The 57671-nt window shown below is 72.2% G+C and carries 42 protein-coding genes (1 of these 42 cut by a window edge); 20 read left to right on the forward strand and 22 right to left on the reverse strand.

What is annotated here, in order from left to right; genetic code table 11:
* Nucleotides 1-27 precede the first annotated feature (27 nt).
* Nucleotides 28-1692 (forward strand): glycosyl hydrolase family 18 protein, encoded by a 1665-nt coding sequence (locus ABH926_RS17385; RefSeq protein WP_370366664.1) that lies wholly within the window; start codon nucleotides 28-30, stop codon nucleotides 1690-1692.
* A gap of 67 nt (nucleotides 1693-1759) precedes the next feature.
* Here the strand turns inward: ABH926_RS17385 and ABH926_RS17390 are convergent, their stop codons facing one another.
* Nucleotides 1760-3043, reverse strand: a complete 1284-nt coding sequence (locus ABH926_RS17390; protein WP_370366665.1) for an alpha/beta hydrolase — start codon at nucleotides 3041-3043, stop codon at nucleotides 1760-1762.
* A 166-nt stretch (nucleotides 3044-3209) separates the two neighbouring features.
* Here ABH926_RS17390 and ABH926_RS17395 point away from each other — a divergent pair, with 166 nt between their 5' ends.
* Together ABH926_RS17395 and ABH926_RS17400 are read left to right on the forward strand one after the other, a co-directional pair.
* Nucleotides 3210-4133, forward strand: coding sequence for a phosphotransferase family protein (locus ABH926_RS17395; RefSeq protein WP_370366666.1), 924 nt, complete (start codon nucleotides 3210-3212; stop codon nucleotides 4131-4133).
* The gene (locus tag ABH926_RS17400) at nucleotides 4130-5062 is read left to right on the forward strand and encodes a phosphotransferase family protein (protein ID WP_370366667.1); all 933 of its coding nucleotides are present in this window, start codon (nucleotides 4130-4132) and stop codon (nucleotides 5060-5062) included. Before ABH926_RS17395 ends, ABH926_RS17400 begins: the two co-directional genes overlap by 4 nt.
* Here ABH926_RS17400 and ABH926_RS17405 read toward each other — a convergent pair.
* The 3 genes from ABH926_RS17405 to ABH926_RS17415 form a co-directional block, all read right to left on the reverse strand.
* Nucleotides 5043-6275 (reverse strand): RNA polymerase sigma factor, encoded by a 1233-nt coding sequence (locus ABH926_RS17405; RefSeq protein WP_370366668.1) that lies wholly within the window; start codon nucleotides 6273-6275, stop codon nucleotides 5043-5045. The two genes, ABH926_RS17400 and ABH926_RS17405, sit on opposite strands and share 20 nt — an antisense overlap.
* Nucleotides 6276-6335: 60 nt before the next feature.
* Nucleotides 6336-6677, reverse strand: coding sequence for a YciI family protein (locus ABH926_RS17410; RefSeq protein ID WP_370366670.1), 342 nt, complete (start codon nucleotides 6675-6677; stop codon nucleotides 6336-6338).
* Between the two features lie 115 nt (nucleotides 6678-6792).
* Nucleotides 6793-7023: a hypothetical protein gene (locus ABH926_RS17415; RefSeq protein WP_370366671.1), complete on the reverse strand. Its 231-nt coding sequence runs from the start codon at nucleotides 7021-7023 to the stop codon at nucleotides 6793-6795.
* Nucleotides 7024-7241: 218 nt separating this feature from the next.
* Between ABH926_RS17415 and ABH926_RS17420 the strand changes: the two genes are divergently transcribed.
* Together ABH926_RS17420 and ABH926_RS17425 are read left to right on the forward strand one after the other, a co-directional pair.
* Nucleotides 7242-7844 (forward strand): VOC family protein, encoded by a 603-nt coding sequence (locus tag ABH926_RS17420; protein WP_370366672.1) that lies wholly within the window; start codon nucleotides 7242-7244, stop codon nucleotides 7842-7844.
* 114 nt (nucleotides 7845-7958) lie between these two features.
* Nucleotides 7959-10808 carry an AAA family ATPase gene (locus tag ABH926_RS17425; RefSeq protein WP_370366673.1) on the forward strand — a complete coding sequence of 950 codons (2850 nt, stop codon included), beginning with the start codon at nucleotides 7959-7961 and terminating at the stop codon, nucleotides 10806-10808.
* A 23-nt stretch (nucleotides 10809-10831) separates the two neighbouring features.
* Here ABH926_RS17425 and ABH926_RS17430 read toward each other — a convergent pair whose 3' ends face one another.
* Complete coding sequence (locus ABH926_RS17430; RefSeq protein WP_370366674.1) at nucleotides 10832-11638, reverse strand: alpha/beta hydrolase; 807 nt, start codon at nucleotides 11636-11638, stop codon at nucleotides 10832-10834.
* A gap of 165 nt (nucleotides 11639-11803) precedes the next feature.
* On the opposite strand from ABH926_RS17430, the gene ABH926_RS17435 reads away from it, so the two are divergent.
* Nucleotides 11804-12895, forward strand: a complete 1092-nt coding sequence (locus tag ABH926_RS17435) for an alpha/beta fold hydrolase (RefSeq protein WP_370366675.1) — start codon at nucleotides 11804-11806, stop codon at nucleotides 12893-12895.
* Between the two features lie 13 nt (nucleotides 12896-12908).
* A complete protein-coding gene (locus ABH926_RS17440) occupies nucleotides 12909-13103 on the forward strand; it encodes a hypothetical protein (protein WP_370366676.1) in 195 nt (64 codons plus the stop codon).
* Between the two features lie 87 nt (nucleotides 13104-13190).
* On the opposite strand, the gene ABH926_RS17445 is transcribed toward ABH926_RS17440, so the two are convergent.
* Together ABH926_RS17445 and ABH926_RS17450 are read right to left on the reverse strand one after the other, a co-directional pair.
* The gene (locus ABH926_RS17445) at nucleotides 13191-13784 is read right to left on the reverse strand and encodes a TetR/AcrR family transcriptional regulator (protein WP_370366677.1); all 594 of its coding nucleotides are present in this window, start codon (nucleotides 13782-13784) and stop codon (nucleotides 13191-13193) included.
* 72 nt (nucleotides 13785-13856) lie between these two features.
* A complete protein-coding gene (locus ABH926_RS17450; RefSeq protein ID WP_370366678.1) occupies nucleotides 13857-14084 on the reverse strand; it encodes a hypothetical protein in 228 nt (75 codons plus the stop codon).
* Nucleotides 14085-14185: 101 nt separating this feature from the next.
* Between ABH926_RS17450 and ABH926_RS17455 the strand changes: the two genes are divergently transcribed.
* Nucleotides 14186-16912: an AAA family ATPase gene (locus ABH926_RS17455; RefSeq protein ID WP_370366679.1), complete on the forward strand. Its 2727-nt coding sequence runs from the start codon at nucleotides 14186-14188 to the stop codon at nucleotides 16910-16912.
* Nucleotides 16913-16931: 19 nt separating this feature from the next.
* Here the strand turns inward: ABH926_RS17455 and ABH926_RS17460 are convergent, their stop codons facing one another.
* The 5 genes from ABH926_RS17460 to ABH926_RS17480 all read right to left on the reverse strand — a co-directional run bounded on the left by ABH926_RS17460 (nucleotide 16932) and on the right by ABH926_RS17480 (nucleotide 27456).
* Nucleotides 16932-19727, reverse strand: a complete 2796-nt coding sequence (locus ABH926_RS17460) for an AAA family ATPase (RefSeq protein WP_370366680.1) — start codon at nucleotides 19725-19727, stop codon at nucleotides 16932-16934.
* 135 nt (nucleotides 19728-19862) lie between these two features.
* A complete protein-coding gene (locus ABH926_RS17465; protein ID WP_370366681.1) occupies nucleotides 19863-20483 on the reverse strand; it encodes a response regulator transcription factor in 621 nt (206 codons plus the stop codon).
* A gap of 266 nt (nucleotides 20484-20749) precedes the next feature.
* The gene (locus tag ABH926_RS17470) at nucleotides 20750-21877 is read right to left on the reverse strand and encodes an NAD(P)-binding domain-containing protein (RefSeq protein WP_370366682.1); all 1128 of its coding nucleotides are present in this window, start codon (nucleotides 21875-21877) and stop codon (nucleotides 20750-20752) included.
* 42 nt (nucleotides 21878-21919) lie between these two features.
* Nucleotides 21920-24220: a lantibiotic dehydratase gene (locus ABH926_RS17475; protein WP_370366683.1), complete on the reverse strand. Its 2301-nt coding sequence runs from the start codon at nucleotides 24218-24220 to the stop codon at nucleotides 21920-21922.
* Nucleotides 24217-27456 (reverse strand): amino acid adenylation domain-containing protein, encoded by a 3240-nt coding sequence (locus ABH926_RS17480; protein ID WP_370366684.1) that lies wholly within the window; start codon nucleotides 27454-27456, stop codon nucleotides 24217-24219. The genes ABH926_RS17475 and ABH926_RS17480 overlap by 4 nt, the downstream gene beginning before the upstream one ends.
* Before the next feature lie 133 nt (nucleotides 27457-27589).
* Between ABH926_RS17480 and ABH926_RS17485 the strand changes: the two genes are divergently transcribed.
* Nucleotides 27590-27871: a phosphopantetheine-binding protein gene (locus tag ABH926_RS17485; protein ID WP_370366685.1), complete on the forward strand. Its 282-nt coding sequence runs from the start codon at nucleotides 27590-27592 to the stop codon at nucleotides 27869-27871.
* 78 nt (nucleotides 27872-27949) lie between these two features.
* Here ABH926_RS17485 and ABH926_RS17490 read toward each other — a convergent pair whose 3' ends face one another.
* The 4 genes from ABH926_RS17490 to ABH926_RS17505 are packed head-to-tail and all read right to left on the reverse strand — an operon-like array spanning nucleotide 27950 to nucleotide 32746.
* On the reverse strand, nucleotides 27950-29182 hold the full coding sequence (locus ABH926_RS17490) for an ATP-grasp domain-containing protein (RefSeq protein ID WP_370366686.1): 1233 nt from the start codon (nucleotides 29180-29182) through the stop codon (nucleotides 27950-27952).
* A gap of 50 nt (nucleotides 29183-29232) precedes the next feature.
* On the reverse strand, nucleotides 29233-30276 hold the full coding sequence (locus tag ABH926_RS17495; RefSeq protein WP_370366687.1) for a PLP-dependent cysteine synthase family protein: 1044 nt from the start codon (nucleotides 30274-30276) through the stop codon (nucleotides 29233-29235).
* A complete protein-coding gene (locus tag ABH926_RS17500) occupies nucleotides 30258-31235 on the reverse strand; it encodes a kinase (RefSeq protein ID WP_370366688.1) in 978 nt (325 codons plus the stop codon). The genes ABH926_RS17495 and ABH926_RS17500 overlap by 19 nt, the downstream gene beginning before the upstream one ends.
* Entirely contained in the window at nucleotides 31232-32746 is a 1515-nt protein-coding gene (locus ABH926_RS17505; protein WP_370366689.1) for an argininosuccinate lyase, read from the reverse strand. Before ABH926_RS17505 ends, ABH926_RS17500 begins: the two co-directional genes overlap by 4 nt.
* Before the next feature lie 261 nt (nucleotides 32747-33007).
* On the opposite strand from ABH926_RS17505, the gene ABH926_RS17510 reads away from it, so the two are divergent.
* The 3 genes from ABH926_RS17510 (at nucleotide 33008) to ABH926_RS17520 (ending at nucleotide 40436) form a co-directional block, all read left to right on the forward strand.
* Entirely contained in the window at nucleotides 33008-34276 is a 1269-nt protein-coding gene (locus tag ABH926_RS17510; RefSeq protein WP_370366690.1) for a hypothetical protein, read from the forward strand.
* A 69-nt stretch (nucleotides 34277-34345) separates the two neighbouring features.
* A complete protein-coding gene (locus ABH926_RS17515; RefSeq protein ID WP_370366691.1) occupies nucleotides 34346-34543 on the forward strand; it encodes an MbtH family protein in 198 nt (65 codons plus the stop codon).
* 184 nt (nucleotides 34544-34727) lie between these two features.
* Nucleotides 34728-40436 (forward strand): amino acid adenylation domain-containing protein, encoded by a 5709-nt coding sequence (locus ABH926_RS17520; RefSeq protein ID WP_370366692.1) that lies wholly within the window; start codon nucleotides 34728-34730, stop codon nucleotides 40434-40436.
* Between the two features lie 14 nt (nucleotides 40437-40450).
* Here ABH926_RS17520 and ABH926_RS17525 read toward each other — a convergent pair whose 3' ends face one another.
* The gene (locus ABH926_RS17525; protein ID WP_370366693.1) at nucleotides 40451-41785 is read right to left on the reverse strand and encodes a condensation domain-containing protein; all 1335 of its coding nucleotides are present in this window, start codon (nucleotides 41783-41785) and stop codon (nucleotides 40451-40453) included.
* A gap of 243 nt (nucleotides 41786-42028) precedes the next feature.
* On the opposite strand from ABH926_RS17525, the gene ABH926_RS17530 reads away from it, so the two are divergent.
* On the forward strand, nucleotides 42029-43573 hold the full coding sequence (locus tag ABH926_RS17530) for an acyl-CoA carboxylase subunit beta (RefSeq protein ID WP_370366730.1): 1545 nt from the start codon (nucleotides 42029-42031) through the stop codon (nucleotides 43571-43573).
* Between the two features lie 18 nt (nucleotides 43574-43591).
* Here ABH926_RS17530 and ABH926_RS17535 read toward each other — a convergent pair whose 3' ends face one another.
* The 3 genes from ABH926_RS17535 to ABH926_RS17545 form a co-directional block, all read right to left on the reverse strand.
* Nucleotides 43592-44899 (reverse strand): MFS transporter, encoded by a 1308-nt coding sequence (locus ABH926_RS17535; protein ID WP_370366694.1) that lies wholly within the window; start codon nucleotides 44897-44899, stop codon nucleotides 43592-43594.
* A 5-nt stretch (nucleotides 44900-44904) separates the two neighbouring features.
* On the reverse strand, nucleotides 44905-45297 hold the full coding sequence (locus ABH926_RS17540) for a hydroxyisourate hydrolase (protein ID WP_370366695.1): 393 nt from the start codon (nucleotides 45295-45297) through the stop codon (nucleotides 44905-44907).
* 101 nt (nucleotides 45298-45398) lie between these two features.
* Nucleotides 45399-45782: a VOC family protein gene (locus ABH926_RS17545; protein WP_370366696.1), complete on the reverse strand. Its 384-nt coding sequence runs from the start codon at nucleotides 45780-45782 to the stop codon at nucleotides 45399-45401.
* Nucleotides 45783-45940: 158 nt separating this feature from the next.
* On the opposite strand from ABH926_RS17545, the gene ABH926_RS17550 reads away from it, so the two are divergent.
* Nucleotides 45941-46147, forward strand: coding sequence for a hypothetical protein (locus ABH926_RS17550; RefSeq protein ID WP_370366697.1), 207 nt, complete (start codon nucleotides 45941-45943; stop codon nucleotides 46145-46147).
* Nucleotides 46148-46157: 10 nt separating this feature from the next.
* Complete coding sequence (locus ABH926_RS17555) at nucleotides 46158-47204, forward strand: GntG family PLP-dependent aldolase (protein ID WP_370366698.1); 1047 nt, start codon at nucleotides 46158-46160, stop codon at nucleotides 47202-47204.
* A 29-nt stretch (nucleotides 47205-47233) separates the two neighbouring features.
* Here ABH926_RS17555 and ABH926_RS17560 read toward each other — a convergent pair whose 3' ends face one another.
* Complete coding sequence (locus ABH926_RS17560) at nucleotides 47234-50455, reverse strand: BTAD domain-containing putative transcriptional regulator (RefSeq protein WP_370366699.1); 3222 nt, start codon at nucleotides 50453-50455, stop codon at nucleotides 47234-47236.
* A 503-nt stretch (nucleotides 50456-50958) separates the two neighbouring features.
* On the opposite strand from ABH926_RS17560, the gene asnB reads away from it, so the two are divergent.
* The 5 genes from asnB to ABH926_RS17585 all read left to right on the forward strand — a co-directional run bounded on the left by asnB (nucleotide 50959) and on the right by ABH926_RS17585 (nucleotide 57133).
* Entirely contained in the window at nucleotides 50959-52803 is a 1845-nt protein-coding gene (asnB, locus tag ABH926_RS17565) for an asparagine synthase (glutamine-hydrolyzing) (RefSeq protein WP_370366700.1), read from the forward strand.
* 90 nt (nucleotides 52804-52893) lie between these two features.
* Nucleotides 52894-54471: a family 20 glycosylhydrolase gene (locus tag ABH926_RS17570; protein WP_370366701.1), complete on the forward strand. Its 1578-nt coding sequence runs from the start codon at nucleotides 52894-52896 to the stop codon at nucleotides 54469-54471.
* A 53-nt stretch (nucleotides 54472-54524) separates the two neighbouring features.
* Entirely contained in the window at nucleotides 54525-55538 is a 1014-nt protein-coding gene (locus tag ABH926_RS17575) for a GNAT family N-acetyltransferase (protein WP_370366702.1), read from the forward strand.
* Nucleotides 55538-56554 carry a GNAT family N-acetyltransferase gene (locus ABH926_RS17580; protein ID WP_370366703.1) on the forward strand — a complete coding sequence of 339 codons (1017 nt, stop codon included), beginning with the start codon at nucleotides 55538-55540 and terminating at the stop codon, nucleotides 56552-56554. Before ABH926_RS17575 ends, ABH926_RS17580 begins: the two co-directional genes overlap by 1 nt.
* A 96-nt stretch (nucleotides 56555-56650) precedes the next feature.
* Nucleotides 56651-57133: a phage tail protein gene (locus tag ABH926_RS17585; protein ID WP_370366704.1), complete on the forward strand. Its 483-nt coding sequence runs from the start codon at nucleotides 56651-56653 to the stop codon at nucleotides 57131-57133.
* A 25-nt stretch (nucleotides 57134-57158) separates the two neighbouring features.
* Here ABH926_RS17585 and ABH926_RS17590 read toward each other — a convergent pair whose 3' ends face one another.
* Nucleotides 57159-57671: the 3' portion of a cysteine hydrolase family protein gene (locus tag ABH926_RS17590; RefSeq protein WP_370366705.1), read on the reverse strand. Its footprint extends 51 nt past the window's final position; only the last 513 of its 564 coding nucleotides appear in the window; the start codon falls outside the window, past its right edge; it ends in the stop codon at nucleotides 57159-57161.

Below are 57671 nucleotides of genomic sequence, written 5' to 3' on the forward strand. Positions count from 1 at the left end.
CATGTAGTGCTGCCTGGAGGACGTTTGATGCTCAGGAATCTCAGTTCTCGCCGACGACAACTGCTCGCCTCAGCCGGGGCAGCGGCCGGCGCGCTCGCGCTCGCCGGAGCGGCCGCGGGCTTCGCCGCGGACGCCACCGCCGCCCCGGGTTCGGCCCCGGCTGCGGCGTCCGGCAACCTGCTGACCAACCCCGGGTTCGAAACCGGGGACCTGTCCGGTTGGACGTGCGACGCCGGTACAGGAGCCGTCGTCGGTACGCCAGTGCGCTCCGGCAGCCACGCGCTGGCCGGCACGCCGAGCAGCTCGGACGACGCCCAGTGCACGCAGACCGTCTCGGTACAGCCGAACACGGCGTACACGTTCTCCGGGTACGTCGAAGGGTCCTACGTCTACATAGGCGTGACCGGCGGCACCTCCACGTGGACGCCGTCGACGACCAGCTGGCAGCAGCTGTCGGTGTCGTTCACGACCGGCGCGTCGCAGACCTCCCTGCAGGTCTACCTCCACGGCTGGTACGCCGAGCCGGTGTACTACGCCGACGACCTGGCGCTGACCGGCCCGGCCGGACCGCCGCCCACGACCCCGAGCACGACGCCCACCACCCCGGCCACCACCCCCACGACGCCGCCGACCACGCCGACCACACCGACCACACCACCCACGACACCGACCACGCCGACGAGCTCGACGCCGACCAGCCCGTCCTCTTCCAGCTCCTCCTCCGCGCCCGGTGGAAGCACCTGCCCGGTCAAGTCGCGCCCGGCCGGCAAGGTGATCCAGGGGTACTGGGAGAACTGGGACGGCGCGCTCAACGGCGTGCACCCCGGTCTGGGCTGGATCCCGATCGACGACCCGCGGATCCAGCAGCACGGCTACAACGTGATCAACGCCGCCTTCCCGGTCATCCTCTCGGACGGCACCGTGGAGTGGCAGGACGGCATGGACACCAACGTCAAGGTCGGCTCTCCCGCCGACTACTGCGCCGAGAAGGCGGCCGGCGGGACGATCCTCATGTCGATCGGCGGCGCCACCGCCAGCGTCGACCTCAGCTCCAGCGCGGCGGCCGACAAGTTCGTGGCGACGATCGTGCCGATCCTGAAGCAGTACAACTTCGACGGCATCGACATCGACATCGAGACCGGCCTGACCGACAGCGGAAACATCAACACCCTGTCCACCTCGCAGCAGAACCTGGAACGCATCATCGACGGCGTGCTGGCGCAGATGCCCTCGAACTTCGGGCTGACCATGGCGCCGGAGACCGCGTACGTGACCGGCGGGAGCGTGACGTACGGTTCGATCTGGGGCGCGTACCTGCCGATCATCAAGAAGTACATGGACAACGGCCGGCTGTGGTGGCTGAACATGCAGTACTACAACGGCAGCATGTACGGCTGCTCCGGCGACTCCTACGAGGCGGCCACGGTGCAGGGCTTCCAGGTCCAGACCCAGTGCCTGAACAACGGCCTGACCATCCAGGGCACGACGATCAAGGTGCCGTACGACCACCAGGTCCCCGGCCTGCCCGCGCAGCCCGGCGCCGGCGGCGGGTACATGACGCCGTCGCTGGTCTCGCAGGCGTGGAACAGCGTCGGCGGACAGATCAAGGGGCTGATGACCTGGTCCATCAACTGGGACGGGTCGCTGGGATGGACGTTCGGGGACAACGTGAAGGGATTGGAAGGACGCTGAGATAGCCGAAAGCAGTCGCCGGGTCCCACGCCCGAATCAGGCGTGGGACCCCGCGACGGCGACGGTCCTACCGCTCGTTCTCCGTGAAGAACGCCAGCACCTGCGGCGTGGCCAGCTCCGCCGAGGTGTTGTGGTCGACGTCGCCGACGTCGACCAGCTTGACGCGGTCGCCGTGCGCGGCGAGCTGCGCCTGGCACTGCTGGGCGTTGGCGAAGGCGACGCCGTCGTCTCCGTCGGCGCCGTAGATCTGCGCCGGGGCGTTCGGGTGCCAGTCGCAGGAGACGTCGTTCTGCGTCATCGCCTTCAGCAGTGCGCCGGTCGGGTGCTGCAAACGTGCCAGGTACTGCGGGGTGAGCAGTGCCGTGGGGCTGCTCGGCAGCGCCGACAGGATGTCCTGCTCGGTGTGGTTGCCGTCGTAGAGGCCTTCGACGATGGAGGCGTACGGCTGCTGGAAGACCTCCGCCGGGTTGTCGTAGAAGTGGTAGATCCGGTTCATCGCCACGGACCAGAAGGAGATGTAGAGCACTTCGCTCTCAGGGTTGAGCGAATTGTGCAGCAGCGCGGGGATCTCCGCGGTGCGCACGTTGTACGGGCCGCTCATCGGGGCGACAGCTCCCAGATGCCAGTAGGCGCCGGCCTGGCCCTGCTGGATGGCGTGTGCGAAACCCATCGCCGCCGCGCCGCCCTGGGAGAAGCCGGTGACGTCGACCCGCGGGTTCAGGTTCGTGTCGTGCTGCCCGGCCAGGGCGCGGCTCGCCGTCAGCATGTCCTCCGAGGCGGTGACCTCAGAGGCCAGATCCATGTACGGATGGACTCCGGGGCCCGTGCCCAGCCCCAGGTAGTCCGGGGCGACGGCGGCGTATCCGGCCGAGGCGAACAGCTCGACGGCCTCGCGGTCGCCGCCGCCGGCGGTGACGGACGCGACCGCGTCGCGGGTCGGGTTGGTGCCGTGGTCGTAGGAGATGACACTCAGCCGGTCGCCGGCGCCGCTGGGCAGGGCGACCAGGCCGCTGGCGGTCGTAGGACGGCCCTGCGGGTCGACGGTGCTGTAGGTGATGCGGTAGTCGGTGACCGCGTAGCGCACCCGCTTGGTGTCGCCGAAGAACGGGACGACCGCCGCCTGCACCTGGGCCGGGGACAGCGCCGCGACCTCGGTCACCGACAACAACCGGCCGCGCTCGTGGTGCTGGCGGCCGAGCTCGGCAGCGCCAGGGCCTGATTCCGCAGCGTTCGCGCCGGCGCCGGCGGAGGCGGCCGAGGCGGCGGGAGCGACGGCCAGCAGCAGCGCGCCCGCCGCGCCGACCGCGACGGACTTCGCTGTGTGCTTGCGAAGGCGGCTGTGTGAACGCATGATGGCTCTCTTTTCCCCGAGATGGACGAACTGAGGTGATGCCTCAAGTCTCCGAGTCGGGACGTGCTCGCACGATGGCCCTACATGGTGTTTGCGGGGTGTACGTAGGTACACCGCTCAGGAAAGCCCGGTGCGTCGACGAGCTGCCGACCCCTAGCCTGCGCAGGTGAATCTTTCGCATCTCGGCACACCGGTCGGGCCGATGACCCGCGTGCACGGCGGGTTCGCCAACCGGATGTACCGGCTCGACACCGATCAAGGGTCGTTCGCGGTGAAGGAGTTGAACCTGGTCGACCGCCGCTGGGCCTACCACGGTGAGGACGTGTTCCGGTTCGAGCGGGCCGCCTTCGCCGCCGGCATCCCGATGCCCGAGCCCATCGCGGCCGGCCACGGCACGCTCGTCCACCGATGGGTCGAGGGCGAGAAGGTGCCGGAAGCGCCGGTGTCGGAGGAGTACGCGTTCGAGATCGGCGAGATCCTCGCGCGCATCCACGCGCTCGATGTCGCGTGGCCCGCCGGGCCGGTCGAGGAACCGGCGGCCCGGGACTGGCCCGAACTCGCCGCGCGGGCGGCGGCGACCGGACAGCCGTGGGCCGGGGAACTGGCCGGCGAGGTCGAGACGCTCCTGGCGATCGCGCGCTTCCTCGACACCTGCGAACGGCCGGGCCCGGTGGTGCTGACTCACGGGGACATCCAACCGTGGAACCTGCTGGCCCGCCGGGGTCGGCCGGTGGTGCTCGACTGGGAGTTGTCGGGGATGATCGACCTGTCCGGTGAGCTCGGCTCGACCGCGCTGAGCCTGGCGAAGGGACCCGGCTTTGACGACATCAGGCCCGCTGTCTTCCGCTCGGTCCTGGACGGCTACGTCGCCGGGGGCGGAGTGCTGCCGCCGTCCGGGCCCAGCTGGTTCGCGTTCATGATCGGCGGCTGGCTGGGACACACGAGGTGGAACATCCTGCGGTGCCTCGCCGGGGTCGAGGCGAGCACCGGCCCTGATCTCGCGTTGTCGCACGAGGCCGTGCGCAGCGGCGTGCGCGGCCTGCCCGGCGTGTTCGGGCGGCTTGCCGAGCTCGAGGCGCTGCTCGTATGACAGTCCGACCGTTGACGCTGGAATGGGTGAAGCGGCATCTCCGGGCCGGTGAGCAGATCGTCGGCGTCGAGGCGCTGCACGGCGGGATCACCGCCGAAATGCGGAAGCTGACCATCGGCACGCAGGACGGAGACATCCGTCAGCTGGTGCTGCGGTCGTTCGTCGATCCGACTCGCTTGGAGCGCGCCGAGGACTCGCTGAACAGGGAAGCCGGCGCCCTGACACTGCTCACCGGGACCGGATTGACCGTTCCCGGACTGGTCGCCGTCGATGCGACCGCCGCCGACTGCGAGTATCCCTCGCTCCTCATGACCCATCTGCCGGGCCGGACGGTCCTCACCGACGACGAGGTGGAGACGCGCGTGCCGCTCCTGGCGCGCCAGCTGGCGGCGATCCACGCGGTGCGGCCCGCCGAACGTCCGCCGGAGTACGAGACGCTGACCACCGCCGACACCGTCGTGGTACCGCGGCGTGCCGACGCGGCGGCGTGGGCTGCGGCCATCGACGTGATCCGCGAGCTCGCTCCGCACTATGAAGGGCGATTCCTGCACCGCGACTTCCAGCCCGGCAATGTGCTTTTCGATGTACTCCCATCAGGGCCGGCACGCACACACATCACCGGGGTCGTCGACTGGGCGGCCACCTCCTGGGGCCCGGCCGATCTCGACGTGGCGCACTGCTCGACCAACCTCGCACTGCTGCACGGTCCGGTATGGGGCCGGCGGTTCGCCGAAGCGTATGAGGAGGCCGGCGGGGTGCTGGCCGCAGATGCGGGGGACCGGCTGTACTGGATGGTGCGGGATCCGCTGGCGTGCTCGGAAGAGGTGGTGGCCATCGCACATGCATGGCGGGAGGCAGGCAGACCGGAGCTGACCACACGAGCCGTGGAGGAGCGGCTGGATTCCTATATCAAGATGCTGCTGGATTGAGCCGCCGCTCCAGCAACCGCCGCTCGGCATCGGTCGGTGCCAGCTCCAGCGCCGTCCGCAGGCTGTCCGCCGCTTCGTCCTCGCGCCCCAGCCTGCGCAGGAAGTCGGCGCGCGTCGCGTGCAGAAGGTGGTAGCCGTCCAGGCGTCCGGAGTCGGCGGGCGCGTCGAGTTCGGCCAGCCCCGTCTCAGGGCCCTGCGCCATGGCCAGCGCGACGGCCCGGTTCAGATCGACCATCGGGTTCGGGAGCACGCGCCGCAGCTGGTCGTAGAGCCCGACGATCTGCGGCCAGTCGGTGTCCTCGAAGCCAGGCGCGGTCGCGTGGCACGCTGCGATGGCTGCCTGGATCTGGAACGGTCCGGCGCGGCGGCGGCGCAGCGCGCGCTCCAGGATCGCGGTGCCCTCGTCGATGAGGCCGCGGTCCCACCGGGAGCGGTCCTGGTGCTCCAGGGTGACCAGTTCGCCGTCGCCGTCCAGGCGTGTGGCGTGGCGGGCCTCCTGGAGCAGCATCAGGGCCAGCAGGCCCTGGGCCTCGGGCTCGTCCGGCATCAGGGTGGCCAGGACGCGGGCCAGCTGGATCGCCTCCGTACTCAGACGGGCCTTTTGCTCCTGGTCGCTGTAGCTCTCGTTGTAGAGCAGGTACAGCACGTGCAGCACGGCCGGCAGCCGGTCGGGCAGCAGGTGGGCCGGCGGGACCCGGAACGGGATGACGGCGTGCGCCACCTTCTGCTTGGCCCGGAAGATGCGCTGGCCCATGGTGCGCTCGCTGACCAGGAAGGCGCGCGCGATGTCGGCGGTGCTCAGGCCGGCCAGCGAGCGCAGGGTCAGGGCCACCTGCGCGTCGAGGTTCAGGGCCGGGTGGCAGCAGGTGAACATGAGCTCCAGGCGCTCGTCCGGGATCTCGCTGTCGCGGGTGTAGGCCGGCGGCGCCTCGGACTCCCACGCGGCCCACTGGCGCAGCTTCGCCGCCTCGGTGGAGGCCCGGCGCCAGACGTCGACGGCGCGGTTGCGCGCGGCGGTGGTGAGCCAGGCCAGGGGCTGGCGGGGGACGCCCTCCTCGGGCCAGCGGCGCAGCGCCTGGGTGAAGGCGTCCTGCGCGCACTCCTCGGCCAGGGTCCAGTCACCGCCGGTGAAGCGGATCATGGTGGCCACGATCCGGCTCCAGCCGTCGGCGTACAGGGCGGCGATCACCTCGCTCGCCGGTTTCTCGGTCATCGCCGCCTCCTCCCCTCCGCCTGCGCGGTGGGTCCCCCCCCCGGGGCCCCAGGGCCCGTCCTACTCTTGGCCGCCGGACCAGAACGGCCGCAGCTCGATCACCCCGTACCAGGCCATCGGATGCCGCGAGGCGACCTCCACGGCCTCGTCGAGGTCGGCGCACTCCAGCACGTCGAACCCGGCGATCAGGTCCTTGGTCTCGACGTAGGGCCCGTCGGTGAGCAGCACCTCGCCACCGCGTACCCGCACGGTGGTCGCGTCGCTGTCAGGGCGGATGCGCTCGCCGATGAGGCGGACGCCCTTGGCGTCGTTGTCCTTGACCCAGTCCTCGACGTCGGGAGCCCCCGGGATCTCCTCCCTGGTCCCGGCGGGGTCCACGCACACCAGCATCAAGTACCTCATGTGACTGCTCCGTTCACAGTTCGTCGGCCGGCGACTCGCGCCGCTGTCGGTCTTCGTGGGATTGACGAACGGGCAGGCGGCATTACTACAGGCTGGCCCAGAAAATCTTCGGAAGCTACTTGTCGCTGGTGGGAGGGCACACCCAACCGCCGGTGCGTTGCGCTACCGGCTTGTCGCACTGATCATCGGACTGGCCGGTGGATCCGCTGCCGCCACCGAGGTAGTCCTGGTAGCGCGAGGGCGTGGCCGGCTTGCTCGACGAGCCTGCCGCGGCCGTCACCGCGATCGCGCCCCCGGCGACGAGCACGAGCGACGCGGCGGCTATAAACAGGCGGCGATGGGGCATGCCCACCAACGTAGCTCTGCGCACGCTCTGCCAGAGGCTTTTCGGCGCACCCCGCCAGGAGATGGCCGGGACCCGTCAGCCCGGGCCCGGCACCCCGGCCGCCCCGGGCCCGGACCCGGGTACGGGCCAGGGTCCACCCCTGGGGTGATCGCCCCGTGTTCCAGGAATCGTTGTCGGCGGATGCCGACCGGCATCGAGCTGGGCGGAGGAGCGGGACGATGGTGGACTTCAAGCTTGAGGTCGTGGTGCTTCCGGTGTCGGATGTGGACCGGGCCAAGGATTTCTATGCCGGGATCGGGTTCCGGGTGGACGTCGACTTCCCCGGGCCCGGCGGGTTCCGGGTCGTGCACCTGACGCCGCCGGGGTCGGCGGCCTCGTTCATCATCGGCAGCGGCGTGACCGACGCGGCGCCGGGGTCGGAGCGCGGGGTGCACCTGATCGTGGACGACGTCGTCGCGGCGCGCGAGGAGCTGCTGGCGCACGGCGTCGAGGTCAGCGAGGTGTTCCACGACGCCGGCGGCGTCTTCCACCACGCCGGCACCGTCGACCGGGTCCCCGGCCCGCATCCGGCGCGGCAGTCCTACGGATCGTTCGCCTCCTTCGCCGACCCGGACGGCAACACCTTCGTCCTGCAGGAGGTCACCACGCGCCGCCCAGGCCGTATCGGGCACGTGGTCTATCGCTCGGCCGCCGACCTGGAACTCGCGCTGCGCGACGCCGAGGCCGCACACGCCAAGTACGAGGGCGAACTCGGCCACCCCGACGCCGACTGGCCGGTGTGGTACGCGGCGCACATGGCCCGGGCCGCCGGACTGGAGTGAGGCCGCGGACAGCGCCGCGGCCGCGCCGCGGGACGTACCGCTGATCCGTCCGATCGGCGAGGTCCCGAAGCCAGCACTAGCACGGCACGACAAAGAAAGAAGTTGGGGGAGGGCATGGAATCCATCGGCATGGCGATGGTGGGCCGGGAGGCCGAACAGGCCGAGCTCGCGGCGTTCGTCAAGGCTGCCGCGGGCCAGGCCCTGATCCTGCGGGGCGAGACCGGCGTCGGCAAGAGCTCGCTGCTGGCCTACGCCGCGGCGGTGGCCGAGCAGGAGGGCCACGCCGTCATCCGCGCGGCCGGGGTCGAGGCCGAATCAGCGCTGCCCTACGCCGGGCTGCACCAGTTCCTGCATCCGATGCTCGCCGGCGTCGCGGACCTCGACGACGGCAGCCAGGCGGCCTTCGAGGCCGTCTTCGGCCGCGCCGACAGCGCCCCGCCCTCGGTCATGACCCTGGGCATCGCCGTTCTCAGCCTGCTGTCCCTGGCCGCCGCGCGCCGACCCCTGCTGCTGGTCCTCGACGACGGCCAATGGCTCGACGACTCCAGCGCCGACATCTGCGGCTTCGTCGGCCGCCGGCTGGCCGGCAGCCCGGTGAAGCTGCTGGTCGGCGTCCGCACCGACATCGCCTCGCGCTTCGACACCGCCGCGCTGCCCGAACTGCCCGTCGCCGCCCTGAGCGAGCAGGACGCCGAGCGTCTGCTCACCCAACGGTTCCCGACACTGGGCAAACAGATCCGCGCCATGGTGCTGGAGCAGGCCCGCGGCAACCCGCTGGCGCTGCTGGAGCTGCCCGCGCACCTCGGCGGCGCGGCCCAGGGCGAGGCAGGGTTGGAAAGCCTGGTCGGGGAGCTCGGGATGCCGCTGCCCCGGCGTCTGCAACAGCTGTACGGCACCCGCATCACGGCCTTGAGTCAGGCCATGCGCGAGGAGTTGCTGATGGGCGCCCTCGACGGCGCCGGCACCGGACAGATCGGCGCCGGCACCGGACAGATCGGCGCCGGTACCGGCACCGGGACGGGTCCCGGCGCGCGCTACCGCATGCGTGAGGCCGAGGAGGCGGTGGCCGCCGGGCTGCTGGAAATCGAGCCGGCCACCGGCGACTTCGCGTTCCGTCACCCGCTGGTGCGCTCGGCGGTCGTGCAGATGGCCACCCCCAATCAGCGCCGCGCCGCGCACCAGGGCCTGGCCCAGGTGCACCGCGAGAACCTGGAGCGCCGCGCGACCCACCTGGCGGCGGCCACCGTCGACCCCGACGAGGAAGTCGCCGACATCCTGGAGGCGGCGGCCGAGTCGGCGACCAAGCGCGGCGGCGCCCTGGCCGCGGTGGCCTGGCTGACCCGGGCCGCCGAGCTCAGCGAGGAGCACACCGGACGCTCCCGGCGCCTGGCCGACGCCGCCTTCGTCGCCGGCCACGCCGCCCGCCTCGGCCAGGCGCACCGGATCGTGCAGTACGGACTCGGGCCCGGCTCGGCCGACGCGCCGGCCTCGGTGCTCGCCACGGCGTACCAGGCGCTGTATCAGGACGGCGATGTCCTGTCCACGCACCGCCAGGTCGCCTCGGCCATCGAGCGGCGGGTCCAGACGGCGCCGGCCGAAGCCGCCGGAGCCGCCGGAGCCGCCGAAGCCGCCGGAGCCGCCGAAGCCGACGAGGTCCTGACCCGGCTGGTGAACCTGCTGCTGGCGATCAGCCAATACGCCGGCGACCGCACGGCTTGGGAGCGTACCCACGGCCTGCTGGCCGATCTGGGAGACCGGATCACCGAGCGTTCACGGCTGTACGGCAACACCTGGAGCGACGTGATCCGGCACGGCGCCGGAAGCGCGGAGGCGATCGAACAGGCCGCTGCGAAGCTCGCGGGCCAGGAGCCGTGGGAGGTCACGCGTCTGGCCGTGGCCGCGTACCACCTCGACCAGCTCGGTGCGTTCCGTCCGCACCTGCGCGGCATCGTGGACCGCGAACTGGAGACCGGCGCCGTGGCCAGCGGCATGGTGATGCTGCACCTGATCATGCTGGACCAGATGGCGGTCGGCGAATGGGACGGCGCGCAGGACACCGGCCGGCGCGTCCTGGACCTGGCGGTCGAGCACGGGCACGAGCTGTTCGCCACCCAGAGCCGCGCGTACCTCGCGCAGCTCGCGGCCCTGCGCGGACAGCTGGGACCGGCGCGCGACCTGCAGGCCGAGGTGGACGCCTGGGCCCGGCCGCGCGGCCTGGGCTTCCTGACCCAGCTCGCCGACGCTGCCGGCGCGACCGCGGCGCTGAGCGCGGGCGACTACGAGAGCGCGTACCTGTACGCCATCGGCATCACACCGCCGGGGGAGTTCCGCCCCTACGCGTATCAGGCCCCGCGCACTCTGCTCGACCTGGTCGAAGCCGCCCGCCACACCGGCCGCGCCGAACAGGCCCGGCAGCACGCTCTGGCCGCCCGCGAAGCCGGGCTGCCGACTCTCTCGCCGCGTCTGGCGCTGATCACCTACGGCGCGCTGGCGATGACGGCGGAGTCGGAGAAGGAGGCCGCGGAGATGTTCGCGCTGGCCGAGGCACAGCCGGAGGCCTCGCGGTTCCCGTTCGAACTGGCGCGGATCCGGCTGGCGCACGGAATCCGGGTGCGGCATGTGGAGGGGCGCGCGGCGGCGCGGCAGTTCCTGCTGCCGGCGGCCGAGGCCTTCGAGCGGCTGGGCGCCTCCGGCTGGACCGAGCGGGCCCGCGCCGAGCTGCGCGCGACCGGCGCCGTGCCGCGCGCCTCGATGCTGAACCTGGCGTCGCTGACGTGGCAGGAGCGGCGGATCGCCGACCTGGCCGCCAGCGGATTGACGAACAAGGAGATCGGCAAGCGGATGCACCTGTCGCCGCGCACCGTCAGCTCGCACCTGTACCGGATCTTTCCGAAGCTGGGGATCACGACGCGGGCTGCGCTGCGGGATGCGTTGAGCCGGACGGAGGAGGGGCCGGAGAGCTGAGGGCATAGGCCCCCTCAGTGCCCTTACCCCTGTTCGCCCGCACCGGTGATCCCGTTGGCGGCGAGCCAGGCCAGCACATAGTCGGCGACCGCCGGCCAGCCGCTGTCGATCACCAGCGAGTGGCCCCGGTCGGCGAACTGCTTCAGGTCCGTCACGGCGGTGGAGTCGCCGTAGAGCTTGTACGTCGCGCGCGTGACGGCGTCGGCGACCATGCGGTCCTCCTGCCCGGAGATCAGCAGCAGCGGGCCGCGCGCCGTCGTGGGCGTGGGCGTGGGCGTGAGCGTCTGCTCCCTCTCTGGCGCTTCGCCGTCGAGCCCGAGGTCGGTCAGGAGCCGGTGCGGAGCCGGGACGACGTAGCGCGAGAACAGCTGCGCGGCCTCGTCCTCGCCCACCGCGTTGGCGATCGTGTGCCGGAACTGGGGCTGGGGGAGCGGCACGTAGTCCTCGGACCCCATCGCGAGCCCGCCGCCGGCTCCGGCCGGCTCCGGCCAGGGGCCGTGTCCCGGCATCGGCGCGATGGCCACCGCGGCCCGGGCCAGACCGGCGTCGAGCAGCTGCCGGGCGATGAGGCCGCCGGCCGAATGTCCGATCAGGACCGGGAGGCTGTCCAGCTCGCGCAGCGCCTTCTCATAGTGCGCGGTGAGCTCGTCCAGGCCGAAGCCGCCGAGCGGACCCGGGTCGCGGCGGGCCTGCGGGACGGCTTCGGGTTCGCCGGGCCAGTGCGGCACGTGGACGTCGTAGCCGTGCGCGCAGAACCGTTCCGTCCAGCCCTTCCAGGACGACATGTGGAGCCACGCACCGTGGATGAGGACAACGGGGATGCGATTCACGGATCAAGCGTCCGTCACCGATGGCGGGACGGGAAACAGTCGGATGACTGAATGTGACGGTCGAACACGAGGTCAGAGTGTCTGGACGTCATGTGACTGATGTGCGTCGCCGGGGCAGGGATGGAGGGTTGTGCCGACAGCGAAGATCCAGGAAGGACTCTCCATATGATCAACAGGCGGACGTTCACCAAGGCGGTCGGGCTCGGTGTGGGCGCCACGGCGGCGACGGCCGTGTCGACCGGTGCGGCGTCGGCGGCCTTCGCGGCCGGCTCCTCCAACGGCGGCGGCAACGGCCACGGCAGCCTCGGCCGCAAGGCCCCGGTCATCCCGACCATCACCCCGGGCACGCACACCACCTTCTCGTCCCTGAAGCAGGTGCGGGCCGGCGTGCTGGACATCGGCTACGCCGAGGCCGGCCCCAAGCACGGCCCGGTGGCGATCCTGCTGCACGGCTGGCCGTACGACATCCACAGCTTCGTCGACGTGGCGCCCCTGCTGGCCGACGCCGGGTACCGGGTGATCGTGCCCTACCTGCGCGGCCACGGCTCGACCACGTTCCTGTCCTCGGCCACCATGCGCAACGCGCAGCAGTCGGCGATCGCCCTGGACATCATCGCGCTGATGGACGCGCTGCACATCGGCAAGGCGGTCGTGGCCGGCTTCGACTGGGGCTCGCGCACCGCCGACATCATGGCGGCGCTGTGGCCCGAGCGCGTCAAGGCCCTGGTCTCCACCTCCGGCTACCTCATCACCAACGTCGCGGCGCAGAAGAACCCGCTGCCGCCCAAGGCCGAGCAGGTGTGGTGGTACCAGTACTACTTCGCCACCGACCGCGGCCAGACGGCCATGCAGACCCCCGCCGACCGCGACGCCCTGTGCCGCCTGGTCTGGGACGACGTCTCCCCGACGTGGAACTTCGACGACGCGACGTTCGGCCGCACCGCCGCCGCCTTCACCAACCCGGACTACGCGGCCATCGTCATCCACAACTACCGCTGGCGCCTGGGCCTGGCCGACGGCGAGCGCCGCTACGACCGTTACGAGACGCTGCTGGCGGCCAAGCCCACCATCGGCGTGCCGGCCATCACCATCGACCCGGCGCTGGACCCGTTCCTGGCCTCCACCGACGGCAGCGCCTACCGGGGCTTCTTCACCGGCGCCTACCAGCACCGCGTCTTCACCGGCATCGGGCACGACGCGCCGCAGGAAGCGCCCACGGCGTTCGCCCAGGCCGTCGTCGACGTCGACTACCTGTAAGGAGAGTCCCGAAGTGAGCGACCCCAGCGTGCACAACGACGCGGTGGACGCGCGCACAGCCCGGTTCGGTGCGCTGCCCGATCGCGTCGCGTTCGAGGACATGGTCGCGGAGCAGCCGGCACTGCCGGCGAACCAGGCTGTGGAGGCCTTCGACTCCGACAGCATGGGGCGGCGGTTCTCGTGCCTCGCTGCCGACCTGGGTCTCTAAGAAGAGCTGGGTCTCTGAGCCGGTCTGAGGAAGCTCGAACGAAGAAGGGGCGGCGGTCTGCGGACCGCCGCCCCTTCTGCTTCCGCGTCAGGCTTCTGAAGCGCCCTCCAGCAGCGCGGCGGTCACCGACCGCACTACCTCGCGGCGTCCCTCCCGGTCGGTGACCGACACCGAGGCCATCACGTCCGGGCTGGTGAACTCCCAGAACGCGGCGACGTGCAGGATGAGGGCGAACAGCACGTCGGCGTCGAAGCGGCCGCCGATCACGCCGTTGCGCAGCGCCTGTTCGATGAGCGCGATCCGGCCCTGGACGTCGTGCGCCATCGGTGCCGGGGCCGCCGGGGCCGCCGGGTCCTCGTGCTCCAGCCGTTCCAGGCGGCGCCAGGTGATCAGCCGCGACAGTTCCGGATGGTCGACGTAGGCGTCGCACAGCAGGGCCGCGGCGCCGGGAAGGTCCTCGACGTCCAGCGGCAGTCCTTCGACGGTCTCCCGGAGCACGTCCTCCCACACCGCGTCGAACAGCCCGGCCTTGCTCTTGAAGTAGTGGTAGATCTGCGCCTTGTTGGCCTGCGCGGCCTCGGCGATGCGATCCACCCGGGCCCCGGTCAGGCCGCGGGCGGCGAACTCCGCGCGGCCGGCGGTGATCAGACGCAGCCTGGTGGCTTCAGCGTCGCGCTGCATGGATCGGCTCCTGTGCTAACTAACTATTTGGTTGATATGCTACCCGGCGTGCCCCCGTTCCACCCAGCCGGCTCAGTACGGCTTCAGCGTCCCGAAGCGGAGCCCGTCACGCCCCTGGCTGACCAGGGCGGTGTGCGGGTGACGCCGCCAGCCGCGGCAGCGTGCGCCGACGGCGATACCGGGACCCATGCCGATGCCTCCCGCGTCCTGCAGGCGGGGGGCCACGCTCACCTTGCGGCCCAAGCGCGCCCCGCAGCGTTCGCACAGGGTGCGGGCGGCCATGAACTCAATCCAATCCATGACGCCACGTTCTCCCGCCGCCATCACAGTTCGCCCCCGTGGCGAACCCTGGCCGGCGCACGCCAGGGAACCGGCCAGGGGACAGGCCAGGGAGGTCGGCCATGAAGCTGCTGGGCCGTCGCGCCGAATGCGCACGACTGGACGCGCTGCTCAAGGCGACGCGCGAGGGCGCCAGCGGCGTGCTCGTCCTGTCGGGCGAGGCCGGCATCGGCAAGACGGCGCTGCTGGACCACGCCGTGCGCTCCGCCGTCGGTGTCAGGGTCCTGCGAGCCTCGGGCGTCGAGTCCGAGATGGACCTTCCCTACGCGGCCCTGCACCGGCTGTGCCTGCCGCTGCTGGACGGCGTCGACCACCTGCCCGGGCCGCAGGCCGAGGCGCTGGCGACGGTCTTCGGGATGCGGGCCGGCGACCGGCCCGGTCCGTTCCTGGTCGGCCTCGGCGTGCTCAACCTGCTCGCCGAGGCGGCGCGCGGCGGTCCGCTGCTGTGCGCGGTCGACGACGCGCACTGGCTGGACGAGGCCTCGGCGCAGGCGATCGCCTTCGTGGCGCGCCGGCTGCGTGCCGAGTCGATCCTGGTGCTGATCACCAGCCGTACGCCGATCCGGAGTATGCGCGGCCTGGTGGAGCTTGGCGTCGGGGGACTCGCTCCGGCGGCGTCCGGGGAGTTGCTGGACTCGGTGGTGCGCTGGCCGCTGGACGACGGTGTCCGGGCCGCGATCCTGGCCGAGGCGCGCGGCAATCCGCTGGCCCTGCTGGAACTTCCGCTGGCGTCCCCCGACCGCCTGGCCGGCGGCTTCGGCCTGCTGGAGGCCACGGCGCTGACCGGCCGGATCGAGGAGAGCTTCCGGCGCCGGATCGCCGAACTGCCCGCCGACTGCCAGGAACTGCTCCTGCTCGCCGCCGCCGAATCGGCCGGCGACCCGGTGCTGATCTGGCGCGCCGCCGCGGCTCTGGGACTCAGCCCGGACGCCGGCGGCGCCTGCGAGGACGCCGAACTGCTGACGATCGGGCTGCGCTTCGCGTTCCGGCATCCGCTGGTGCGCTCGGCGGTCTACCACGCGGCCTCGGCCGAGGCCCGGCGCCGGGTGCACCGGGTCCTGGCCGACGCGACGTCGCGCGAGGCCGATCCGGACCGGCGCGCCTGGCATCTGGCACAGGCTGCCGAGCATCAGGACGAGGCGGTGGCGGCCGAGTTGCAGGACTCGGCGGCTCGGGCGCAGTCCCGGGGCGGGCTGGCCGCGGCGGCTGCGTTCTTGGAACGTGCCGCGGCGCTGACGCCGGATCCGGTGGTGCGTGCCGAGCGTGAACTGCTTGCCGCGCGCGACAAGTACCACGCCGGCGCACCGGAGGGTGCACAGGTGTTGCTGGACAAGGTGGAGTCCGGTCCGTACGACGAGCTGCGCGCGGCGCACGTCTTGCAGTTGCGGGGGCATCTGGCGTTCGTCACCGGCAGTGCGGCGCTGGCGCCGAGTCTGCTGCTGGAGGCGGCGCGGCAGTTCGAGGCGCTCGATCCGGTGCTGGCCCGCGAGACGTATCTGGACGCGATCATCTATGCGCTCAGGGTCGGCCGGTTCGCCGACGAGGTGACCGTCACCGAGGTGGCCAAGGCTGCGGCTGCCGCACCGGCACCGGGGCCGAACCGGCAAGCACGTGCGCAGGATCTGCTGCTTGACGCGCTGGCTGTTGTTTACACCGAGGGGCACAGCGCGGGTGCGCCTATGGTGCGGCGGGCGCTGGACGCCTTTTCGCTCGAGGCCGAGGGGCTGTCGGTGGTCGAGGCGACCCGGTGGTTGTCGCTGGCGTGTTACGGCGCTTTCGCGACGTGGGACGATGTGGCGTGGGAACGGATTTCCGCGGAGAACGTCCGGCATATCCGAGCCACCGGTGCGCTGGGGATGCTGCCGGTCGCGCATTCGCAGCGGATGCTGGCGCATCTGCACGCGGGGGAGTTCCAGGCCGCGGCGGACTTGTTGGAGGAGTCGGACGCCGTCTTGGCGGCGATCGGTGTGGACCGGCCGGCTTACGACGTGGCGGGGGTGGCGGCTTGGCGCGGCCAGGTGGATGAGGCCACTGAGCTGCTGCGGGTCGCTGAGGTGGCGGCGAGCGAGCGGCGCGATGGGAACGGGCTGACGTTCGTGCAGTACGCGTCGGCGGTCCTGCTCAACGGTCTCGGCCGCTTCGCCGAGGCCAGGGACGCGGCATTGGCTGCCGCGGATCCGAGGGGCTCAGCGTTCGCTTACTGGGCGCTGACCGAGTTCGTCGAGGCGGCGGTGCGCTGCGGGGACAGGGCGCAGGCGGAACAGGCGGTGGAGCAGATCGCCATGAGCGCCACGCCGAGCGACACCGACTGGGGCCTGGGGACGCAGGCGCGGCTGCGAGCACTGATCAGCGAAGGGCCCGAGGCCGATGCGCACTATCGGGAGGCGATCGAACGGCTCGGCCGGAGCCGAGGGCACGTTGAGCTGGCACGCACGCATCTGCTGTACGGCGAGTGGCTGCGCGGGCAGGAACGCGTTGCCGAGGCCCAGGAGCAGCTGAGCGCGGCACACGGGCGGTTCGCGGAGATGGGCGCCGAGGCGTTCGCGGAGCGTGCGCGACGTGAGCTGGCCGCGTGTGGGGTGACCGTCGCCGGGCCCGCGGCGCAGCAGGCGGCCGAGCTGACGGAGCAGGAGCGGCAGATCGCTCGGCGGGCGCGCGATGGACGGTCGAACGCTGAGATCGGGGCGGAGCTGTTTCTCAGCGCGCGGACGGTGGAGTGGCACTTGCGGAAGGTGTTTTCGAAGCTGGGGATCAGTTCGCGGCGGGAGTTGGGGGTGGTGCTTTCTTGAGCGCCCCGCTCACTCCCCCTCACCGCAAAAGCGCCCCACCCAACTCCCGCCGCGAAGAAATCCCCGCCTTGGCAAAAACATTCCGCAAGTGCCACTCCACCGTTCGCGGACTGAGAAACAACTCCGCCCCGATCTCGGCATTCGACTGGCCAGCCGCGGCAAGCCGCGCGATCTGCGCCTCCTGCGGCGTCAGCACCGGCGCGCCGACCGTGCGCTTGCGCACCGTCTCGCCGGTGGCGAGCAGCTCCCGGCGTGCTCGTTCGGCGAAGGCCTCCATGCCGATGGTGATCGACGCCTCGTGGGCTGCGCGCAGTTCGTCGCGGGCTTGGGAGCGACGGTTTTGGCGGCGTAGCCATTCGCCGAACAGCAGGCGGGCGCGGGCCGTGAACGTGCCGAGGCCGCCTCGGGTGAAGTGGTCGATCGCTTCGCGGTAGCGGTCCTCCGCGAGCTTCTGCTCTGCGGTGAGTGCGGAGGCGAGTGCGCATGCGCCCAGGGCCCAGGGGGTGTCGGCGCGCGTCCAGTCGGAGAGGCGTTCGCAGGCGTGTGCCGCCGTCGCCGGTTCGCCGGCTCGGGTCGCGGCCTCGACCAGTTCGCTCAGGGTGCAGTAGTGGATGGCGAAGTCCGGGTACTCCAAGCCTCGGGTCGCGGCCTGCAATGCCAAGGGATAGTCGCCCGAGCCGTTGTAGAGGATCGCCCGCGCGTATGCCGCCAGGCCGATTTGGCGTCCCAGCCCTTGCTGTTCGCCGTTGCGGTCCATGGAATCGGCCAGTTCCAGCGCCGCCTGCTTCCGTCCTCGGTGGGCCGCCACCACGGCTCTGGCCGCTCTCTCCGTCGGCATACCCACGGCCTGTTGCGCGGCTGCGGCCTCGGCGAGCAGGTCCTCGGCCTCGGAGAAGCTGCCCGCGTATCCGACGGCGGCGGCTCGGTGCGCCAGTGCCCACGGCAGGGTTGAGCGCGCGCCGGTTTCGCGGGCCGAGCGCACGGCACGCTCCGTGATGTCCTGCAGTGCCCGCAGGTCGCCCAGCTCCATAGCCACGCTCGCGGCGTACCACAGCAGCGGCAGGCCCTGGCTGTCGGCGAACGAGCGCAGTGCCTGCTCCAGGGGTGCCACGGCGGCGACGGGTCCGTCCACGGCCCAGGTGAGCAGGCCCCGCGCCAGCTGGCCGGCGGCGTCCTGGCCGGTCGGCAGGTCGCGCACGACCTCGGCGGCGCGGCGTAGTCCGTCCTGGTCGTTGCGGCCGGCGCTCAGGGCCGCGCCGAGGGCCACCAGGGAGGTGAGGCGGGCGGCGGCCGGGTCCAGGTCGCGCAGTCCGGCGGCCGCGTCGAGCAGCGGGCCGACCGCGCCGTGGCCGGGGTTGACCATGTGCGTGGCCATGGCGCGCAGGCGGGCCGCGGTGGCTCCTTGCAGCGGATCCAGACGGCCCAGTTCGGCGGCGGTGACCAGGTCGGGTACCCGGGTCAGCAGTCCGGAATCCAGGTACGCCTGCGCCGCGGCCAGGGCTCTGCGAGCCCGGCCCTGCGCGTCCGGGGTGAGCGCGGCGGCGCGCTCCAGGAACGAACCGGCCGCTGCCCGGCCGCCGCGGGCCAGGGCCCGGTCGGCGGAGCGTTCCAGGGCCGCGGCGACGTCCTCGTCCGGTTCGACCGAGCCGTGGGCCCGGTGCCAGGCCCGGCGGTCGGGGTCGCGGTCGGCGTCGGTGGCCTCGGCCAGGGCGCGGTGCGCCGCGCGCAGGGCCACGGCGTCGGCTCCGCGCCAGACCGCCGAGCGCACCAGCGGGTGGCGGAAGCGGACCGGGGCGCCCATGGTGATCAGGTCCGCGGCCTCGGCCGGGGCGGCCGCGTCGGGGCCGACGTCCAGCAGGTCCAGGGCCCGCCACAGCAGCGGCGCGTCGCCGACGGGTTCCACGGCTGCCACCAGCAGCAGGGTGCGGGTCTGCGGCGGCAGCGCCTCCACGCGTCGGCGGAAACCGTCCTCGACGCGGGTCGCCACGCCCGCACCGGCGATGCCCGGTCCGCTGCCGTGAGGGCCGTGCCCGCCGTGACCGCCGAAGCCGAACGCCAGCTCCGCCGCGGTCCGGCTGCGCGGCAGCTCCAGCAGGGCCAGCGGGTTGCCGCCGGACTCGGCGACGATCCGGTCGCGCACGCGCGCGTCGACCTGGCCGGGCAGCGCCTCCTGCAGCAGCGTGCGCGCGTCGGCGTCCGTGAGGCCGGTCACGGCCAGACTCGGCAGTCCTGCCAACCCGGCCAGCCCGGCCGGCCCGTCCGCCTCGCCGTCGGCGAGCCGCTCGGCGAAGATCAGCGCCACCGCCTCGGCGTCCAGCCGCCGCCCGACGAACGCCAGCACCAGCCGCGACATCAGGTCCAGCCACTGCGCGTCGTCGACCAGGCACACCAGGGGCGAGGCGGCCGCGGCCTCGGCGAACAGCCCCAGCGTCGCCATTCCGACCAGCATCATCTCCGGCGGGTTGCCCGAGCTCAGTCCGAAGGCCACACGCAGCGCCTCCTGCTGCACCGGCGGCAGCCGGTCCAGGTGCGCCAGCAGCGGGGCGCAAAGCTGTTGCAGCGCCGAATACGCGAAGTCCGACTCGGCCTCGACGCCCGCGGTGCGGACCACCTGCACCTGCCGGGACTGTCCGGCCCGCGCCGCCCCCGCCGCCTGCGCGGCCGCATGCTCCAGCAGCGCCGACTTGCCGATGCCGGCCTCCCCGCGCAGCACCAACACCCGGCTGTGCCCGTCGCGCACGTCCCGCAGCAGGCGGTCCAGCGTCTCCAGTTCGCGGTCGCGGCCGAGCAACTGGTACCTCGTGTCGTGCGACATCGCTTCCTTACGGCGGTGGGGCCCCGTGGCCTGGTTCGTGCTCCGGGGAGCTGGGACCATCTTACGAATGATCACCGGCGCCGAAGCCGGCCGGCGCTGGGCATCGGCTGCTCCGGGGCTCCTGACGCGACGCCGTCAGATCCAGCCCTCCTCGCGCGCGATCCGCACCGCCTCGATCCGGCTGTGCGCGCCGGTCTTGGCGATGGCCCGCGACAGGTAGTTGCGGACTGTACCGTCGCTGAGGAACAGCTCGGCCGCGATGACCTTGGTGGGCGCGCCGTCCACCGATTTGAGCAGCACCTCCCGCTCCCGGTCGGTGAGCGGGTTGTCGCCCGCGGACAGCGCGGCCATCGCCAGGTCCAGGTCCAGCACCGGTTCGCCGGCGACGATCCGGCGCAGCCCGTCGACCAGCTGGGCCGGGGACACCTCGACGGTCAGGAAGCCGATCTGCGGGGCCAGCCGGGTCAGCGCCTTCAGCACCGTCGCCCAGCGCTCCACCAGGATCAGGACTTTGATGTCGGGCCGGCGCTCGCACAGCTGGGCGCACACCGTGTTCAGCGTCAGCGCGCCCGGCAGCTCGGCGTCCATCAGGACCACGCCCGGCCGGTGCCGCCGGACCGCCGGCCAGACGTCCTCCAGCCGGGTGGGCCGCGCCACCACCCGGAAGTCGCGTTCCCGGCCCAGCAGCGCGGCCAGCCCTTCCCGCCACAGAACAGCCCGTTGCGCCAGTGCGATCTCGATCAATGTCGACCCCATCCGCAGCAGTCCGCCTCCCGCGCAGCGCATTCAGACTAGCCAACGGATACTGCTTCGGAGAATGCCTCAGGCGAGATATCCCTTTGCCTCCCAGTGGATTAGCATTTCGATCGAAGCATACGCCTACCTGGTGCGCCGTGAATAGATGACCGCTCACCGGGGCGACTATCAGGCTTATGCGGCGCATATCAATTCGCTATTTGTTTCGAAGAAATCGGGGCCTGCGATTAGCGGTGTCAGCGACCTGATCCGATATGCCCTGGACGCTACGCCGCCAGCGCCGGCGCGGCCCGGTCGGCCAGCAGCCGCCGGATGTCCCGGACGGCCTCGCGCCCGGCGCGGTTGGCCCCCACGGTGCTGGCCGAAGGACCGTAACCCACCAGGTGCAGGCGCGGTTCCAGGACGACGCGCGTGCCGTCCATGGTGATGCCGCCGCCGGGCGCGCGCAGGTGCAGCGGCGCCAGATGGTCCAGCGCCGCGCGCCAGCCGGTGCACCACAAAATCACGTCCGCCTCGACGTTGCGCGGCGTCGGCGACGTGCCGGCATCAGGCGCGCCGGCATCAGTGCCGCTGACATCTGTGGCGGCGTCCCAGGCGACGCCGTCCGGCGTGATCCGGTCGAACATCGGAAGGCGGTCCAGCACCCCGGAGCGCTGCGCCTCGCGGATCGCCTCGGTCACCGGCAGGCCGGTGACGCCGACCACGCTCTGCGGCACCAGTCCGGCACGCACCCTGGCGTCCACCATGGCGACGACCTCGCGTCCGTACTCCCGCGTGAACGGCTGGTCGCGGAACACCGGCGGCCGGCGCGTCACCCAGGTCGTCGTGGCCCCGGCCGTCGCGAGCTCGGTGAGCAGACCGATCGCGGTGATGCCGCCGCCGACCACGATCACGCGCTTGCCCGCGAACTCCTGCGGGCCGGGGTAGGCGGCGGCGTGCAACTGGCGTCCGCGGAAGGTCTCGCGGCCGGGGTAGTACGGCCAGAACGGCTTGTTCCACGTGCCGGTCGCGTTGATCACAGCGCGCGCGGCCCAGGTCTCAGTGGCGGTCTCGACCAGCAGGCGCTCCTGCGGCCCGTAGCGCACGGCCTGGACCGCGGCCGGCCGGTGCACGGCCAACTGGAAGTGCTCCTCGTACTGGGCGAAGTAGCGCGGAACCGCCTCCGAGGCCCGCTCGCGCGGCGACGGGGCCTCGAAGGCCATGCCGGGCAGGTCGAAGATCCCGTTGACGGTCTCCATCCGCAGCGAGGGCCAGCGGTGCTGCCACGCGCCGCCCGGTGCCCGGTCGCCGTCCAGGACCACGTAGCCGGTATCGGGGGCGAAGCCAGCTCTGCGCAAGTGGTAGGCGCTGGACAGACCGGCCTGGCCGGCACCGATCACTACGACGTCCGTCATGCGCGTGGCTTCGTTCACGCCGGATGGAACAACCGAACCCGATCAATCCTTCCGGCCGTCGACGAAGACCATGCGCAGTTCGCTGGTGTATCGGCGGCCCTGCCGATCGCGCAGCCAGCAGTGGTCGGTGTCGGGCAGCATCTCGGAGAAGGCGATGGCGGACGTGCCCTGCTGCTCCTGCTCCTCCCGCGCCGAGGTGCGCACGCACCGGGCCAGCAGGTGGACGAACGCCGGGCTGCGGAAGTCGACGAACGTCGGCTTGTCCTCGGTCGCGACGCGGTAGAACATGCGGGCCGGCAGCTCCTGTGCCGCGCGCCACAGGCAGGCTTGGCGGTAGCGCTCGGCCTCGTCCTTCAGCTTCGCCCAACCAAGGTCCTCCAGCGCGAAGGTCCACGATTCCCGGGCCAGCACCAGGCGGCCGATGGTGACCCGGGGTGTGTGCGCGGTCTTCGTCAGCGGCGAGAAGCCGTTCACCACGGCGGCCGTCAGCTGCTCGCCGAGGGTTTCCATCAGGGGCCAGCACTCGCCGGTGCGCAGGGAACGGACTGTCAGCCGCGCCGCCGGGCTGGTCTGATCGCGTTCCACGACCAGCTCGGCGGCGCTGGCCACGTCGCCCGGCGCGCCGGTGCAGTCCGCGTACATGGTCCAGTAGCGGTACGCGGGCGACAGCAGCGCCGAGGGGTAGGTGCGCGAAGTCACCTGGCGGGACGCCTTCGCGGGCACCGCCACGACGCGGTCCGGGAGCACGGCCTCGTCGACGGCGACGAGAGCCGGCAGGTCTTCGTGGAACTCGGCCAGGGGCCGGGCGTCCAGGGTGTTCATGGCCATGTGCAGCTCGCCGAGGACGCACAGGAAGTCGCCGTTCTGCGCCGCCTCGGCGTCACGCGCGGCGATCATCAAATCAGGAGCCTGGTACACGGCTGAGGACCAGGGGGCTGATTCCCCGGGACTCGCCGGGAACGCCTCGCGGACGGCGGCGGCCAGTCCGTCCAGGGGGACCTTGTGGCGGCTGACGCCATCAGGGATCTGCAACAGCTCCGACCAACGCCGGCGGAAATCGGCGACCACCTCGGAGACCGGTGCGGGGAGTTCGCGGAAGGAGAAGTACAGATCGGGCGTCGCAGCCTGGACCAGCGCCGCCAACGGGATCGCGGTCGCCTCGGCGCGCGCGCTGAGCCGGTCGAAGATCTGGCCGAAGCGCGCGGCGTAGGCCCGGCCGGCTTCGGCGACCAGCCAGCGCGCGCTGTCCAGGATCGCCGACAGCGGCTCGGCCACCGCCTCCAGGATCTGCGGCCCGAGCTCGACGCGGACGTCCCGGCAGGTGTCCTCGAACAGGACGCAGCGGCCCGCGTAGGCCTCGCCGCCGCGCCGGGCCGCGGCGGTGCCGGTCAGCTTCTCGAAGACGGCGTCGGCGTGCGCGAGCCCGACGGCGAGGCGGTCGGCGTCGCCGGCGGCGGACGCCACCTCGTCGCGGGCGGCGATCAGCTCGTCGAGGGCGGCCAGCAGGCGTTCCCGGACGGCCTGGTCGGTGATCGTGTTGAGCTTGGCGCGCAGGGTGATCTCGGGGTCGGACTCCAGCGGGCCGGTGAGGTCCGCGATGAGGACTCCGCGCTCGACCAGGTCGGCGATCAGGCCGGTGATCGAGTCGGTGATCGAGTCGGCGATCAGCTCGGGATCCGATGTCAGCTCGCCGATCGTCGCCCTGCCGTCACACCGCCGGACCAGGTCCAGCTCCAGGGGCGTAAGGGCGATCTCGGCGCCGCGCACGCCGCGCACGCGAGCGTCGACGATCGCCTTGTCCTCGCTCAGTCGCGGCCGCAGATGCCCGATCACATCAGGATCTTGCGACAAGGCGCGCGCCACCTTGTCGATGGCCCAGTGCTCGAAGAACACCTTCCGCCGCGCGAGAAGTCCGGTGCCGGGCCGCGAGTCCAGGGCCGGGCCGTCGGCGACGGCGCGTCCCCACGCGACGGGGCCGAAGAAGCCGATCGAGTCGTTCTTCAAGGCGTAGCGCTGGACGTAGTTCGCGACGGTGAGCTCGGCTTGGCGGCGGACCTTGCCTTGGAGCGTGCGCCCGGAGGCCAGCTTGTCCAGGCAGTTGCGCAGGACCGAGCGGCTTTGCCAGGCCACGGCTTCGCGGAACGGGCCGTCGGCCGCGATCGCGCGGATCTGGGCACTGACATGCTCCGCCGCGGCGGCGTAGAGCGGCTGGAAGTCGGAGGCGTTCGCGGCCAGCGCCGCGTCGGCCAGACCTTTGGTACACAGCTGCTCGGCGAAGTCTGCCGGGAAGCCGGCGCCGCGCAATGCCCACTCGGTGCGCAAAGTCCACTCGCCGGCTTTCACGAATCCTCCAACCGTCGGCTGACCTCGGCGTCCGACAACGTCTCCAGCTCCGCGACCAGCAGCTCCTCGATCCGCGCGGCCAGCCCCGCGACCGTCGGGTCCTGGAACAGCAGCCCGACGTTCAGCTCCAGCCCCACCGTCTCGCGCAGCCGGTTCACCGCGCGCACCGCCAGCAGCGAGTGGCCGCCGAGGCCGAAGAAGTTGTCGTGCGCGCCGACGCCGGAGGCGCCCAGCACCTCGGCGAACACCGCCGCGACCGCCTCCTCCGCCGGGCCGTCGGGCGGGACCGCCGCCGTGCGGGCCTGCGGTGCGGTGCCGCCGAGGGTGGGGGCCGGCAGAGTGCGGCGGTCGAGTTTGCCGCTGGCGAAGCGCGCGATGGCCGGGACCGCGATGATGACGCTCGGCACCGCGTAGCCGGTCAGCCGGTCGCGGACCGCCGCGTGCACGCCGTCCACGCTCGGCTCGACGCCGGCGCCGAACGCCACGTAGGCGGCCAGGTACTTGTCCCCGTTCGGGCCCTGACACACCAGCGCCGCCGCGTCGGCGACCCCGGGCGCGCCCCGCAGTGCGGCGTCGACCTCGCCGAGCTCGATGCGCACGCCGCGGATCTTCACCTGTTCGTCGACGCGGCCGCGGAACTCCAGCGTGCCGTCGGCCAGCATCCGGCCGCGATCGCCGGTCCGGTAGATGCGCTCGCCGGGACGCCAGGGGTGCGGGACGAACGCGCCGGCGGTCTTCGGCGCGTCGCCGAGGTAGCCGCGCGCCAGTCCGACGCCGGCGATGCACAGCTCGCCGACCACGCCGGGCGGCACCGGGCGCAGCGCCGAGTCCAGCACCACCACCTCGTTGTTCGCCATCGGCCGGCCCAGGCTCACCACGCCGTCGCCGACCGCGTCCGCCTCGGCGCAGGTGTGGAACGTGGAGTCGATCGAGACCTCGGTGGCGCCCCAGGTGTTGTCCAGGCTCACCCGGTCGCCGAACACCTCGCGGAAGCGCTGCACCAGCCCGGCGCGCAGCGCCTCGCCGCTCGACAGGACACTGCGAAGCTTGCCCAGGCCCTTGATGTCGTCGTCGGTCAGCGCCTCCAGGACCAGGTCCAGGATCGCCGGCACGAAGTTCACGTGCACCGCCTGGAACCGCACCGCCGCCTCGATGATCGCCCACGGGTCGCGGTGCGCCCCCGGCGGCAGCACGGCCACGGTGCCGCCCACGGCCAGCGGCCAGAACACCTCCACCGCCGAGTCGTCGAACGTCAGCGTGGTCTTGTGCAGCACGACCTCCCCGGGCGCCAGATGGTGCCGCTGCTGCATCCACCACATCCGGTTCACCCAGCCGGCGTGGGTGCTCGCGACACCCTTGGGTTTCCCGGTCGATCCGGACGTGTAGTAGATCGAGCACAGGTCCAGCGGGGCCGCCTTCGCCACCGGGGCGCCGTCGCCGGCCATCGGCGAGCCGATGTAGCAGGCCTCGACGGTCAGCGGCGTGCACACCGCGCCGACCGCGATCTCGTCCTGCTCGGAGCCGACCAGGCACACCGGGGCATCGGCGTCCCGCAGCAACCCGACGATCCGCGCCGCCGGCGTCCCCGGCTCGATGGGCAGATACGCGCTGCCCGCCTTCAGGATGCCGAGCAGCGCCGCGACCAGATCCGGCGAGCGCTCCAGCAGCACCCCCACCGCGACGTCCGGTCCGGCCCCGGCGGCCCGCAGGCGCGCGGCGATCGCCTCGGCGCGCGCGTTCAGCTCGGAGTACGTCAGGGACCTGTCTTCGTCGATCACCGCGACGGCGTCCGGACGCGCCGCCGCCTGCCGTTCGAACAGCTCGTGCAGGCACCGGTCCGGGAACGGCGTGGCCTCGACCATCGCCAGCGCGCGCAGCTCCGCCTCCTGCGCGGCGGTCATCAGCGGGATGGTGCTGATCGGCGCCCCCGGATGCACCGCGATGTGCTCCAGCGCGGTGCGCAGCCGGCGGGCCAGCCGCTCGATGGTCTCGTCCTCGTACAATGCGGTGTCCCAGCCCAGCTCGCAGTGCAGCTCGTCGTCCTCGAGCACGAACCCCACCCCGAGGTCGTACTTGGCGCTGTGCCCGCGCGCGGTCAGCTCGGCCACCGCCAGCCCCGGGAAGCGCAGCGGCTCGCGCCGCCGGGCGCCGAAGTTCACGAGCACCTGGAACAGCGGCGTGCGCGCCAGGTCCCGTTCCGGGGCCAGTTCCTCGACCAGGCGGTCGAACGGCAGCGTGGCGTGGTCGTAGGCGTCCAGCGCGGTGTCCCGGACCCGTTCGAGCAGCGCGGCGAACGTCGGGTCGCCGGACAGGTCGGTGCGGATCGGCAGCATGTTGACGAACAGGCCGATCACGTCCTCGGCCTCGGCGCTGTGCCGCAGCCCGAAGGTCGTGCCGACCGTGACGTCGGTGGTGCCGGTGCCCTGGTGCAGTACCGTCTGCGTGGCGGCCATCAGGACCATGACCATCGTGGCCCCGTGGTCGCGCCCGATCTCCGCGAGCTGCGCCGTGGTCTCCGGGGACAGCGCGAACTTGCGCTCGGAGGCGCCGCGGCCGTCCCGCTGCGCCGGCCGCGGCCGGTCGGTCGGCAGTTCGAACGGCTCGGCGTCGGCGAGCGCCTCGCGCCAGTAGTCGAGGTCAGCCTCGGTCTGCTTCGGGTCCTCGTCCTGTTCGATGGCGAAGGCCACGTCGCGGTACTGGCCCGGCAGCTCCGGCAGCAGGATCGGCCGCTCCTCGGCCACCGCGGCGTAGGCCGCGGCCAGCTCCCGGTGCAGGATGCCCTGCGACCAGTCGTCGAAGGCCAGGTGGTGCGCGGTGATCGCGAGCACGTGGTCCTCCGGGCCCAGCCGCATCAGCCGCACCCGCATCGGCGGCCCGGCCGCGACGTCCAGCGGCGTGCGCGACTCCCGCTCCAGGAACGCCCGCAGATCGTCGGGGTCCAGGTCGTCGCAGGACACTGTGATATCCGAAGCCGGCCGCAGGATCCCGACCAGGCCGTCGCCGTCCTGGCCCACGCTGGTGCGCAGCACCTCGTGGCGCTCGGCGACGGCCCGGACGGCGGCGATCAGCGCCCGGCGGTCCAGCGGGCCGGTCAGGTGCAGGAAGACCGGCGTCAGGTAGCCGCCCGGCAGGGTGCTGAGCTGGTCGACGAGCCAGGTGCGCTGCTGGTCGCGGGAGAGCCGGACCCGGGTGTCCCGCCCCGGATCGGGCTGCGGGGGAGCGGTGGGGGAGGTCATGGCGTCCTTCCGGCCGGCGACAAGGCGCGCCCATCGTGCGGGCGCGGGCTATCGGCGGGCCTTCCCCGGTGCATCGCGCGCGGATAGGGCGCTGATAGGGGCGGCGGGAAGCATGGATCTCATGACATCGGACGTGAACGGCGGCATCGAGGCGGCCGAATTGGCACAGGCTCCTGAGTTGGCACAAGCTCCTGAATTGGCCCAAACCATCGCGGACATCTTCAGCGAGGTCTTCGGCGGCGGCCCGGTCGAGCCGGACAGTGACTTCTTCGACATCGGCGGCGACTCGATCCTCGCGGCCAAGGCCGTGGTCCGGCTGCGCAAGAAGCTGGACATGACGGTGACGATGCGCGACGTGTTCAGTGCGCGCACCGCCAAGGCGCTCGCCGTGGTGCTTTCCGACCGGGTGGGCTGAGCCGGCTGCCGGGCAACCCAGCGGCCCGGCAGCCGCCGGCCGCCCGCCGCCCACCGCCCGCCGGCCGCCGGCCGCCGGTCAGGCGACGATGTCGAACCCGATCGCGGCGACGGCCGCCGCCAGCCGCCGCCGCACCTCCGCGGGCGTCCCGCCGGTGCCGATGACGTACCCGAGCCGGTCGTAGGACGCCTGGGGCCGGCGCACCCGCGTCCCCTTGTCCACGCTCAGCGTCACCTCGCTGATCCCCTCCAGCGCGGCGGCATCGCGCAGCCCTGATACCGCGTCCAGGACCCCGTCGCGCTCGGCGAGCAGGAACCGGATGCCCGCCACGACGCTCGCGCGGTCCGGCAGCACCGGCTTGGCCCCGGACGCCGCGACGATCTGCGCCTGGAGCACATCGGCCCCGGTCGCCAGCCGCACCAGCTCCGGAATCATGCCGCCGGCCATCCGGGCGTTGATCTCGATGACCAGCGGGCCGCGCTCGGGATGCAGCCGCACCTCGGTGTGCGTCGGCCCGTTGCGGATGCCGGCCGCGGCCAGCGCCGCGCCGACCTCGCTGAGCAGAAGCCGGTGCGTCTCCGGCGCGAGCGGCGCCGGGAAGACATGCCCGGCCTCGACGAAGAACGGCGGCGGCGCCATCGTCTTCTCGGTGACGCCGAGCGCGTGTGCGACACCGTTCACGCTGAACATCTCCACGCTGTACTCCGGCGCCTGGACGTACTCCTCGACCAGCAGCCGGCCGGCGGCCGGCTGGTCGCGGGTGTTGGTGCGGACCGCCAGGATCCGCCGCGCCAGCTCTTCGGCCTCGGCCTCGTCGTGGCACAGCAGCACGTTCAGCGACCCCGACTCGTCGACCGGCTTGACCACCGCCGGCAGGCCGATCCGGTCCAGCGCCGCCGGCAGCTGGTCCAGACGTTGCACCAGCTCGAAATCGGGCTGCCCGACCCCGGCCGCGGCCAGCACCCGCCGGGTGCGTCCCTTGTCCCGGCACACGCTCACCGCCTCCGGCGGATTGCCCGGCAGCCCCAGCGCCTCGGCCAGCCGCGCCGCCTCGAACAGGTAGAACTCGCTGGTCGTGGTGACGCCGGCGATGGCCGATCCGGTCGCGAGCGCCCGGGTGGCCGCCAGCAGGGCGTCGAAGTCGTTGGTCTGGCAGCCCGCGACCCTGGCCCCGGTGTCCTCCAGCCCCCGGTAGCGGGACGGCCGGCTGGTCAGCAGCACCGGCTCGAACCCCAGCTCGGCGGCGGTGACCAGGGCCCGCATCCCCGATCCGGTGGTGTTCGACTCGACGAACAGCAGCTTCCTCATCATGCCTCCGCATCATGCCGGTACCACGGACCCGCTGTATCAGGGTTCAGACATCAGACCCCTGAAGGCGTCGGCGGCACCTCCACCGGGCTGCTCCACGACCACGCGGTCACCGGCTGCCCGTACGGGACGCGTTCGGGTTCCCGCCGGACCGGCAGGTCGTCCAGCCCCTTCGCCTCCCAGTGCCCTGAGTCGAACACGGTGTCGGCGTACCGGTCGCCGCGGTCCGGCAGGATCCCCACCACGACCGCGGGCCCGGCCAGTTCCCCGACGACGTGCCGCAGCACCCGGTACACCGACCCCGAGGTGTTCCCGCCGAAGATCTGCTGCTCGGCGGCCAGCGCGTGGGTCGCGGCGAAGGCCTCGCGGTCGTTGAGCCAGTGGATGTCGTCGATCTGGCCGTGGTCCAGGTTCGGCGGCAGCATGCTGTTGCCCAGGCCGCTTTGCAGCCGCTGCGGCCAGTCCGGCTGCCCGAACAGGACGCTGCCGACGCAGTCCACCCCGACCACCCGCAGCTCCGGCAGCTTCGCGCGCAGCGCCCGCGCCGTCCCGCACAACGACCCGCCGCTGCCCACCGAGCCCACCAGCACGTCCACGTGCCCGAGCTCGGCCAGCAGTTCCTCGGCCAGCGTCCGGTAGGCCGCCGGGTTCTGCGGGTTGCTGTACTGGCGCGGCCAGAACGCCCCCGGCAGGGTCCTGAGCAACTCGTCCAACAGCTCCAGGCGCGCGCTCTGCCAGCCGTGCGAGGACATCTGCTGCACGACGTGCACCTCGCAGCCCAGCGCGCGCAGCTTCGCCAGCGTGATCTTGTCGATCCGGGGGTCGGTGACGATGTGCACCGGATGCCCCAGCGCCGTCCCGACCAGCGCCACCCCGAGGGCCATCGTCCCCGACGAGCTCTCGATCAGCGGCGCGCCGGGCGCCAGCTCGCCGGACTCCCGGGCGGTCAGGATGATCTGCCGCGCCACCCGGTCCTTCATCGCGAACAGGTTCTGCAACTCCAGCTTGGCGTAGCCGCGCACCCCCTCGGCAGCGGGCAGGTTCAGGGCCACCAGCGGGGTGTGGCCGACGGCGTCTATCACAGAGTCGAAGAGCACGGCATCGCCTCGAAGATCGGCCAGGACCGGTGGACCTGGGACGGGTCGGTGAGCAGCGGATCGGACAGGCAGTGGTCGACCCGGACCGCGCTGACGCCGGGCAGCGCCGCGCAGGCGCGCCGGGCCGCGGCCAGGCGGTCGATGTAGCGGGGGTCGTCGTCGGACAGCAGGATGCCCAGGACCGTGCCGCTGTGCGCGGCCACGACGCCGAGCCCGCCGACCCGCTGGCAGGCCGCGACCATCGGCTGCAGGCAGCGCTTGGGCCGCAGCCGCTGGTTCATCAGGGCACTGGCGGTCGCCACCCGGCCGATGGCCGCCGGATCGCAGCGCGCGGCGGCGTCGCGGGCCAGCTCCAGCAGCCGGGCGTAGGCGCGTTGCTGGGCGCCGGTGAAGCGCTTGGGCACCCGGTTGTACTCCACCGTGTCCACCTTGCCGCCCTCGTCGACACCCACGACCGTCATCGGCGGCAGGTGCCCGATCCGCTCGTGCAGCCGCACCTCGCGGTGCCGGAAGGCGACCGAGCCGTCGTACATGACACCGTCGGTCGGCTCGACCTCGCGCAGCAGGTCCTCGATGCGCGCCGGGTCCGGCTCGGCGCGCAGGGCCCGGCCGACGGCGCGCGCCGTGGCCACCAGGTCGGCCGAGGAGCTGGCGAAGCCCTTGCCCTCGGGCAGATCCGTGGTGATCTCCAGGACGCCGCCGCCGGGGGCGCCGAGGGCCGCGAGCATGGTCGTGGCCAGGCGGCGGGCCTTGCTCTTGTGCGGCGGGACGACGGTGATGCCGGCGGCCCGCGGCTGGTAGCCGAAGCTGCTGGTGCTCCAGCGGTCGATCGGCAGCGTGACGAGGAAGTCGGTGTCCGAGGCGGGCAGGCGGCCTTGGAGGAGTTCGCCGAAGGTGCCGAAGGCGCGGCCGATCGCGGCGGCGGAAACCGGGACCGTCGCGGGGTGCCCGGCGGTCACCGGGCGCGGTTCGGGGTCGGCTGCGGGTTCGGGGCCGAGGCGGGCCGTAGGCCCCGCTCGGGCATGGCGTCCAGGCCCGACAGCGCCGCCTCGACGGTCACGCGGCGGAACTCCCAGGCCTTCTCCAGGCTCGCGGCGGTCGCGTCCTGTTCGTCGAGCAGCGCCCGGACCGCCTCGGGATGCGCCGAGCCCGGCGTCAGCTTCCTGAGAAGGTCGGCGACCGGGTCGAAGGCCCCTTCCAGGACCGCCGCCGGATCGCTGATCGGATGGCCCGCATCCTGACCGATGCGGGCCAGCGCGGCCGGATCGGTGTCCATTGGCCGGCGTCCGGTCTCCAGCGCGGCGGTGATGTAACGGCCCGCGACGACCTGCGCGGTGCGCCAGGGGACGCCCTCCTCCAGCGCCAGCCGGTTGGCCAGCGAGAAGCCGCCGAGGTATTCGCGGTCGCACAGTTCGCGCATCCGGTCAGTGCGGAACACGGCTGCGTCCAGGACCGCGCTGAGCAGCCGGCACAGCGAGTCCAGGTCGTCCAGCGCCTGCGTCAGGCCGCGCGAGCCCTCCTTCGAGACCTCCACGGTATTGCTGAACGGGGTGTTGCGCTGGGCCGCGACGACGTCGGCGTACCAGCCCGACAGGTGGGCGCTGCGTCCGCGGATCCGTTCCAGCACCGGGTAATTCTTCTTCTGCGGCATCGCCGAGGAGATGCCGGCCAGTTCGTCCGGCAGTTCCAGGAACCCGTGGCCGCTGCCGGCCCAGGCCATCAGGTCGGTGACGAACCGGCTCAGGCCCACGCCGAGCGTCGAGCACTGCGCGGCTAGCGTCAGCACCCAGTCGCGCGAGGCGACGGCGATCAGCGCGTGCGGCTCGGGCACGGCGAAGCCGAGCAGCGTCGCCAGCAGGTCGCGCGGCCAGGGCAGCTCCTGGCCGGACATCGCCCCGGCGGCCAGCGGGCAGCGGTCCAGGGCGTCATAGACGGCCAGCAAGCCCTCCAGGCCGCGCAGCAGGTGCGATGACAGGGCGCTGATGTAGAAGCCGGGCGTCACGACCTGCGCGGCCTGCAGATGGGTGAAGCCCGGCATCACGTCCCGCAGATGCCGCCGCGCCAGGTCGCGGGCCGCGGTGGCGGTGCCGGCCAGGACCTGGGCCGAGGCCAGCAGCCGCTCGCGCCCGTACATCAGCTGCGCGCAGGCCTGCAGGTCGTTGCGGCTGCGATCGACGTGCCAGCGCGGGACCGGCGCCCGGCGATGGGTCTCGATCTCCAGGCTCAGCGCGATGTCGGAGAAGTTCTCCGCCGGGTCGGCGGTGATCGTCCCGGCGGCCTCGGTCAGCGCCCGCGCCAGCTGGTCGCTCTCGTGCGCGCTCAGCACCCGCATACGCTCGTACGCGACCAGCAGCGCCTTCTCGATACGGACGTAGTGCGGCAGCAGACGCCGCACCTCATAGCGGAACTGCGGCTCGAGGATCTCCTCGTGCAACAGCTGCGCCGGGGGACTGCTGACACGGCCCGTCACCGGTGCCGGGTCCGATCGCGTGTCCGATCGCATGGTTCCGCTCACCGCCACCTCGCTTCGCCTGGCCGCCGGATCGCCGCGGCGCCCCAAGCTCGCAGCGCCGGCTATCGGCGCCCTTTCGCCCCGCGATGCCCCGCCGATGCCACAGCGATAACCGCGACACCGGCCCCACGGGTAACAGTGTGCGGACAGCGCGGTGTGAACTCGGCGAGGCGGAACCGGCGACGCCGATCGCCCCAGGCGAAGGTGGGTGGCTCGAAGGTGAGTGTCCTGCGATGGTCGGTGGCGGACGCCGACCGGATGGCGCGCCGGCTGGCGGTGCTGCGCCGCTGCGGCGCATGGGTGGACAAGGCGGTGGTGCGCCCCGGCTTCACCGAGCCGGAGCGGCGCGCGCAGCGATACGTGGCACGCGAGGCGGTGCAGGCCGGGCTGCACGCTTGGGTGGACGCGGCGGGGAACTTGTTGGTGCGGCGGGCTGTGGGGGATGTGGGCGACATGCGCGATGCGGGTGCTGCGGCGGCCGGGCACGCCAGCCTCGTGGCCGGGCAGGTCCCCGGCTGTGCGGCGGCGGGTCGCGGGAACCATCTGCCCGGCCAGCTCGCGAGCGATGCGACCGGTCCCATCCCCCGCCTGATCCTCGGCGCGCACCTCGACACCCCTCCCGGCGGCGACCGATTCGGCGGCGCACACGGCGTGGTGGCGGCGCTGGAAGTGCTCCAGGTGGTCGCCGAAAGCGCCGGGGACCGGGACCTGGCATGCGAGCCGGTGCTCGTGGTGTTCGCCAACAGCGCCGGCGCCCTGTTCCCGCATCCCGGCTGGGGCGCCAAGGCGGTGCTGGGCAGCGTCGAGCGTGAGCCGGCCGACCGGTTCGGCACGCCGTTGCGGCATCCGCTGCACCAGGCCGGCGGCGACCTGGACGCGCTCGACTCCGCGGCATGGCCGGTGCCCCCGGCGGCGTGGCTCGGCATAGAGGTCGACCGGTGCGGTGAGCTCGACGGCTCGGCCGGTCTGGGGATCGTCGCGGGATTTCAGGGGCGCGCGTCGTTCGAGATCCGTGCCGGCGCTCGCGGCGGTCCCGTCGACCTGGCGGTGAGCGAGTCGCTGGCGGCTGTGGCGGCCGCCGAGCACGGCTCCGTCACCCTCGGCCGCCTGATCCTGCCGTCCGACGAGGTTCTCGCGCTCGTCGAACTCTGTGATCCGAGCCCTGCGACCCTGGCGGCGGTGCAGAACATAGCAGCGCGAGTCGGCAGCCCGGTCGTCGTACGAAGTGTGCTCACCGCCGATCCGGTGGACGCCGACACCGCGCTCGCCAAGCTCCTCGCTGAAGCCGCCGACCTCCAGTCCCTGCCCCACACCCCGATCACGACCCGGGCCGGCGGCGACGCCCAGCTGTTCGCCGCCGCCGTCCCCGCCGTCCCCACCGGCACCCTGCTGCTCCCGGCCACCGGCGACCGGGTCGCAGGCCCCTGCCTCACCGCCGCGGTCGAGGTCCTGCTGCAGGTCACCCGCACCGTGGTGGGCCTGCGATAGACAACCGATAGCCGAGCGCAGGCCGCTGCCCGGACGATGGCCCCACCACGCGAACAGGGAGGCGGCCAGATGACCGCGGACACGGCGAAAGTCGTCGTCAACGACGAGCAGCAGTACGCGCTCTGGCCGGCGAGCCGGCCCTGCCCGGCGGGCTGGACGGACACCGGCGTGAGCGGAACCCGCGCCGAATGCCTGGAGCACGTCGAGCGGGTCTGGACCGACATGCGGCCGCGAAGCCTGCGCGAGCGGCACGGCGAGGCCGGCTGACGGCCTGTCGCGGGGATCAGGGACCTGGCGAGAAAAACAGGGGCGTGCCGCCGCGTCGGCAACACCGCAGTCGAGTCGGCGCGGCGGTGCACGTCACCCGGGCTCCGCAGCCCCCTGATATACCGCGGGACCCGCGGACCCGCCCTCTGCCACCGCCCTCTGCCACCGCCCGAACGGAGCCGTGATGTCCTCCACCACCACTCCCGGAGCCCGAACCCTCTCCCCGGAGCGCCGGGCGTTGCTGGAGCGCAGGCTGCGCGGGGCGACCGTGCGTCCGGCGGGCCCCGTCCCGAGGCCCGGCGGCGGCCCGGCACCCCTGTCGCCGGTCCAGCACAGCATGTGGGTCATGGACCAGTTCCTCGCGGACAACTCGGTCTACAGCGTCTACCGCGCCGTGTGGCTGCGCGGGCCGATCGACGTCAAAGCCCTGCGTCACGCCACTGACGAGCTGATCCGCCGCCACGAGATCCTGCGCAGCGTCTACCCCGATCCGGCCGATCCGGTCCAGGTGCCGTTGCCGCCCGGGGACGCGGATCTCGAAGTGGTCGACCTGGCCGCCGCCCCCGACGGCCGGACCGCCGCGCTGGCCTTGGCGACCTACGAAGTCGCGCAGCCGTTCGACCTCCGGCACGGCCCACTGTTCCGCGTCCGCGTGTATCAGACCACGCTGACCGAAGCCCTCCTGCTGCTGGCCATGCACCACATCGTCAGCGACGAATGGTCCTGCGACGTCCTGGCCCGCGAGTTCAGCGCGCTGTACGCGGGAGCCGACCTCCCCGAACCCGAACTCCAGTACGCCGACTTCGCCGCGTGGCAGGCCCACCGCGTCGAAGGCGCGCTCGCCGAGCAACAGACCGAGTACTGGCGCGCCAAGCTCGGCCCCGTCGATCACATCCTGCGCCTGCCGACCACCCGGCAGCGTCCCGCGCAGCCCACCTTCCGCGGCGGCAGCGTCTCCGTCCCGCTGTCCGCGGAGACCACCGCCGCGCTGCGTGCCTTCGTCGCGGCCCGGGGCACGACCGTCTTCGCCGCCCTCTTCACCGCCTTCGCCGCCGTCCTGGGCCGGGCCGCCGGGCAGGAGCGCTTCGCGATCGGCACGCTCACCCTGGGCCGCGCGTGGCGCCAGACCGAACCCCTGCTCGGCATGTTCGCCAACACCGTCGCCGTCCCGGTCGACCTCACCGGCGACCCCGGCTTCGCCGGCGCCCTGGCCCGCACGGCCGAGGAGGTCGCCGGGGCGCTCGACCACCAGGACATCTCCTTCGAACAGGTCGTCGCCGCGGTCCGGCCGGCGCGCGACAGCTCTCGCAACACCCTGTTCCAGGTCCTGTTCCAGTCGGTCCAGGCCGATGCCGGGCGCTGGAGCGTGCCGGGCCTGGACGTCGAACCGGTGCAGCTGCACAACGGCTCGCAGAAGTTCGACCTCACCATGATCGCGGTCAACCGTCCCGAGGTGGTCGAACTTCAGCTCGAATACGCATCAGACCTCTTCGATCACGCCGACGCCGAGCGCCTGGCCGAACGGGTCGTCGGCGTCCTGGAGCAGGCCATCGCCGATCCTACGATCCGGCTGTCAGCTGTGAATCACGTCCCGGACCGGGAGCGGGAACTGGTTCTGCACACCTGGAACCAGACCCGCCGAGAGATCCCAACTGTCCCGTTGCACACCCTCGTCGAGCGCCAAGCCGACCGCGTCCCCGACGCCGCCGCGGTGATCGACGCCGACGGCACCGTCGCCACCTACCGCGAATTGGACGAGCGCGCCAACCAGCTGGCGCACCGGCTGCGCGTCGAGGGAGTGGATCGGGAGACGCCGGTCGCGGTCTGCCTGGACCACGGCATCGGCTTGTTCGTGGCCCTGCTCGGCGTCCTCAAGGCCGGCGGCAGCTACGTCCCGTTGGACCCCGGCCATCCGGCCGAGCGGCTGTCCTTCGTCATCGGGGACACCCGCGCGCGGATCGTGGTGACCCGAGAAGGGTTGCTCGGCCTGTTGCCGCCGCTGCTCCGCCGCTCGGCGCTGTGTCTGGACCGGGACGCCGCCGCCCTCGACGCCGAGCCACGCTGCCGCCGTCCCGCCGCGAATACGAACCCTGACGACCTGTGCTACATCATGCACACCTCGGGCTCGACCGGCCGCCCCAAGGGCGTCATGATCTCGCACCGCGGCCTCGTCAACTATCTGACATGGGCGATCGACGCCTACGGCATGGACGGCGCCTCCGGCGCCCCGATGCTCGGCTCGCCCGCGTTCGACCTGTCGGTCCCGAACTTCTGGCTGCCGTTGATCACCGGGAACGACGTCACGGTCCTGTCGCCGGACCGCAGCCTGGCCGGGCTGGCCGCCGTTCTCGCCGAACCCCGCGATTTCAGCCTGCTGAAAGCCACCCCCGGCCACCTCGGTGTGCTGCGCGGCCATCTCGGCGAGCGTGAAGGGCTGGACTCCGTACGGACGTTCGTCCTCGGCGGCGACGAGCTGCGGCCGGAGAACGTCGCGGCATGGCGCCGGATCTTCCCGCGCGGCCGGATCATCAACGAGTACGGGCCGACCGAGACCGTCGTGGGCTGCTCGATCCACGAGGTCGGGCCGGATATACAGGCGACGGTCCCGATCGGCCGCCCGATCGCCAACACGTTTATGTACGTCCTCGACGACACTCTGAACCCGGTCCCCGTCGGGGTGCCCGGCGAGTTGTGCATCGGCGGGGACGGAGTGGCCCGCGGCTACTTCGCCCGCCCCGGGCTGACCGCAGAGAAGTTCGTGCCCGATCCGTACTGCGGCGTCCCCGGCGCGCGCATGTACCGCACCGGCGATGCCGCGCGGTTCGCCTCGAACGGCGAACTGGAGTTCCTGGGACGCCGGGACCGCCAGGTGAAGATCCGCGGCTACCGGGTGGAGCTCGGCGAGATCGAGGCGGTGCTGGCGCGGCATCCGGAGGTCGGCGAGGCGGTGGTCGCCGTTCACGACGACGGTCCCGGACGGCGCCGGATCGTCGCGTACATCGTCGCGGCGCTCGGTGCGCCGCAGGACCCGGCGCCGCTGGCCGCCTTCGCCGCCGCCGAACTGCCGGAGCACATGGTCCCGGCGCTGTGGGTGTTCCTGCCCGAGCTGCCGCTGACCGCCGGGGCGAAGATCGACCGCGACCGGCTGCCGGCGCCGGACGCCACTGCGCACCGGCTCGACGAGGGCGGACAGAAGTCCGAGCCGGTCGGCGAACGCGAGCGGGAGTTGGCCCGGATCTGGTCCGAGGTGCTGGGCGCCGAATCCGTGGGACGGCACGACGACTTCTTCGCCCTCGGCGGCGACTCGATCCTGGCGATCCAGGTGGCGACGCGGGCCAGGCAGGCGGGGATCGATGTGACGCCGCGGCGGTTGTTCGAGCTTCGGACGGTCGCCGCGCTGGTCGAGGCGGTGTCCGGGATGCCTGAAGGGTGCTCCGTCGACGTGGTCGAACGGCGTGAGGCCGGCTCGCGGACCGGCCCGCTGCCGCCGACGCCGATCCAGCATCTGATGGCCGACACCGGGATCGAGCTGGATCGGTACGTCATGCCGGTGTTCGTCCAGTGGCGTGGCGGGGTGCGGCCGGAGGTGCTGGAGGCGGCGCTCGTCGCGCTGGTGCGGCAGCATGACGCGTTGCGGATCAGGGTTCTGCGGGGCGTCGACGGGCAGCTTGAGGCGTCGATCGTGGACTCGGTGGCGGATTCGGCGGCGGATTCGTTGCTGGATGTCGTCGAGGAAGCCCATGGCGATGGCGATCTCGCGGCGGTCGCGGCTTCGGCTGCCGAGCGGCTGAGCCTGAGCGAGGGGCCGGTTCTGCGTGGCGTCCTGCTGCGGACGGCGGCGGAGGATCGCGTGGCGCTGATCGCGAACCACTACGCGGTCGACTCGGTGTCGTGGGCGATTCTCCTGGAGGATCTGGAAACCGCCTATTGCCAGCTGGAGCTTGGAGAATCGGTCGAGCTTCCGACGTCGACGACACCGTTCAAGGAGTTCGCGGAGCGGCTGGCGGAGTATGCGAACTCTGATGCGTTCGCCGCTGAAGCCGATCGTTGGTTCCAAGCTGGTGACGAGGTCGCGGGCCTGCCGGTCGACGGGGATGGGGCCGGTCCCAGCGCCGAGCAGGTCATCCGGTGCGGGCTTGCGGAAGAGGAAACCAGGACCCTGATCTCGGTGGTTCCGTCGGCTTATGGGACGCGGATCGACGACGTGCTGCTGACCGCCGTGGCCGGGGTGGTGGGCCGGTGGACCGGACGCAACGTCGTGGATCTGGAGCAGGAGCGTCATGGGCGGCATCCGCTGTTCGACGATGTGGATCTGACGCGGACCGTCGGGTGGTTCTCAGCGTTCACCCCGGTGCGGCTGCACGTCACGGCCGGCGACTGGGGCGCGCGGCTGCGCAGCGTCAGCGCGCAGTTGGCCGCGTTGCCGCCGGACGGGTTGGGCGCCGGGTTGGCGCGGTACTCGCGGCGTGACGGCCGGGGCTGGCCGGCGCGGCGTCCGGGGATCGCGGTGAACTACCTCGGGCGGCTCGATGATCAGCACGGCGGGCTCAGCCTCATGCGGCGGCTCGCCGCGCCGCAGGGGTGGAGCGTGCAGGCCGGCGGGACGTTGCCGCACGCGATCGAGGTGAACGCCGCTGTCGTTGACGGGCGGTTGCAGACGGCGTGGAGCTTCGCAGAGAGCGTATTCCGCCGGGAGACTGTGGCTGCGCTGGCCGAGGACTTCATCGCCGAACTGAAGGAGCTGATCACGCACTGCGCGGCGGTCGGCACCGCGGTGCGTGGCGGGCTCAGCCACGGCGCGCTTTTCCCGGGCGCCCCGCTGATCCTGGAATCCATGGCGGAGAACGGGATTCCCGGCGCCGCGCTGGCGGTGATCGGCGACGATGGCGAGGTCACGGCTGTGTGGGGCGAGGGGGTGCTGCGGGCCGGGGCGGCGGGGGTGGCCGGTGCGGCCGGGCCGGCCGGGGTGGCCGAGCCGGTAACTGGCGAGCCGGTGACTGGCGAGACGGTGTTCCCGGTGGGATCGATCTCGAAGCACGTCACGGCTTTGGCCGTGATGCGGCTTGTCGATCGGGGCGTGGTGGCGCTGGATGAGGATGTGAACCGGTACTTGCGGTCGTGGCGCGTGCCGGCGTTCGGGCAGGGAGCGCAGGCGGGCCCGGTCACGGTGCGGCACTTGCTCGGGCACACCTCGGGCTTCAGGGAGATGAAGCAGCTCTACCTGCCGCCGGACGGACCGGTGCCGACGCTCGTGGAGGTGCTGGAAGGCGGCACCGACTTCACCGACGGACCGGTGCGGCCGCATTTCGCGCCGGGTACGGCGTTCGAGTACAGCAACGCGAACTCGGCGGTGCTGGAGCAGCTGCTGGTCGACGTGACGGGGGAGTCGTTCCCGGCGGCGGTGGCAGCCCTGGTGCTGGATCCGCTCGGCCTGACCGCGACCCGCTTCAGCGCACCGGACGCCGCACCGGGCGCCGCATCGCCCACTGCCACCCCGCTCACCGGCCACCAGCCCGACGGCACACAGACCGACCCCACAGCCCACCTCTCGATCCCCGCAGCCGCCGGCGGCATCTGGTCCACAGCATCGGACCTGGCGCTCCTCGGGCGCGATCTGCAGCGCGCGGCGACGGGCAGACCTGCGGTGCTGCTCAGCCACGAGGCTGCGGTGCAGATGCTGCGACGGCCTGCTTTCTCGAACTACGGTTTGGGCGTCACGATTCACGGCACCGGCGCTGATCAGTGGTTCAGCCACGGAGGCGAGGTTCCTGGGTTCCGCTCGGTGCTGATTGCTTATGCCGGGCGGCCCGGCGGATTCGCGTTGCTGACGAACAGTGCGCGGGGTGCGGGGCTGATGTACGACATCTTGCTTGCTGCGGAGGACAGTCGCTGAGGTGCAGTGGGCCTCTAAAACCCGTCGCTCAGCACATTCACCAACGCTGAAGCGAACCGCTCACCGGCCCCCGCCGGCAAGCGCGGACTCCACTGCACATCGCACTCCATGTCGCCGGACTGGTGGAAGATGCGCACCACCAAGTCCGTCTTCTCCTCCAGGAACTTCGGATACAGGTCCGTCGAGTACCCGATGTCGCCCGCGCGCCAGGCGAGGCCGCGGGGCGTCGTGCGGTAGCTCAGCATCAGGGCGTCGAGGCGGGATTGGCTGTCGGCGCGGCGTTCGGAGCGGGAGACCAGGTCGGTGAACTGGATGTAGCGGCGGCGGAGGTCCTCGCGCCAGTGCGGGGATTCGGTGGTGGCGATGTCCAGGGGGGAGGCGCCCGGGTTCTTGGCTGCCAGCAGGGGGATCTCGTTGATGAAGTAACCGGTCACCGGGTCGCCGTCCTCGCCGAGGGGGCGGATCGAGGCTGCGGTGGAGATCACCGAGGGCTGGCCTGCTGCGGTGGGCATGGCCCAGTGCACGGCCGCCGCCAGCAGATGGAACAGGCGTACGCCGGCCGATTCCGCGGCCTTCTCCAAGCGCTCCACGCTGCGGCGGGGCAGGGGTGTCAGGATGCAGCGATCGGACAGTGCGTGCGTGCCCTCGGCCGCCGCGTTGCCAGCCCCAGCCCCAGCCCCAGCCTCAGCCCCGGCCCGCCCGACACCGCCGTCGCCCTCGCGCTGCCAAGGCACCGCCGGCGCGAAGCCCTCCGGCAGCCGCCGGTGCCAGTACGCCAGGTCGTCGGCGGCCGCGTTCAGCTCCAGCTCCCGCACCCGCCGGACCAGCTCCGTGTACGCGCGCGAAGGCTCCGCCTCCAGCGTGCCGCCGACGGCCTGGCCCAGCCGGTGCGCGAGGCGGGCGTGGCTGGGGCCGTCGACGACCAGGTGGTGGCAGACCAGCGCGACGTAGGCGCGGTCGGCGGCGGTGCGCACGACCGCGTAGCGGGCCAGGGCGCCGCCCTCGCAGTCGAAGGGGCGTGCGGCGACCTCGTCGATCAGCGCACGGGCCGCCGCCGCGTCACCGCCGGGCAGGTCGAAGACCTCGGTCGCGGGCGGGGTGTCGTCGAGCCGGTAGCAGACCTCGCCGGTGTCCTCGTCCAGGCCCATGCGCACCTGGAGTGCCGGGGTCGCGGCGTTGAGGCGGCGGCCGGCGTCGGACAGGTCCTCGGCGGTGAAGGAGCCTGCGACGTCGATCACGGTCGTGACGTTGTACGCGCACTCGTACAGCCCCTTCATCTCCGCGAAGAACATCGCGGCCTGGGAGGCGGTGGCGGGAGCTGTCGTCGCGGTGGCGGGCTCGGCAGACATCGGACATGCCCTTCGTCGAGGTCTGATCCGGTGCGGATCCTGCTGGTGAGCTTAGTTGCGGCGGGCGGTGGAAAGCAGTTCTCGAGTATCAATGTATGAATGCAAGGATAAGCGTCTCCAGCTGGGAAGATGGTGGCTCGCCCGTTCACGGTTGGGCCGGTGATAGCGCCCGGATAGGAACCGTGGCGAATCTGGCGGCGCCAGGTGCCGCAGACCGTCAGACAGGTGAGCCCCGTGCCCCCGATCCCGTCCGCGCAGCTCGACGTCGCCCTCCGCCCCGCCCCGCTGCCCTCGGCCGTGGCGGAGCTCGAACGCCGCCTGGCCGAGGCGCGCGCCGCCTCCACCCCCGAGGCCGTGGCCAAGCAGCACGCCAAGGGCAAACTCACCGCGCGCGAGCGCGTCGACCGGCTGCTGGACCCCGGCTCGTTCCTGGAGGTCGATGAGCTGACGCGGCACCGCGCGACCCGCTTCGGGCTGGCGGCGAACCGGCCGCTCGGCGACGCCGTGGTGGTCGGCACCGGCACGGTCTTCGGCCGCCGGGTGTGCGTGTTCGCGCAGGACTTCACCGTCTTCGGCGGATCCCTGGGGGAGGCGGTCGGCGAGAAGATCGTGCGGCTGCTCGACCTGGCCGCCACGATGCGGTGCCCGGTGGTCGGCATCAACGACAGCGTCGGCGGACGCCTGCAGGAGGGCGTGGTCGCGCAGGCGTTGTACGGAGAGATCTTCCTGCGCAACGTCCGCCTGTCCGGCGCGGTCCCGCAGATCTCGATGATCATGGGGCCCTGTGCCGGCGGCGCGGTCTACTCCCCGGCGCTGACCGACTTCGTGATGATGGTCGAGCGCAGCTCGCAGATGTTCATCACCGGTCCGGAAGTGGTGCGTGTCATCAGCGGTGAGGAGATCGGGCTGGAGGACCTCGGCGGTGCGCGTGTGCACAGCACCCGGTCGGGCAATGCGCACTTCATGGCGCCGGATGAGGAGGCGGCCATCGCGGAGGTCAGGGAACTGCTTTCGCTGCTGCCGGCGCATAGCGGGGAGCGGCCGCCGGTTCGGTCTCACCGCCGCTCCTGGGTCCCGGACGGTGCGCTGGACGCTGCCTTCGATCCGGTGCTCGATCAGCTGGCCGGAGGTATCGGTGAGTCAGGCTTCGATGTCCGGTGCGTCCTGGACCGGGTCCTGGATGACGGCCGGCTGCTGGAGGTCCATCGGCTGTTCGCGCCGGAGCTGGTCGTCGGACTGGGACGGATCGGCGGCCACACGGTCGGCGTGGTGGCCGGTCAGCACGCCGTGACCGACGGATGGCTTGACGACGACGCGGCGCTGAAAGCCGCGCGTTTCATTCGAACGTGCGACGCCTACAACATTCCGTTGCTCACCCTGGTCGACTCGCGCGGCTTCCGGGCCGGGCGCGAAGGCGACGTGGTGACGGCCGGCCAGGTCGGCAAGCTGGCGCACGCCTATGCCGAGGCCACGGTGCCGATGGTGACCCTGGTGGTGGGGGAGGCGCTGGGGGAAGCGTACTCGGTGCTCGGCTCCCGTCACATCGGGGCAGACCTGTATCTGGCATGGCCGACCGCACGAATCGGCATCCAAGGCCCGGTCCCCGCCGAGTTCGCGGCCCAGCACGAAGCCGAGATCGCAGACCCCTACTACGCTGCCGAGCGCGGCTACGTCGACACCGTGATCCGCCCGGCGACTACGCGGGACGTGCTCACACGGGCCTTCGAAGCGTTGCGGGAGAAGGACGCCCAGCGGCCCCCGCGCAAACACGAGAACATCCCGCTGTAGGGGTTGAGGTAAGGCTACTTATGCAGTCTCCGGCCGCCGCATCTCCCGCCACACAGGGAACGCCAACGGCATCAACGACATCGCCACGAACACCGCCGCCGCGATCATCAGCGTCGGGTCCAGCCCCAGCACCTGCGTCCCGATCCCGGCCAGCAGCGGCCCGAACGGCATCCCGGCCCACGCACTGGCCTTCACCGCACCCATCACCCGGGCCACCAGGTGCGGCGGGATCCGCTCATAGAACACCGCGCTCATCAGAGGATTGATCGCACCGCCCGCACAGCCTGCCAATGCCGTGACCGTCAGGACCAGCGGGATCGCCGAGGACAGCGCCAGGACCGCGTAGCGTGGCGCGCCGCCGAGCAGCAGACCGGTCACGAACGTCGCCCGCCGCGGCAGCCGCGGGCCCAGCCACGCGCCGCCCAGGGTCCCGAGCAGCGCGCCGAGCCCGGCCGCGCCGGTGATCAGACCGAGCAGGATCGGGCTGTGGCCGCCGTCGCGGATCCACACCGGGACCAGGACCGAGTTCAGGCCCTGATCCAGCAGGTTCGTCACCGCGACCATGGTGACCAGGCCGAGCAGCAGACGGTCGGAGGCCAGGAAGCGCAGGCCCGCAGCCAGGCGGCGGAGATAGCCGCGGCCGACATCTCTTTCGGATTCGGATTCGGATTCGGCTTCAGCGTCGGTGGCTGCGTCGGCGTCGGCGTCGGTGGGCGCGCCGGACCGCGCGTCATCAGCGGGCAGTGTGAAGGCCAGCAGGACCGCCGAGGCGGCGAACGTGCACGCGTTCACCAGCACCACGTTCGCCGTCCCGATCGCCACCACCAGCACGCCGGCCAGCGGCGGACCGAGCAGTTGGCCGGCGCGTGCCGTCCCGGTCGACAGTCCGGCCGCGCGCTCCAGCGCCACGTCGGCGCGCGCGGCCGCCGAGGGGAGCAGTGCCGTGGTCGCGCAATCCGCCGTCCCGCGTGCTCCTCCTATCACGAACACCGCCGCCGCCAGCACCGGATAGTGCAGCGTGCCCAGCGCCGACAGCAGGGGGACCACCGCGGCGGCGCAGGCGGCCAGGATGTTGCCGGCCAGGCAGACCCGGCGGGCGCCGACGTGGTCCACGACCGGCCCGCTGAGCACCTGCAGGAGTACGTACGGCACCAGCTCGGCGAACACCAGCGCCCCGACGGCCGAGGCGGTGTGGCTGGTGGTGACCGCGAGCCAGGGGATCGCCAGCGCGGACATCGCGATGCCGGCGACGGAGACCGCGTTCGCGATGAGCAGGCCGGCCAGCGGTGCGCGGGAGGCGCGGGAGGCGCGGGCAGTGAGTGTCATCGTGCTCATTCTTGTGCAAATCGCCCCTCGGGGCCGTGAGGCTGCCGGCCGCGGGTGTCGGGGAGGGCGCCGGAGTCCTGGAACGTGCAGAAGGAGTGCGGGGAGATGAACAGCGCCAGCCGCAGGTCCTCGTGCGGGTCGGTGACTCTGAACTCGACGATGGCGCGGGGGTGCAGGGGGACGCTGCCCAGGCCGTGGTAGTAGCCGTCGAGGTCGAACACCAGCTGGTAGATGCCCCGGCCGGCCGGGTCGGGGCACAGCTCCAGCCGGCCGTCGCCGGCGGTCCGGCCGGCGGACAGGTCCTGCCACCCGGACTCGCCGCGGCGGCGGAGCCGGGCGCCGAGCTCGGCTCCGGGGACGCCGAAGGCGACGTCGACGACGAGGACGGACAACTTCACCTGAGAACCATCGCCTTCGATTCGGGGTGAAGCTCATCGTCGGGACCGTCCCTATCGCCGTGGCATCGGGGCGGCATCGGGCCCTTCGCCGGGCCGGGATGTCAGTCCAGGCAGAACTCGTTGCCCTCGATGTCCTGCATCACGATGCAGGACTCGTTCTCCTCGTCGGCCGGCAGGACCTGGAACTCCGTCGCGCCGAGCGCGATCAGCCGGTCGCGCTCGGCCTCCAGGACCGCCAGGCGCTCGGCACCGACCAGGCCGGTGGCGACGCGGACGTCGAGGTGCACGCGGTTCTTGACGACCTTGCCTTCGGGGACCTTCTGGAAATACAGGCGCGGGCCCGCGCCTGTCGGGTCGACGCAGGCATACGCCCGGCCGTCCTCGTCGGCCTGCGGGACGTACCCCAGGACCTCGCACCAGAAGCGGGCGACGCGGTCGATGTCGTCGCAGTCGAAGGTGACTTGGATGTGCTTGACCGATGGCATGGCGTCAGCTTAGCGGGGCCGGCGATCCGGACGATCTCGAAAGGGCGTTCGATAAGCGACAGTTGGTGAGCGGATAAGCCCTCTGCGTAGCTTCGCCACCGCCGGGCCGCCCACACCGAGGGGGATCCGGCGCCATCTCTCACGAAGGGTGCCTTCTGATGACCGCCATATCGCCCCGGGCCCGCCACTCGCGGATCGCGGCCGGCCTGTTCCTGCTCTCCACCGCCGCCGGAACCGCCGGAGTCGCCGCCACCGCGGTCGCCGCCGGGCCGGCCGCCGCGCCCGCGTCGCCGGCGCACGCCGTGCACTTCGCCGACCAGGCGCCGAACCCGACCGCCGCCCCGGGCAACACGGTGTGGGACTGACGGGCCGGCCATGATCGAGCTGCGCAGCGACACCTTCACCGTCCCGACCGCCGCGATGCGCCGGGCGATGGCCGAGGCCCGGGTCGGCGACGACGTCTACGGCGAGGACCCGACGGTCAACCAGCTGGAGGAGTACGCCGCCGCGCTGCTGGGCAAGCCCGCCGGCTGCCTGCTCCCCAGCGGCACGATGGCCAACCTGGCCTCGATCCTGGCCTGGGCCCCGCGCGGCGGCCGGCTCCTGGTCGGCGCCCGCACCGACGTGTACTGCTACGAGGCCGGCGGCTACTCGGCGCTCGGCGGCGTGGTCTGCAGCCCGATCCCCAACCGCCCCGACGGCGGCCTGGACCCCGCGGACCTGCTCGCAGAGTTCGACGACACCGACGACTCGCAGATCGCCCCGGTCTCCCTGATCTGCCTGGAGAACACCCAGTGCCAGTGCGGCGGCACGGTCCTGACCCCCGAGCACGACCAGGCCGTCCGGGCGCTCGCCGACGCCCGCGGCGTCCCGATCCACCTGGACGGCGCCCGGATCTTCAACGCCGCCGTCGCCTCCGGCCGTCCGGCCGCCGAGCTCGCAGCGGTCGGCGACACCGTGCAGTTCTGCCTGTCCAAGGGCCTGGGCGCGCCGATCGGCTCGATGGTGGTCGGCACGACCGAGGCCGTGGCCCGGGTGCGCCGCATCCGCAAGATGCTCGGCGGCGGCATGCGCCAGGCCGGGGTCATCGCCGCGGCGGGCTTGGTGGCGCTGACCGAGATGGTCGACCGGCTGGCCGAGGACCACGCCAACGCCGCGCGGCTGGCCGAAGGACTGGCCGGGCTGCCGGGGCTGCGGGTGCAGGAGCCGCAGACCAACATCGTGATGTTCGATGTGCTCGACGAGCGGCTGACGCAGGCCGAGTTCGTCACGGCGGCGCACGCGCGGGGGGTCGCGGTGATGGAGCTCGGCGGGCGGGTCAGGGCCGTGACGCACGCCGGGGTCGACGCGGGGCAGATCGATCGGGCGGTGGAGGCTTTCGCGGGGGTGCTGGCGAAGGCGCCGGTTGCGGCGGTGGGGTAGCGGCGTAACCCCGCCAGCCCGCCAGCCCCCTAACTCCCCAACCCCGACTCCCCGCCCCCCACCTCCGCCAGCAGCGCGGCGATCTCCCCGGCCAGATCCCTGGCCTCGCTCACCGTCATCGCCGTGGCCACCGTCGCCGCCTGCCACCAGTCGCCCACCGCGCCGGAGGTGTCGCCGCGCTCGTCGCGGATGCGGCCGCGCAGCACCAGCGCCTGGGCCGAGGCCAGGCCGTCGCCGAGGGCCCGCACCGCGTGGTCGGCGTCGTCGGCGGCCTCGGCCAGGTTGCCGGCGGCCAGTTCGGCGCGCGCCAGGGTCAGGGCCGCGCGGCCGCCGAGGATGCGGTCGCCGACTGCTTCGGCGGCCTCCAGGGCATGGCGCAGCGCCTCCACCGCCGGGCCCGGGTGGCCGTCCTCGGCCTCGGTGGCGCCCAGGCCCATCAGGGCGTGGCACTCGCCGATGCGGTCGCCGGTCTCCCGGACCGCCGCCAGGACCTGGCGGTAGGCCGCGCGGGCCCGGTCCATGTCGTTGCGGTGCCGGTACATGTCGCCCAGGCGGAGCTGCACCTGCGCGGCCACCCGGCGGACGCCGGTCTCCGCGCAGATCAGCTCCGCGCGGGTGAGCAGGTCGAAGGCCGCGCCGTCGTGGCCGCGGGCCAGGTGCACCTGCGCGATGCTGTTCAGCACGTACGCCTCCGCGACGCGGTCGCCGACTTCGCGGAACGTGGCCAGCGCGTCGGTCCACCGGTCGAGGGCGCGGTCCAGGTGGCCCTCGCGGCGGTCCAGGACCGCGACGTTGCGCAGCACCAGCGCCGCGCCGTACCGGTCGTCCAGCTCCCGGTAGATGGCCGAGGCGCGGTCGAACTGTGCCCGGGCGCCGGCGTTGTCCTGCTCGAACATGTGCAGCGAGCCCAGCGAGTAGCGCATCGCCGCCTCGCCGCGGCGGTCGCCGGCCTGGCAGACCGCCTCCAGCGCGGTCTCGTGGGTCTCGCGCCAGTCGCCGTAGTAGGACCGGGCCTCGAACAGGGCGACCGAGGACATCGCCAGGCTCCACGCCTTGTCGGCCAGCCCGCGCGCGGCGGCCTGGCGCACCGCGGCCACCAGCGACAGCCGTTCGCGCTCGAACCAGGTCAGCGGGTCCTCGATCAGCGGGTCCACGGCGTCGCGCGGCAGCGGCCAGGTCGTGGCGCCGTCGGCGGGCAGCAGATGGTCGCCGGAGTACTCCCGCTCGTGCGCCAGCTTGGCCAGGAACAGGTGCGCTCCGATCAAGCGCTCCAGCGCCTGGTGCCGCTCGGCCGGCGGGTCCTCGGCCAGCAGCCGCTCCCGGGCGAAGGGGCGCACGATGTCGTGGAACCGGTACCGCGTCGGCGCGCCGTCAGGGCCCTGCTCGATGTCGATGAGGTAGGCCTCGGTCAGCTCCTCCAGCAGGTTCTCGGCATGGAAGACGTCGGCCTCCAGCAGCGGCGCCGCGACCCAGGCCGCGAAGTCCGGGCCGCCGAACAGCGCCAGGCGCCGGAACAGCTGCCGCGCCTCGGCGGACAGCCCCGCGTAGGTGACCGAGATGCTGGCGCGCATCCCGACACCCTCGTGGTTCAGCTCGTCCAGCTGCCGTGACTCGTCGATCAGCCGGTCCACCAGCGCCCGCACGCTCCAGTGCGGCCGCGCCGCCAGCCGGGCCGCGACGATGCGCAGCGCCAGCGGCAGATGCCCGCACAGCCGGCACAGCTGCGCCACCGCCTCGGGCTCGGCCCGGATCCGCGCGGCGTCGGCGACCCTGCTCAGCAGCGCGACAGCGCTGTCGTCGCTGAACGTGCCGACCTCCAGCCGCACCGCCGCCGGCACTCCGGTCAGCCGCCGCCGGCTGGTGACGATCACCGAGCAGCCCGGCCCGCCCGGCAGCAGCGGCTGCACCTGGTGCTCGGTCATCGCGTCGTCCAGCACCACCAGGACCCGCCGGTCGCCCAGCAGGTCCCGGTACATCTCGGCGCGCTCCTCCAGGCCCTCGGCCAGCAACGGCCCGGCGACGCCGAGCGCCCGCAGGAAGCGCTCCAGCACGTCGGCCGGCGCGACCGGCTGGTCGCCGTCCCGCAGGCGCGCGTAGAGCTGGCCGTCGGGATAGGCCTCGGCCAGCCGGTGCGCGACGTGCACCGCCAGCGTGGTCTTGCCGACGCCGCCCTGGCCGTAGAGCACGGTCACCGGCAGCACCGCCGGACCGTCGTCGACGGTGCGGACCACCGGCATCTCGGACACGATGCGCGCGATCGCCTTCGCCCGGCCGGTGAAATCCGGGATGGCCGGCGGCAGCAGCCGGGGGGTCGGCGGCGGGCGGACGCCGGCCCGGCGCGCGACCGCGGGGGAGGACGCGGCGGCGGTGGCTGACGTCGAAGGCTGCGATATCCCCGGAATCGTGGGAGCCATGGGAGTCGCTGGAGTCGGTGTCGCCGATGGTGTTTCGGGCGGCGGTACGACCGCGGCGATGCCGCTCCCGGTCTCAGGCGCCGGAGTAGCCGCCGCCGTCCGCTCGTCGACCTCGCCGGTCAGGATCGCCTGATGCAGCCGCCGCAGCTCCGGACCGGGCTCGATCCCCAGCTCCTCCTTCAGTGTCCCGCGCGTCGCGCGGTACACCTCCAGAGCCTCGGCCTGCCGTCCGGCGCGGTACAGCGCGGTCATCAGCAGCAGCCGGAAGCGCTCGTTGAGCGGGTACTCGTGGCAGACCCGCACCAGCTCCCCGACCAGATCCCCCCGGGTACCGGCCTCCAGCTCGGCCTCCAGGCACACCTCCAGCACGTTCAGCCGGCGCTCGTTCAGGTGCGCGACGCTGTGCTGGACGACGTCCCCGACCACGTTGGCCAGCGCCGGCCCCCGCCACAGTGACAGGGCCCTGCGGAACTCGGCCGCGGCCTCGGCGACCCGGCCCCGGCCCAGCAGCGCGTGCCCGTCGGACGCGGCCTGCTCGAACACCCGCGCGTCCAGCACGTCCGTCCCGAGCCGGAACAGGTAGCCGGGATTGCGGGTCCGGATCCGCTCCGGGTCGCCGAGCAGCCGCCGCAGCGCCGAGACGCAGATCTGGATCTGCGCCCGCGCGGTGGCCGGCGGCCGGTCGCCCCAGACCGCGTCGACGAGCCGCTCGACCGGGATGATGGTGTCCGGCTGGAGCAGGAACATGGCCATGACCGCTTGTTCCCGCAGTCCGCCGAGTCGGATCGGCGCCCCTTCGCCGATGATCTCCAGGGGCCCCAATACGCGGAAGTCCATACCGCCACTGTCAGCATTCAAAGCAAGTCGACACTCTGTCTCTCCCAGGACCCGGTGGACCGCTGGAGCCGACCCCCTGGTGTTGCCACGTCGGACACCACTGCGCCTGATCGTGCCGACGGTGGCGCAGTGTGTCAAGAACATCAACTCTCGGATATCGCCCAGTTCGGGCTGGTCCCCGCAACCGGTTGCGGGCAGGCGAAGTGTGGTGTCGCGGAGTTCTGTGGATATGTCAGCCTTCTGCCTCGTCGAGCCGCGGCGGCCGGTTGCGGACACCGGGGCCGACTGGGCAGACAAGAAGCGAATCCGGCCACGGACGCCGGCGATGTTTAGCAAGGCGAAGTATATGGTCGGCGCGGTGGCCGCCGATATCCGCAGATGAGCGGTCCGTCCGCTTTGTCAGCGTGTTCCGGCCAAAAGTTCACCTTCTGCACAGTTCGCCGATACCGGCCAACGGGGGCACGGGTAAGGGCCCTGTGTTACCGGGAGGAAAGGAACTTCTCATGTGCGGAATCACCGGCTGGATCTCCTACGAGCGCGACCTGCGCGCCGAGGCGCACATCCTGGACGCGATGACGGCCACGATGGAGTGCCGCGGCCCCGACGACCGGGGCGCCTGGATCCAGGGCCCCGCCGGACTCGGGCACCGCCGGCTGGCCATCATCGACCTGCCCGGCGGTCGGCAGCCGATGACCGCCGAGGCCGGCGGGGAGAGTGTCGTCATCGTCTACTCCGGCGAGACGTACAACTACACCGAGCTGCGCTCGGAGCTGGCCTCGCGCGGACACCGGTTCAGCACCGAGTCCGACACCGAGGTCGTGCTGCGCGGCTACATCGAATGGGGCGCGGCCGTCGCCGAGCGGCTGAACGGCATGTACGCCTTCGCGATCTGGGACGGCCGGGACGCCAAGCTGCGCCTGATCCGCGACCGCATGGGTATCAAGCCCCTGTATTACACGCCGACGCCCGACGGGGTGCTGTTCGGCTCCGAGCCCAAGGCGATCCTGGCCAACCCGCTGTCCCGGCGCGCGGTCGGGATCGACGGGCTGCGCGAGCTGTTCGTGATGGTCAAGACCCCGGGGCACGCCTTCTGGGAGGGGATGCGCGAGGTCGAGCCGGGCACCGTGGTCACGGTCGGCCCCGAGGGCATACGCACCGAGGCCTACTGGACGCTGGAGACCCGCGAGCACACCGACGACCGGGACGCGAGCGTCGCGCATGTCAGGGATCTGCTGGAGGACATCGTGCGCCGCCAGCTCGTCGCGGACGTCCCGCGCTGCGTCCTGCTCTCCGGCGGCCTGGACTCCTCCACCCTCACCGCACTGTCGGCCCGGCAGCTGGCGGCCGACGGCCAGAAGATCCGCAGCTTCGCCGTCGACTTCGTCGGCCAGGCCAAGAACTTCGTGCCCGACCCGATACGCGCCGACCCCGACACCCCCTTCGTGCACGCGGTCGCCGAGCACTCCGGCACCGTCCACCAGGACATCGTGCTGGACGCCGAGGCCCTCACCGACCTGGACGCCCGGCGCACCGTGATCCGGGCCCGCGACATGCCCGCCGGCTTCGGCGACATGGACACCTCCTTGTATCTGCTCTTCAAGGAGATCCGCGACCACTCCACGGTCGCCCTGTCCGGCGAGTCCGCCGACGAGGTGTTCGGCGGCTACCAGGACTTCTTCAACGAGGACGCCCGTCGCGGCGGCACCTTCCCCTGGCTGGTGAAGTACATCCAGAACTTCGGCGACGACATGGTCCTGCTGCGCCCGGAGCTGCGGGAGGCCTTGGACATGCAGACCTATATCAAGGACTGCTACGACACGGCGGTGGCGGGCATCGAGCGCCTGCCCGGCGAGAGCGACTTCGAGTACCGCATGCGCCGCGTCTGCCACCTGTACCTGACCCGCTTCGTCAGGGTCCTGCTGGACCGCAAGGACCGGCTGAGCATGGCCGTCGGCCTGGAGGTGCGGGTGCCGTTCTGCGACCACCGGCTCGTGGAGTACGTGTACAACGCGCCGTGGGCGATCAAGTCCTTCGACGGCCGGGAGAAGTCGCTGCTGCGCGAGGCGGCGGCCGACGCCCTGCCCCGCGCGGTCTACGACCGGGTGAAGAGCCCGTATCCGTCCACGCAGGACCCGCGGTACGCCATCGCGCTGCGCGCCCGCGTCGCCGACCTGCTGGCGCAGCCGGGGCACCGGGTGTTCGACTTCGTCGACGCCTCGGCGGTGCGCCGGATGGTCGACGACGCCGATCCGGGCATCATGCAGGCGGCGCGGCGGGGATTGGAGCGGACGCTGGATCTGGCGCTGTGGCTGGAGATGTACCGGCCTGAGGTGGCCTTGACTGTTTGAGACGCGTTGACCCGGTACCGGTCCCGCAGTACCTTCACCCGAAGTTAACCACCTTTACTACAGTGATGCGGTGGCTTCATGAGAGTACTGATGTTCCGTCGTGCCCGGCTGGCGTTGGTGGCGGCCTCTGTCGCACTCGGTATGACCGTGGTCGGCGCCGCCGGGGCTTCGTCCCCGGCGGCGGCCGCCGCCTCGTTCCCCAACGTCGTGGTCCCGGTGCCGGTGTCGGAGACCGCGAACGGCTCGACGTTCACCCTGGCTTCGTCGGCGACGTTGACGACCGATGACGCCAATGTCGGCGGCTATCTGGCCGGGATCCTGAGGGCCTCGACCGGTTACGCGCTGCCGCTCGGCGTCGGTGCGACGACGCCTGGCACGATCGCGCTGTCCCTGTCCGGCGCGCCGGCGACGGTCGGAGCCGAGGGATATCAGCTCACGATCACCGGGGCGGCGGTTCGGGTTCAGGCGAACTCGGCCGCAGGCCTGTTCCACGGCGTGCAGACGTTCCTGCAACTGCTGCCGGGCCAGGTGATGAGCCCCACCCGCGTGACCTCGGTGGCCTGGAAGGCCACCGGCGGCACCATCGTGGACTACCCGCGCTACGGATACCGCGGCGCCATGCTGGACGTCGCGCGGCACTTCTTCACCGTTGCGCAGGTCGAGCACTACATCGACGAACTGGCGCTGTACAAGGTGAACTACCTGCATCTGCACCTGTCGGACGACCAGGGGTGGCGCATCGCGATCAACTCCTGGCCGAACCTGGCCGCGTACGGCGGCTCGACCGAGGTCGGCGGCGGCGCCGGCGGCTACTACACGCAGGCCGACTACACGACGATCGTGAACTACGCCGCGTCGCGCTACATGACGGTGGTCCCGGAGATCGACACGCCGGGCCACACGAACGCCGCGCTCGCCTCGTACGCGTCGCTGAACTGCGACGGCGTCGCGCCGCCGCTCTACACCGGGACGGACGTCGGCTTCAGCTCGCTGTGCGTCTCGCTGCCGCTCACCTACACGTTCCTGGACCAGGTCATCGGCGAGATCGCGGCCCTGACCCCGGGACCGTACATCCACATCGGCGGCGACGAGGCCAGTTCCACGACGCAGAGTGACTACGTGTCCTTCATCAACCAGGTGCAGCAGATCGTCGCCAACCACGGCAAGGCGGTCATGGGCTGGCACAACATCGCCGCCGCGACCCTGGCCCCGTCCACTGTCGCCCAGTTCTGGGACACGACGAAGTCGAACACCGCGCTGGCCGCCGCGGCTGCCAACGGCACGAAGATCATCATGTCCCCGGCGAACCACGCCTACCTGGACATGAAGTACACGAGGAAGACGCCGCTGGGCCAGAACTGGGCCGGGTATGTAGATGTCAACGCGGCCTACGGCTGGGACCCGGGGAACTACCTGAGCGGCGTCAGCTCCTCGGCGATCGCCGGTGTCGAGGCGCCGCTGTGGTCCGAGACGCTGGTCACCTCCGCGAACATCGACTACATGGCCTTCCCGCGGCTGCCGGCCCTGATGGAGCTCGGCTGGTCGCCGGAATCCACCCACAGCCAGACGGCGTTCGACGCGCGGCTGGGGGCGCAGGGTCCGCGCTGGCATGCGATGGGAGTGGACTACTACAAGTCGACGCAGGTCACGTGGCCGACCGGATCTTGACGGAGGCGTTGCTCTAGCATCAGTGGTTCGCCGTTGAGAAAGGCAGACCCCTGATGCCGGTCGAGATAGGTCCGTTCGATCCCAGCTCGGCCTCCAAGGCCGAGCTGGCCGAGTACTACGCGGTGTCGACGGCGGTCATGGCCGTCGACCGTCCCGACGTCTCGCCGCTGACGCTGGCGGAGTTCGTCGAGGCGATCAAGCAGCCCCGAACGGTGCTGGGCCCGATCCGGCGCTGGGCGGCGCGGGACGCGGGCCGCATCGTCGGGACCGTGTCGGTGACCCAGCCGGAGCACGAGAACCGGCACCTGACGATCGTGCAGGTCACCGTCCTGCCGGAACGGTGGCGCCAGGGCCTTGGCACAGCCTTGCTCCGGGGGGTGCTGCCCGACGTGCGCGCGGAGGGGCGCACCGTCGTCATGGGGTACGGCGTCAAAGCCGACGCCTCCGGCGAGGCGTGGGCCCGCAAGCTGGGCTTCGTCCGCACCCACGGTTACGTCAAGCAGACCTTGAAGCTCGCCGACGTGGACCCGGCGCTGTGGCAGTGTCCTGTCGCCGACGGGTTCCGGGTGGAGAGCTGGACCGGTGCGGCGCCGGAGGCGCTGCTCGTGGAGTATGCGCGCGCCCGCACGGCCATCACCGATGCCCCGACCGGCGAGTCCACGCTGGAGTTCGAGGACTGGACGCCGGAGCGGGTCCGCACCCACGAAGCGGACCTGCGGACCCGCGGCGTCCTCAACCGCGTCACGGTGGCCGTCCACGAGGACAGCGGCCGGGTGGCGGGCTTGACCGAGCTCGAAGTGCCCGAAGGCGGCCGCCGCCGTGCCATCCAGCAGGACACCGCCGTCATGGCGGACTTCCGCGGGCACGGCCTCGGCCTGGCCATCAAGGGCGCCACGCTGCGCTGGCTGACCACCGCCCACCCCGAGGTCGAGGAAATCCTCACCCAGACCGCCCACGACAACGCCCCGATGATCCGTGTCAACCACGCCTTGGGCTACACCTCCACGGGGACCGCGGTGGAGCTCGAGGTCGGCGTCGCCGAGCTCGCCAAGCGGCTGGAGGCCTGATGCCGGTCGAGGTTCGCCCCTTCGATCCGGTGTCCGCCCCCGAGGCCGAGCTGGTGGCGAGCTACGCGGTGATGTCCGCGGTCCAGTCGCTGGACCATCCCGAGCAGAAGCTGCCGACGCTCGAGCAGTACATCGAGCTGATCAGCGCGCCCACGTCGTTGGCCGGCCCGATGCGGCGCTGGCTGGCCCTCGAGGACAGCCGCGTCGTCGGCCACGCCTCGGCGATCTATCCGGAGCACGAGAACCGGCACATGACGATCGTGCGGATCGTCGTCACACCGGAGCGGCGACGCCGGGGCGTGGGGACGGCGCTGCTGCGGGCGATCCTGCCGGACCTCGGCGCCGACGGCCGCACGGTCGTGGCCGGACACGGCGTGAAAGCCGATGCCTCCGGCGAGCAGTGGGCCCGGGCGCTGGGCTTCGTCCGCACCCACGGGTTCATCCGCCAGATCCTGAAGGTCGCCGACGTGGATCAGGCGCTGTGGCAGCACCCTGTCGCCGACGGTTTCCGGCTGGAGCGCTGGATCGGCGCGGCGCCCGAGACGTGTCTCGCCGCCTATGCGCGGGCCCGCACCGCCATCGCCGACGCCCCGAGCGGGGAGTCCACGATGGCGCACCGGGACTGGACGCCCGAGCGCGTCCGGGTCCAGGAGGAGACCATGCGGGCCGGGAACTGGGGCAACCGTGTCGTCGTCGCCGTCCACGAGGCCTCCGGCGAGGTGGCGGCGATCACCGAGCTCAGCGTGCGCGCCGAGCAGCCGACCCGCGCCTTCCAAGGGGACACCGCCGTCGTCGCCGAGTTCCGTGGGCGCGGCCTGGGCTTGGCGGTCAAGGGCGCGATGCTGCGCTGGCTGACCGCCGACCGGCCGGAGGTGGAACACGTGCACACGCAGACGGCCCACGACAACGTGCACATGGCGCGCATCAACTTCGCGGTGGGCTTCACGACCGACGCGGCGTTGTCCGAGCTCGAAGCCGATCTGGGCGACCTGGTCAAGCGCCTGGCGGCCGAATAGGGGGAAACGCCGCAGGCCGGCTCGCCCCCGCAGCGATCGCAGTACTCTGACGCCCGGTGCCTGGTGCCCGGGCCCTGACGAGGGGGTATGCCGATCATGACTGTCCAGCCCGGCGGCGCCGCGCAGGTCCTCACGGTGTCCGTGTTCGTGCTCTCGGCGCCGGACCTCGGCGCGCCGGGCGTGTCGAAGATCGTGTTCCAGCAGCTCGTCGGGATGACCAGCGAGATCGATCCGCCGCAGAACCTGGCCACCGCACCGGGCGGCACCGCGGTGATCCACACCAAGCAGTTGGGACAGACGGTGCCGCCGATCGTCACGCTCAAGCGCGGCATGGACGGCGACAAGAGCCTGTGGCAGTGGCACCAGCTGGCGTTGAACGGCGACCCGGCCGCGCTGAAGGCGGCCGTGCTGCAGATGTACGACGCGGGCGGCTTCGCGGCCGGCAAACCGCCGCTGTCGACGTGGGAGCTGACGAACGCGTGGTGCGCGAAGATCGCCCTGGCCGGCGCGGAGGCCGGGGCCGGTGGCGCGGTCTTCGAGACGGTGGACATCGTGTGCGACAGGATCGCGCCGGCGTGAGGCCGGGCGCGGGGCCCGGCCCTGCTCAGCCCCGCGTGCTCGCCAACAGCGCCAGCAACTCCTCGGTCGTTCCGGTCTCGGCGATCCTGGGGAAGATGTTCTGAACGCTGTACGCGTGCGCCTCCGGCGTCCGGTCGGTCATCGCGTCGACCGGCAGGCTCACATTGAAGCCGTCCTCATGCGCGCTGCGCGCCGTCGACTCCACGCCGCCGCTGGTCGAGATGCCGGTCACCACCACCTGCGTGACGCCCAGCGCGCGCAGCCGCTCGGCCAGGCCGGTGCCGGCGAAGGCGCTGCGGGCGTACTTGGTGACGACCAGGTCCTCGGGCTGCCGGTCGAGTTCGGGGGCCAGCTCCGTCCAGCCCTCCGGGAACGTCCGCGGGGCGCCGGACTCGGCGTCGGTGCGTCCCGGGGGCGAGCCCGCGACGTTCACCAGGACCACCGGCAGGCTGTGCTCGCGGAAGGCGGCGGCCAGGGCGGCGCTGCGGGTGACGACGTCCTCGGTCGGGTGCGTCAGGGCCATGCCGGTGATGCCCCT

Origin of the sequence: Catenulispora sp. GP43, from assembly GCF_041260665.1 — a bacterium.
Lineage (GTDB): Bacteria > Actinomycetota > Actinomycetes > Streptomycetales > Catenulisporaceae > Catenulispora.

Bases quoted from the DNA above. Each gene is read 5' to 3' on its own strand.
- ABH926_RS17385 (WP_370366664.1), top strand. From the start codon at position 28: ATGCTCAGGAATCTCAGTTCTCGCCGACGACAACTGCTCGCCTCAGCC.
- ABH926_RS17390 (WP_370366665.1), bottom strand. From the start codon at position 3,043: ATGCGTTCACACAGCCGCCTTCGCAAGCACACAGCGAAGTCCGTCGCG.
- ABH926_RS17400 (WP_370366667.1), top strand. From the start codon at position 4,130: ATGACAGTCCGACCGTTGACGCTGGAATGGGTGAAGCGGCATCTCCGG.
- ABH926_RS17405 (WP_370366668.1), bottom strand. From the start codon at position 6,275: ATGACCGAGAAACCGGCGAGCGAGGTGATCGCCGCCCTGTACGCCGAC.
- ABH926_RS17410 (WP_370366670.1), bottom strand. From the start codon at position 6,677: ATGAGGTACTTGATGCTGGTGTGCGTGGACCCCGCCGGGACCAGGGAG.
- ABH926_RS17415 (WP_370366671.1), bottom strand. From the start codon at position 7,023: ATGCCCCATCGCCGCCTGTTTATAGCCGCCGCGTCGCTCGTGCTCGTC.
- ABH926_RS17420 (WP_370366672.1), top strand. From the start codon at position 7,242: ATGGTGGACTTCAAGCTTGAGGTCGTGGTGCTTCCGGTGTCGGATGTG.
- ABH926_RS17425 (WP_370366673.1), top strand. From the start codon at position 7,959: ATGGAATCCATCGGCATGGCGATGGTGGGCCGGGAGGCCGAACAGGCC.
- ABH926_RS17435 (WP_370366675.1), top strand. From the start codon at position 11,804: ATGATCAACAGGCGGACGTTCACCAAGGCGGTCGGGCTCGGTGTGGGC.
- ABH926_RS17445 (WP_370366677.1), bottom strand. From the start codon at position 13,784: ATGCAGCGCGACGCTGAAGCCACCAGGCTGCGTCTGATCACCGCCGGC.
- ABH926_RS17450 (WP_370366678.1), bottom strand. From the start codon at position 14,084: ATGGATTGGATTGAGTTCATGGCCGCCCGCACCCTGTGCGAACGCTGC.
- ABH926_RS17455 (WP_370366679.1), top strand. From the start codon at position 14,186: ATGAAGCTGCTGGGCCGTCGCGCCGAATGCGCACGACTGGACGCGCTG.
- ABH926_RS17460 (WP_370366680.1), bottom strand. From the start codon at position 19,727: ATGTCGCACGACACGAGGTACCAGTTGCTCGGCCGCGACCGCGAACTG.
- ABH926_RS17465 (WP_370366681.1), bottom strand. From the start codon at position 20,483: ATGGGGTCGACATTGATCGAGATCGCACTGGCGCAACGGGCTGTTCTG.
- ABH926_RS17470 (WP_370366682.1), bottom strand. From the start codon at position 21,877: ATGACGGACGTCGTAGTGATCGGTGCCGGCCAGGCCGGTCTGTCCAGC.
- ABH926_RS17480 (WP_370366684.1), bottom strand. From the start codon at position 27,456: ATGACCTCCCCCACCGCTCCCCCGCAGCCCGATCCGGGGCGGGACACC.
- ABH926_RS17490 (WP_370366686.1), bottom strand. From the start codon at position 29,182: ATGATGAGGAAGCTGCTGTTCGTCGAGTCGAACACCACCGGATCGGGG.
- ABH926_RS17515 (WP_370366691.1), top strand. From the start codon at position 34,346: ATGACCGCGGACACGGCGAAAGTCGTCGTCAACGACGAGCAGCAGTAC.
- ABH926_RS17520 (WP_370366692.1), top strand. From the start codon at position 34,728: ATGTCCTCCACCACCACTCCCGGAGCCCGAACCCTCTCCCCGGAGCGC.
- ABH926_RS17525 (WP_370366693.1), bottom strand. From the start codon at position 41,785: ATGTCTGCCGAGCCCGCCACCGCGACGACAGCTCCCGCCACCGCCTCC.
- ABH926_RS17535 (WP_370366694.1), bottom strand. From the start codon at position 44,899: ATGACACTCACTGCCCGCGCCTCCCGCGCCTCCCGCGCACCGCTGGCC.
- ABH926_RS17545 (WP_370366696.1), bottom strand. From the start codon at position 45,782: ATGCCATCGGTCAAGCACATCCAAGTCACCTTCGACTGCGACGACATC.
- ABH926_RS17550 (WP_370366697.1), top strand. From the start codon at position 45,941: ATGACCGCCATATCGCCCCGGGCCCGCCACTCGCGGATCGCGGCCGGC.
- ABH926_RS17555 (WP_370366698.1), top strand. From the start codon at position 46,158: ATGATCGAGCTGCGCAGCGACACCTTCACCGTCCCGACCGCCGCGATG.
- ABH926_RS17560 (WP_370366699.1), bottom strand. From the start codon at position 50,455: ATGGACTTCCGCGTATTGGGGCCCCTGGAGATCATCGGCGAAGGGGCG.
- asnB (WP_370366700.1), top strand. From the start codon at position 50,959: ATGTGCGGAATCACCGGCTGGATCTCCTACGAGCGCGACCTGCGCGCC.
- ABH926_RS17570 (WP_370366701.1), top strand. From the start codon at position 52,894: ATGTTCCGTCGTGCCCGGCTGGCGTTGGTGGCGGCCTCTGTCGCACTC.
- ABH926_RS17575 (WP_370366702.1), top strand. From the start codon at position 54,525: ATGCCGGTCGAGATAGGTCCGTTCGATCCCAGCTCGGCCTCCAAGGCC.
- ABH926_RS17580 (WP_370366703.1), top strand. From the start codon at position 55,538: ATGCCGGTCGAGGTTCGCCCCTTCGATCCGGTGTCCGCCCCCGAGGCC.
- ABH926_RS17585 (WP_370366704.1), top strand. From the start codon at position 56,651: ATGACTGTCCAGCCCGGCGGCGCCGCGCAGGTCCTCACGGTGTCCGTG.